Source organism: Methylobacterium sp. EM32 (assembly GCF_040593685.1).
In the GTDB taxonomy this organism is placed as follows: domain Bacteria; phylum Pseudomonadota; class Alphaproteobacteria; order Rhizobiales; family Beijerinckiaceae; genus Methylobacterium.
This window is the reverse complement of sequence record NZ_JBEXZS010000178.1, coordinates 1-55,071: the sequence shown is the minus strand read 5'-3', so window position 1 is coordinate 55,071 and position 55,071 is coordinate 1. Positions and strand designations below refer to the sequence as shown.

The window sequence follows — 55,071 nt, the reverse complement described above, 5'->3', positions numbered from 1 at the left end:
CGCTTCTCCTACACGCCGATCCTGCCGGCGATGGCCGCCGACCTCGCGCTGACCAAGGCGCAAGGGGGCCTCCTGGCCTCGGCGAACCTGCTCGGCTACCTCGTCGGCGCGCTCGGGGCGGCGCTGCCGGCCTTGCGCGGCTCGCCGCGGCGCTGGTTCGTCGCATCGCTCGCCGCGAGCGCCGTGAGCACGATCCTGATGGCGGCCGCGGGCGACGTTCCGACCTTCCTGGCGCTCCGGTTCGTCGGTGGGGTGGCGAGCGCCTTCGTGCTCGTCTTCGCCTCGACGGTGATCCTCGACCGGCTCGCCACGATGGGGCGGTCCGGGCTGTCCTCGCTGCATTTTTCCGGAATCGGGGCCGGCATCGTCCTCTCGGCGCTCCTGGTAAACGCGGCCGGGGCGCTCGGCGCCGACTGGCGCGGCGCCTGGCTGGCGGTCGGGCTGACCGCCCTCCTCGCCACGCCGGTGGTCGGCGCGCTCGTGCCGCCGGATGCCCACGCCGTCGCCCCGGTCGCGGAGCGGGGCGGGCTCGCCCTCGACCGGCCGCTCGCCGCCCTCCTCGCCTCCTACTTCCTCTTCGGCCTCGGCTACGTCACCACCGCGACCTTCCTGGTGACGATCGTCCGGGCCATGCCCGACCTGCGGCCCTTCGAATCGGTGATCTGGCTCGTCGTCGGCGTCTCGGCGGTTCCCTCGGTGGCGTCGTGGACCTGGCTGAGCCGCCGGATCGGCGTCGTGCCGACGCTGGGCCTGGCGCTCGCCGCCGAGGCCGTCGGCGTCGTCGGCAGCGTCGTGGCGACCGGCGTCGGCGGCGCGGTCGTGGCGGCGGCGCTCCTCGGGGGGACCTTCGTGCCGATCACGGCCCTCGGGATCATGGCCGCCCGGTCCCTGGCCGGGGCCCGCCGGCGCCAGGTCGTCGCGGTGATGACCGCCTCGTTCGGCCTCGGCTCGATCATCGCGCCAACGATCGCCGGGGCGCTGGCCGACCTCACGGGCAGCTTCGCGCTGCCGAGCTTCCTCGCCGCCGGTGCGCTCGCCCTCGCGGGCCTCCTCGCCCTCGCGGCCGAGCCGCGCCGGGCCGCCGGACCGCACGCCCTGCCCCAGGCGAGCGGTGCGTGAGAGACTGTTTGACCAACCGGCGACATCTATCCCACCCACACCCTCATCCTGAGGTGTCGGTCGATTGGAAATCGACTGGCCTCGAAGGAGGCCTCCAGAAATCTCTGCGGCCCCTGGAGGCCTCCTTCGAGGCTCACTTCGTTCGCACCTCAGGATGAGGTCATGGGTGGGATCAAAAAATTCTTGCGGAGCTGTTCTCGGAAGTTGATCAAGCTTCCGAGACAGCGGGTTTTCAGCCCGCAGCCCGGACACCTGCCGGGCCGCGGACCGCGCCTGCGGCCTTGTCGGACGCCGCCGCCACCGCCTCCAGCACGCGCAGGATCGGCTGGGGCCGCCCGAGCAGATAGCCCTGGACCTGGGTGCAGCCGGCCTCGCGCACCAGGGCGAGCTGGCGGGCGGTCTCGACGCCCTCCGCCGTGGTGCACATGCCGAGCTCGGTCGCGAGGCCGGCCAGCGCCTTGACGATCGCCGCGCTGTCGGCCCGCTCGGGCATGTCCTGCACGAAGGAGCGGTCGATCTTGATCTTGTCGAGCGGGAAATGGTGCAGGTGGCTCAGCGACGAGTAGCCGGTGCCGAAATCGTCGAGCACGATCCGCACCCCCAGCGCGCGCAGGCCCTCGAGCGATTTCCTGTTCTCGTACCCCTTGGTGAACAGGGCCGTCTCGGTGATCTCCAGCTCCAGGCGCTGCGGGTCGAGGCCGGTCTCGGCGAGGATGCCGGTGACGTCGGCGACGATGGTGGCGCTGGCGAGCTGCAGCGGCGAGAGGTTGACGGCGATCCTCAGACCCCGGGGCAGCGCGGCGAAATCGGTGCAGGCCCGGCGCAGGACCCAGGCGCCGATCTCGACGATCAGCCCGGTCTCCTCGGCGATCGGCACGAACACGGCCGGGCTCACCGCCCCGCGCTCCGGATGGTGCCAGCGCAGCAGCGCCTCGTAGCCGCACAGGGCATCCGCCGCCATGTCGTAGATCGGCTGGTAGGCCAGTTCGAGCTGGTGGTTCGCGAGGGCGACGCGCAGATCGGCCTCGATCTCGAGCCGCTCGCGCAGCCGCGCGCCCATGTCCTCCGCGAAGAGGCAGGCGGTGCCGCGGCCGGCGGCCTTCGCCTGGTAGAGCGCGAGATCGGCGTGCTTGAGCAGCGTGTCACCGTCGAGGTCGCCCGCCGCCGCGACCGCGATGCCGATGCTCGCGCCGGTGACGACCGCGTGGCCGAACACGTCGAAGGGCCGGCGCATCTCGGCGATGAGGTGCCGGCTCAGCGCCTCCGCCTCGGCCGGCAGGTCGGGCGAGGCGCAGATCAGCGCGAACTCGTCGCCGCCGAGCCGGGCCACGATCCGGCTGTGATCGGTGCAGGCCCGCAGGCGCTCCGCCACCAGGCGCAAGAGCTCGTCGCCGGCCGGGTGCCCCAGCGTGTCGTTGACGTCCTTGAAGCGGTCGAGGTCGAGATACAGGACCGCGACGCCGTCCTGCCCTGGGGCCGGCCGCAGGGCCGCCTCGAGCTCGCTGCGGAACAGCACGCGGTTGGGCAGCCGTGTCAGGGGATCGTGGTGGGCCAGGAAGCGGATCCGGCTCTCGCGCTCGCTCAGGATCGCGTTCTGCCGCATCGCCTCCTCGGCGGCCTCGTTGGCGCGCTGATTGGCGGCGGCGAGGTCGGCGAGGGTCTCGCGCATCGCCGTGATGTCGGTGCGGATGCCGACGGTGCAGCCGTCGGCCGTGCGGCGCTCGGTGATCAGCAGCCACTGCCCGCCGGGCAGCTGGCGCTCGACCGTGCCGCTGCAGGCGCGGTGCCAGGCGACCGTCTCGCGCACGAACTCGTCGATGCGCCCCTCCGCCTGCGGGTACTGCCCGACCTCGGCGCCCTGACGGATGACGTCCTCGAAGCGCGCCCCCTTGACGATGAAGGGCGCGCTCGCGGCGTAGAGATCGCAGTAGCGCTGGTTCCAGGTCACGAGGCGGTCGTTCTCGTCCCACATGACGAAGCCGTCCGACATCGCCTCGATCGCGTTCGTCAGAACCATGTTGGCGCGGGTGCGCTCGGCGTCGAGCCGCTCGCGCCCGCGCAGGGCGACGAGGAGCGCCGCCGCGAAGGCGGTGATCAGGACCGCGCCGGCGCCCGTCGTCGCGAGCAGCCGCACGCGGTCGCGGCGCCCGTCCGCCAGGGCGACGTCCTGCGGGACGGTGAGCCCGACGAAGATGGTGCCGTACAGGGTCGGCCGGACGACCGCGAAAGACGGGCCGGATTCGCCCGTCCCGGGTAGGTCGAAGGTGCGCCCGTCGGCCCGCAGGCCGTCGAGGCTGAGGGCCTGCACCCGGCCCATATTCACCTCGTCGTGCGGCAGGCTGGCGATGAGCTGGCCGCCCCGGCGCTGCAGCGCGACGCGGACCCCCGGCTGGAGTCCGGTCTCGGCGAGCCCCCGTGTGAGGACCGGCAGCGGCACCTCCGCGACGGCGAGGATCTCCCCGGCCTGCGGCAGCTGGGTGAGGCGCCCGACATAGAGCGACCAGTCGCCCGTGACCGGGTTGCGCACCGGGCCGAAGATCTCGCTCGAGCCGGTCGTCCGGGTCTGGTTGAACTCCGCCATGCCGAACGGGAGCGGCCGGCCGGCCCCCCGCTGCCGGGTCGCCGCCCAGACCGTCCCGTCGGCCCGGACGAGGTAGAGGTCGCGGAACGCCAGGGTCTGGAAGTTCAGGCCGCGCAGCAGCTGGGTCGCGGCGGCCGGCGTGATCGCGGCGCCGGCCGCCGAGCCGGCGAAGAGGGCGGGCAGGCTGGCGAGCGCCCCGTCGACCTGCAGCACCTGACGGTTGAACGCCGCCTCGACCGCCTGGGCCGAACGCTCGAGGCCGGCCCGCGCCGCCTGCCGGGCGGTGCGGTCGGCATTGTGCAGCAGCAGCGCCGTGCCGGCCGCCAGCAGCAGCAGGATGAGGGTCGTTCCGGCGGCGATCGCCAGCTTGATTCTGCGCCACATCATCAGTCGCCAACCGCCGTCCCGACCACAGCCCTACTCCGCCTTCGCCGTGACCCCGAGCGCGGGCTTCAGCGTCTCGTTCCAGATGCCAACGCAGGCCTCGCCGCAGCGCTCGATCCATCGCGGCAGCACCGTCTCGGTGAGGAGGCGCTGGCGGCGCTCGGCGTCGCGCGGGGAGAGCGGCACGAGCGTCATCGCCTTGCGCGGCGCCCCCGGGCAGGCCGTCTGCGTGGCGCAGGCCAGCCCGCGGGCGGTGTCGTCCTCCGCCTGCTTCCAGATGCGCTGCTCCAGGTCGGCCACGCCCCGGCGCACCTCGTCGCGCAGGTCCGCCGGGAGGGCCCGCCACGCCGCGATGTTGGCGCCGAAGAACGACATGCCCCAGCTGATCGCCATGGCGTGGACGTGGGTCGCGACCCCCGACAGGCCGATCTCGTAGCCGCTCAGCGTCCCGGTGATCGCGCAATCGGCGACGCCGTCGCGGAGCGCCGCCACCGTCTCGGCGAACGGGATGATGACCGGCATCGCGCCGAGGGCGGCCATCAGCTCGGACTGGCCCACCGACGAGGTCCGGATGCGCCGGCCCGCCAGGTCGGCGAGGCCCTCGAACTTGCGGGTGCAAAACAGGACCTGCGCCGGATAGGCGTAGACGCCGAGGAGCTCGATGCCGTAGCGCTCACGCAGCACCTCGCGCAGGTGCTCGCGGTAATGCCCGACATTCTGCCGCAGGGCCGCCATGTCGGGATTGAGCGCCGGCAGGTCGACGGCGTTGAGCTCGGGCTCGTCGCCGGCCGCCACGGCAAGGAGCGCCGTGCCGAACGGCACGACGCCGAGCCGCATCAGCTGGAGCATGTCCTCGCCGCGCAGGCCGCTCTCGTTGAACGGGCGGATGCTCACCGTGAGGCGGCCGCCAGTGCGCTCGCCGATCTCGGTCTGCCAGAACGGCTGCTCGAGCTGCCGGTACTGGCTGACGCCGGCGAGGCCCCCGACCACCGTCAGGCGCACCGGCTCGCCGGCCCGGGACCCGGAGGCCGGCAGGCCCAGGACCAGCACCGCGGCGAGGGCCGTCAGGTACGCCGCCACCCGTCCCCGCCGCCGGGGCCGGAGGCCGGTCGGGCGCAGATATCCCGCGCGCCTCGTGATGGGTGGCTCGGCCATGAACTGGGCTCCTGCCCTGCGGCATCGCTCATTGTCCCAGTATCGCGGCGACACGTTATGATTTTGCTAACCGATCGTCATCACCTGAACTTTCATCGGCGGTTGGTGTACGTGCAGTCGCGACACGGTGTGAGTATCATCGTTATGGCTTGCAGGCTGCGCCAGCCCCGATTCCTGGAGCGCCGCGCCAGATCGCCGATAGTCGGCGCGCGATCATTTTGTTTCATCGCGAATGATGTTCTGGTGATGCCGCAGCCTTGATCTTCGCTGCCGTGCGGCGGCCGCCCCACCCCTGTCGCCCCTCGTCTCGGGCTCGACGACCACGGAGCCGCTTTGTCCTGGCGAGGCAGGCGGCGCGGGACCGATCGGGTCTGCCCGGCGAGGCGGTGTCCGCCTGGATCTGGAGGCAGGGCCTGGCGATCCCGAGGCCCCGCCGCGTTCTCACGGATAGCGCACCGGCGGCGGGCCCTCGGGCAGGGGGATGAACTCGGCGTCGTTCGGCACCGTGTCGAACCGGCCCTGGCGCCAATCCTCCTTGGCCTGGGCGATCCGCTCGGGCCGCGAGGAGACGAAGTTCCACCACAGGTGCCGCGGCCCGTCCATCGGCTCGCCGCCCAGCACCATGAAGCGGGCCTCCTCCGTCGCCCGCACGCTGATCCGGTCGCCGGGGCGGAAGACCAGGAGCTGGCCGGGGCCAAAACCGTCGCCGGCGATCTCGATCGCCCCCGACACCGTGTAGATCGCGCGCTCGTCGTAATCGGGATCGAGGGGCAGGACGGCGCCGGCCTGGAGCGTCACGTCGGCATAGACCATCGGGGTCGAGGTCCGCACGGCCGAGCGCGCGCCGTAAGCCTCGCCGGCGATCAGCCGGACGGTCTTGCCCTCGGCCGAGACGATCGGCAGCGCGGCGGCGTCGTAATGCTCGAAGGCCGGGGCGGTCTCCTCGTCCTGCGCCGACAGGGCAACCCAGCTCTGGAGGCCGAACAGCCGCGAGCCGGTCTGCCGCAGGGCGCTGCCGGTGCGCTCCGAATGGGTGATGCCACGCCCCGCCGTCATCCAGTTCAGCTCGCCCGGGCGGATCGGCAATTCGGTGCCGAGGCTGTCGCGGTGCATGATCTCGCCGTCGAACAGGTAGGTGACGGTGGACAGCCCGATATGCGGATGAGGCCGCACGTCCATGCCCTGGCCGAGCAGGAATTCCGACGGGCCCATCTGGTCGAAGAAGATGAAGGGCCCGACCATCCGGCACTGGGTCGAGGGCAGCGCGCGGCGTACCGCGAACGAGCCGAGGTCGCGCGAGCGCGGCACGATCAGGGTCTGGATCGCATCACAGCTGAAGCGGTCGCCCGGGACCGGATCGTCGGCACTGTGCCAGCTCATCGTCATCCTCCTCGAACCGGGGCGCCGTATCGATGCGGGCGCGTCCGAACGGCTGCATCTTGCGGTCCGGCCGGCCGCTTGAAAACGGAAACGATCGAAACACATCGTTTCACTCTGTGCGATGGCGGGGCGCGGCCGTCCTGACGCTGCGGCATGCAAGCCCCGCGCAACCTCTCGGATACACCCTCCGGCATTCCCGACAGGAGGTACCCGAGCCATGGGCGGAAACGCGCCGACCGAGGAGCAGGCGGCCGAGCGCCTGACCCATCATCTCCTCCGGGAAGCCTATCGCGACCTCGCCGCGGTGCTCCTGAGCGCCGACGCCAAGGCGGCCGGGAGCCTGTTCTACGCCATCGAGAAGCGCACCGCCGACGCGCTCCGGACGATCGTCGCGGACAAGAGCGAGGGGGCCGCCTCGACCCGCATCGCCCGCGCCGCCGGCGGCGAGCTCAACGCGCTGTTCGAGGCCGCGCATGGCCGCACCGGCATCCCGGCCTCGCGGCGGGTGGCCTGAGCGGCACCGAGAGACGCGGCGCGGCCCCTCGCGCCGGACCGGTCCTCCTGCCCCGGTGCCTGCGACGGGCGAGCCTCACGACGAATCTCCGCTCCCTGCCCGTGATCGCGCAGTGCTCCCGACATGGTCCGAAGACGCAGAGGCCGGCGCCGAAAGTCTCAAGCGGATGAAGCTTGGGAGCGTTTGCGCTCGGGTGGGAAGTTTGGCACGACTGGGGGTGCGGATCCGCGCCGGTGCGCGGGCCCGCTCAACAGGGAGGGAGGCCCGCTTCGCGCGGACACGGCCGCTCGCCATCTCGGCCGTCCGACGTCGCGGGAATGCCCGACAATCAAGGACGGTAGAATGACCGCACTCCTGCTCATCATCGTGGGCGGCCTCTGCGCCATTGCCTACGGCATCGTCACCATCAACGACGTCATGCGGCGCGATGCCGGCACGCAGCGCATGCAGGAGATCGCCGGCGCGATCGCCGAGGGCGCCCAGGCCTACCTGCGCCGCCAATACGCGACGATCGGGGTCGTCGGCGTGGTGCTGTTCGGGCTCCTCGCCTGGCTCCTCGGCCTCAAGGTCGCGATCGGCTTCCTGATCGGGGCGGTCCTGTCGGGCGTCGCCGGCTTCATCGGCATGAACGTCTCGGTCCGGGCCAACGTGCGCACCGCCCAGGCCGCGGCGCAGTCGCTCGGCGCCGGCCTCTCGGTGGCGTTCAAGTCGGGCGCCGTCACCGGCATGCTGGTGGCCGGCCTCGCGCTCCTCGGCGTGGCGCTCTACTACACCTACCTCACCCGCTTCGCCGGCCTGAACCCGTCGAGCCGCGAGGTGATCGACGCCCTCGTGGCGCTCGGCTTCGGCGCCTCCCTGATCTCGATCTTCGCCCGCCTCGGCGGCGGCATCTTCACCAAGGGCGCCGATGTCGGCGGCGACCTCGTCGGCAAGGTTGAGGCCGGCATTCCCGAGGACGATCCGCGCAACCCCGCCACCATCGCGGACAATGTCGGCGACAATGTCGGCGACTGCGCCGGCATGGCGGCCGACCTGTTCGAGACCTACGCGGTCACCCTCGTCGCCACGATGGTGCTGGCGGCGATCTTCTTTGCGGGCCAGGTCGATGTCGGCGGGCGCAACGTGCTCGAGACGATGCTGCTCTACCCGATGGCGATCGGGGCGGCCTGCATCGTCACCTCGATCATCGGCACGTTCTTCGTGCGGCTCGGCTCGAACCAGTCGATCATGGGGGCGCTCTACAAGGGGCTGATCGGCGCCGGCGCGCTCTCGATCGTGGCGATCGCGGGCCTCAACCTCGTCATGTTCGGCGGCTTCTCGACCCGCTTCACCACCACCGGCGGCGACAGCTTCACCTCGCTCAGTCTGTTCCTGTGCGCGGTGGCCGGCCTCGTCATCACGGCGCTGATCGTCGTCATCACCGAGTACTACACCGGCACCTCCTACCGGCCGGTCAAGTCGATCGCCCATTCCTCGGTCACCGGCCACGGCACCAACGTGATCCAGGGCCTGGCGATCTCCCTCGAATCGACCGCGCTCCCGGCGATCGTCATCGTCGCCGGCATCATCGTCACCTACTCCCTCGCCGGCCTGTTCGGCATCGCCATCGCGGTCACCGCCATGCTGGCGCTCGCCGGGGTCGTCGTCGCCCTCGACGCCTTCGGGCCGGTCACCGACAATGCCGGCGGCATCGCCGAGATGGCGGGGCTGCCCAAGGAAGTGCGCAAGTCCACCGACGCGCTCGACGCCGTCGGCAACACCACCAAGGCGGTGACGAAGGGCTACGCCATCGGCTCGGCGGGTCTCGGCGCCCTGGTGCTCTTCGCCGCCTACACCTCGGACCTGAACTACTTCATCAAGAACGCCTCGGCGACGCAGTACCGGTTCTTCCAGGGGGTCACGGTCGATTTCTCGCTGCAGAACCCCTACGTGGTCGTCGGCCTCCTGCTCGGCGGCCTGATCCCGTACCTGTTCGGCGGCATCGCCATGACGGCGGTGGGCCGCGCCGCCGGCGCGGTGGTCGAGGAGGTCCGGCGCCAGTTCCGCGAGAAGCCCGGCATCATGCAGGGGACCGAGCGGCCCGATTACGGCCGCGCCGTCGACATGCTGACCCGGGCGGCGATCAAGGAGATGGTGGTGCCCTCGCTCTTGCCGGTGCTGTCGCCGGTGGTGCTGTTCTTCGTGATCCAGGCCATCGCCGGCAAGGGCCAGGCCTTCGCGGCGGTGGGCGCGATGCTCCTCGGCGTGATCCTCACCGGCCTCTACGTCGCGGTCTCGATGACGTCGGGCGGCGGCGCCTGGGACAACGCCAAGAAATACATCGAAGACGGCCACCACGGCGGCAAGGGCTCCGACGCCCACAAGGCCGCGGTGACCGGCGACACCGTCGGCGATCCCTACAAGGACACCGCCGGCCCGGCGGTGAACCCGGCGATCAAGATCACCAACATCATCGCGCTGCTGCTGCTGGCGATCCTGGCGCATAGCTGAACTGGGGGCGGCCGGGGGGATCGCCTCCCGGTCGCATCGTCTTCGTTGGACGATAGGCCGCCCAGTACGATATGGCGCTCGCAAGCCGCCTTCGCCGATCCAATCCGTGCCAACATCGTATGGCAGGATATCGGGGCAATCATCCTCCCCTGCGGAAGTGAAGTACAGGAAGGGCGGGACTCGAGAGTTCGGGCTACATTGTCGGGCGTCCGCGCCGTGTTTCATCGGCCCCATCCGCAGAAGGAAACGGATCGCGGTGCCGTGAAATCGGTTCGGCGCGTCCTGCTCGAAGCGGGTATCGAACCATGACCATCATGCATTATGGCCCCTATCAAACGATCGTCGAGTACGACGACGGGGCTGGGCTCTTTCATGGCGAAGTCGTCAATCTACGCGACGTGATCACCTTTCAGGGAAGATCCGTCGACGAGCTGAAACAAGCGCTCGCTGAGAGCGTCGACGACTACATCGAATTCTGCCGCGCCCGGGGAGAAGAACCGGAAGAGCCGTTCTCTGGGCATCTCGTGGTGCGCGTCGATCCCAAAACTCACAAGGCGGCGGCCCGCGCGGCGCAGCGTGCCGGGATCAGCTTGGAGACCTGGGTGGCACGCACCCTCGATGCGGCGACGGCGTAAGTGACGTCTCAAGGCCGCCCGGCGAACCGGACGGTCTCACCCATGTCGGCGCTGAGTGATCACACCTGCGCCTGCCCGCCATCCACGAACAGCTCGATCCCGTTGACGAAGCTCGCATCGTCCGAGGCCAGGAACAGGGCCGCCCGGGCGATCTCGTCCGGCTCGCCGACCCGGCCCATGGGGATCTGCGCGGCGAGGTGATCCAGCAGGCCCTGCTGCTGGGCCGCGTCCGGGCCGGCGAGGTCGACGAGGCCGGGCGTGCGGGTCGCGCCGGGGCTGAGCGTGTTCACCCGAATGCCGCGGCCCTTGAGGTCGAGGATCCAGTTGCGGGCGAGCGCCCGCACCGCCGCCTTCGAGGCGGCGTAGACGCTGAAGGCCGGCGTGCCTTCCGTCCCCGCCGTCGAGCCAGTGAGGATCACCGAGGCGCCGGGCGCGAGCAGCGGCAGCGCCGTCTGCACCGTGAACAGCACGCCCTTCACGTTACGGCCGAATGTGTCGTCGAACTGCGCCTCCGTGATCTCGCCGAGCGGCAGCATCGAGCCGCCGCCGGCATTGGCGAACAGCACGTCGATGCGGCCGGCCTCCGCCCGCACCTGCGCAACGAGCCGGTCGAGGTCGGCGAGCTTCGAGGTGTCGGCCTGCACGCCGGTCGCCGCGGGTCCGATCGCCGCCACGGCCGCGTCGAGCTCCGCCCGGCGCCGGCCGGCGACGAAGACCCGGGCGCCCTCTTGCGCGAAGAGCCGGGCGGTCGCCAGACCGATGCCGCTGGTGCCGCCGGTCACCACGGCGACCTTGTCGGTGAGCTTGCCTGTCATGGTCTGTGTCTCTCGTTCGGGTGCGTGGGCGGGACCATGGACCGACGTTAGTTCTTGCGATACGGCAACAACCGCAAACCATCGTTGCAGATCTGTCGATGTCGAAGTTGCCGGATTTCGAGGGGCTCGCCCTCTTCGCCAAGGTCGCGGAGGAGCGCTCCTTCGCGGGCGCCGCGCGGGAAGCGGGCGTATCGGTCGCCACCGTGTCCCGGGCGGTGGGCCGGCTGGAGGCGCGCCTGGGCGGGCGGCTCGTCAACCGCAGCTCGCGTCGGCTGGCGCTGACCGCTTTGGGCGAACAGGTGGTCGCGGGCGCGGCCCGGGCCTTCCGCGAGGCGCAAGAGGCGGAGGATGCGGCGCGCGACCTGTCGCGCCGGCCGCGCGGCACGGTGCGGCTCGCGGTGCCGATGTCGTTCGGCCTGCGCTGGGTCGCGCCGCTGCTGCCGGAGGTGCTGCGCCTCTACCCGGAGCTCGTCGTCGACCTGCACCTCTCGGACGCGACGGTCGACCTCGTCGGCGAGGGGTTCGATGCGGGCTTGCGGATCGCGGCCCTGCCGGATTCGAGCCTCGTGGCGCGGCGGATCCGGCCCGTCTCGGCCCTCGTCGTGGCAGCACCCGCCTATCTGGCGCGCCACGGCCGGCCGGAGCATCCGAAGAGCGTGAGGCCGGATCACTGCCTCGGCTACGCCTACCGCGCCCGGCGCGGCATCTGGCACTTCACCGGGCCGGAGGGCGCGCAGGCGAGCGTCGTTCCTGCCGGTCCCCTGCGGGTGATGAATGCCGATGCCCTGCTGCCGGTTTTGCTCGACGGGCTCGGCGTGGCCGAGTTGCCTGACTTCATCGCCGCCGAGTATCTCGCCGACGGACGCCTGGAGGCGTTGCTGCCGGGCTGGCACCTGCCGGGCGGCGCGCGCTCCTTCGTCACGCCGAGTGCAGAGGCGCGGCCGGCGAAGGTCGAGGCCTTGGCCGAGTTCTTCGCCGCGCGACTCTCGCGCGCGTGAGGCACGCAGCGATGGTCAGCCCACCTCGACCGCCGCCCGCGCCTCCGTCAGCCGGGCCGCGTAGCGGGCGATCAGGTCGACTTCGAGGTTGAGCCGGTCCCCGACCCGGCGCTCGCCCCAGGTGGTGACGGCGAGGGTGTGGGGGATCAGCAGCACCGTGAAGGTGTCGCCCTCGACGCCATTGACGGTGAGCGAGGTGCCGTCGAGGCAGACCGAGCCCTTCTCGGCGATGAACCGCGACAGGGCGGGCGGCGCCCGCAGCACGAAGCGCTCGCTCGGCGCCCACACGTCGCCGGCCTGGCCGGTGACCGGCTCGCGGGCGACGATCTCGGCCAGTCCGTCGACGTGGCCGGTGACGAGGTGGCCGCCGAGTTCGTCTCCGATCTTCAGCGAGCGCTCCAGGTTGACCCGGGTGCCGGGAGTCCAGGCCCCGACGGTGGTGCGGGCCAGGGTCTCGGCGGCGGCATCGACCTCGAAGGTGCAGCCGCCCGCGCGCGGCGTCACCGTCACGGCGGTGAGGCAGGGGCCCGCGCAGGCGATCGAGGCGCCGATCAGGATGCCGGCGGGATCGTAGGCGCAGTCGATGGCGATGCGCTTAAGCTTGGAATCGCCGGAGATTGCGGCGACGCGGCCGACATCCGAGACGAGGCCAGTAAACATCTACGGACTCCGTACGTGGCAGGTGAAGCGATCGGTGCCGATCCGGATGTCTTCCGCGACCCGGAACTCCGGGGAGGCGAGGCGCGCGGCGAGGTGCGGGCCGACCGCCGGCAGGCCGGGCTGGCCGAGGACGCAGTCGCCGGTGACGAGCAGGCACTCGTCGACGAGGTCCTCGCGGGCGAGCGCGTCGGCGAGCGTCGGTCCGCCCTCCGAGCAGACCCGGGTCAGGCCGCGGGCGCCGAGGAAGCGCAGGGCGGCGGCCAAGTCGATGCGCCCGTCCGGCGTGACCGGCACTCTCTGCACCTCGGCGCCGGCGGCGCTCAAGGCCTCCGCCGCCGCCTCGGAGCCGTGCGGACCGGCGAGGATCAGCGTCGGGACGGTCGTGCTGGTGCGCACCAGGCCGGCGGTGGGCGGCGTGCGCAGGCAGGGATCGAGGACGATCCGCAGCGGCGAGCGCGCCGCCATTCCGGGCAGCCGCACGGTGAGCTGGGGATCGTCCGCCAGCACCGTGCCGACGCCGACCATGATCGCGTCGCAATGCGCCCGCTGCAGGTGAATCTCGGCATTGGCCCGGGGCCCGCTGATCATCAGCCGCCCCTCCCCGCCCGCCGCGAAGCCGTCGGCGGTGCGGGCGAGCTTGAGGAAGACGGCGGGCCGCCCGCGGGTGATCCGGCTCACATGCCCACGCTGGTCGCGCGCGGCCTCCGCGCCCATGAGCCCGACCGAGACGGCGATGCCGGCCTCCGCCAGCCGCGCATGGCCGCGCCCGGCGACCCGCGGATCGGGATCGTCCATCGCGCTCACCACCCGGGCGACGCCCGCCGCGATGGTGGCGTCGGCGCAAGGCGAGGTGCGACCGTGATGCGAGCAGGGTTCGAGGGTCACGTAGAGGGTCGCGCCGCGGGCGGCCTCGCCGGCCGCCGCCAGGGCCACCCGCTCGGCATGCGGCCGGCCGCCGGGTTGCGTCACGCCCTGGGCCAGGATGCGCTCGGCACCCGGCGGACCGCCGACCAGCACCGCGCCGACGGAGGGGTTGGGCCAGGCCTGGCCGAGATGGCGCCGGCCGAGCGCCAGGGCGAGGCGCATGTAGCGCCGGTCGATGGCGTCCTGGGTGACGTCCCGGGCGCTCACGACGCGCGGCTCCGCGGCCGTCGGGCCGGCGGCGCCTCCTCCGGCGGGGCGGCCTCGTCGGCCGTCGCCTGGGCCGCCCCGGCGGCGAGGTGGCCGAGCAACTCCTCGAAGTCGCGGGCCTCGCGGAAATTCTTGTAGACCGAGGCGAAGCGCACGTAGGCGACGTCGTCGAGACCTTTCAGCCCCTCCATCACCGCCTCGCCGATCGCCTCGCTGGTCACCTCGGCCTCGCCGGTGCTCTCGAGCCGGCGGGTGATGCCGTTGACGAGCCGCTCGATCCGCTCCGCCTCGACCGGGCGCTTGCGCAACGCGGTCTCGACCGAGCGCTGGAGCTTGTCGCGGTCGAACGGCACCTTGCGGCCCGAGCGCTTGACGACGACGAGCTCACGCAGCTGCACCCGCTCGAAGGTGGTGAAGCGGCCGCCGCAATCCGAGCACGTGCGCCGGCGGCGGATCGCCGAGCTGTCGTCGCTCGGCCGCGAATCCTTCACCTGCGTATCGAGGCCGCCGCAATAGGGGCACCGCATCGGCCGCCCGTTCCTCTGCCAGACGAAAAAGGGCCGGTCCCGCGCGGCGGGACCGGCCCCGGAAGGGGCGTGTTCTAGATTGCTCCCGGCAGATAGGAAAGCCGGGAGAGCGCCGGATCAGCCGTAGATCGGGAACCGGTCGGTGAGGGCATGCACCTCGCGCTTGGCCGCCTCTTCGGCGCCCGCATCCCCCGCCTCGCCGGCGCGGTGCAGGCCGTCGAGCACCTGAACGATCAGCTCGCCGACTTTCTTGAACTCGGCGACGCCGAAGCCGCGGGAGGTCGCGGCCGGGGTGCCGAGCCGGATGCCCGACGTGATGGTCGGCTTCTGGGGGTCGAACGGCACGCCGTTCTTGTTGCAGGTGATGCCGGCGCGGGAGAGCGCGGCCTCGGCCGCCTTGCCGGTCAGTTCCTTGGCGCGCAGGTCCACCAGCATCAGGTGGTTGTCGGTGCCGCCGGACGTGATGTCGTAGCCGCCCGAGATGATGGTGTCGGCGAGCGCGCGGGCGTTCTCGACCACCTGGCGGGCATACACCTTGAACTCCGGCCGCAGGGCCTCGCCGAAGGCCACCGCCTTGCCGGCGATGACGTGCATCAAGGGACCGCCCTGGAGGCCGGGGAAGATCGCCGAGTTGAGCTTCTTCGCCAGCACCTCGTCGTTGGTCAGGATCATGCCGCCGCGCGGGCCGCGCAGGGTCTTGTGGGTCGTGGTGGTCACGACGTGGGCGTGCGGGAACGGTGAGGGATGCGCGCCGCCCGCCACCAGGCCGGCGAAGTGCGCCATGTCGACGAAGAACACCGCGCCGACGCTGTCGGCGATCTCGCGGAACTTGGCGAAGTCCCAGTGGCGCGGATAGCCGGAGCCGCCCGCGATGATGACCTTCGGCTTGTGCTCCTGGGCCAGGCGCTCGACCTGCTCCATGTCGATGCGCTGGTCCTCGCGGCGCACGGTGTAGGAGACCGGCTTGAACCACTTGCCCGAGACGTTCGGCGGCGCGCCGTGGGTGAGGTGGCCGCCCGCCGCGAGGTCGAGGCCGAGGAAGGTGTCGCCCGGCTGCATGGTGGCCATGAACACGGCCTGGTTCGCCTGCGAGCCGGAATTCGGCTGCACGTTGGCGAAGTCGCAGCCGAACAGGCGCTTGGCGCGCTCGATGGCGAGGTTCTCGGCGATGTCGACGAACTCGCAGCCGCCGTAATAGCGCCGGCCCGGATAGCCCTCGGCGTACTTGTTGGTCAGCACCGAGCCTTGCGCCTCGAGCACGGCGCGCGAGACGATATTCTCCGAGGCGATCAGCTCGATCTCGTGCTGCTGGCGACCGAGTTCCTTGGCGACGGCGCCGGCGAGTTCCGGATCGGCATCTTCCAGCGACGCGGAGAAGAACGAGTTGGACCGGGAAGTGGCGGCGGTGCCCACGCTCATGATGGCCTCGGGGTTCGTCGGGAGCCGCCCGGCCGGAGCGCCGGTGCGGAAGTCAAGGATCGGGATCGGCCGGCTTCTACACGCGGGCGGCGCGAGAGTCCAAGCAGGAGTCCCGGGCCGGGACCCGGACCTTCCGTCGCGTCCGCGCATCCCCGTACCGGGGCACCGAGGCCGGATGCCGGACCGGCAGGCCCGACCCGTGATCAGATTGGATTTGAAAACGCGGAAAGAAAACTCAAAAAAATTGAAGGAGGCATTGGGGAAAAGTCGTGGTGCGGCCGATCCAGGCCTGATTCCGCGACGGCGTTCACACCCTCGACGTGATCCCCGGGGGCGCGAAGCGGAACCCGGGATTCATAACAGCTGATGGTGCTGGACGAAGCGATGCGCGTTCCGGCTTCTTGTGAAGCGTCGGCGGTTATGGATCCCAGGTTCTCGCCTTTCGGCGAGCCCCGGGATGACGTCGAGGGATGCTGGTTCGACGGCGGCGGTACGCCGGACGTCTCCTCTCAATAATGCGGCGGCGGTGGCTCCTCACCGGCCTCCGTCGGCCGCTCGGCCATCTCGCGCACCCGCTCGCGCAGGGCCGCGACGTGCCGGGTCAGGGCGTCGATGGCGCTCCACTGCTCGGTGACGATGCGGTTGAGGTCCTCGATCGTCGCGTCTTGGTGGGCGATACGAGCCTCCAGCGCGTCGAGGCGGGTGTCGGGATCGGGGGTCATGGCGGAGTCCACTCACGCGAAAACGGCCCGGGCGCGAGCCCGGGCCGTCGTCAGGTCAGGTCAGGTCGCGACGATCAGTTGGTCTGGTCTTCGTCGACGTCGGGGTTGAAGTTGCGCGGGCCGGCCGCGGCGGCGGCCATCGAGGCGGTGGGCGCGCCGGCGCCGTCGCGCTTGTAGATGTCGTCGCGGAACTGCACGAGGCCGTCCGGGGTCGACCAGGCGGTGATGTAGGTCCAGTAGACCGGGATCGGCGCCAGCGGCCGGGCATCGACCCGCTGGCCGCCCTGGATGATCGCCTCGATCGTGTCCGGGTTGGCGTTCGGGGTGCCCTGGAGGATCCAGGACACGTAGTCGCGCACGTTCTGCACGCGCACGCAGCCCGACGAAACGAAGCGGAAATCGTCGCCGAAGATGCCCTTGGCCGGCGTGTCGTGCATGTACACGCCGTGCGGGTTCGGGATGTTGATCCGCACGAAGCCCATCGAGTTCAGGTCGACGCCCGGATCCTGGCGGAAGCGGTAGCGGGTCGCCTCGTCGGAATTCCAGTTGACCTGCGACGGCGGGATCTCGCGGTCGCCGTTGAAGATGCGGATCTTGTTGTCCGTCAGGTAGGACGGATCCTTCTGCATCTTCGGGATCAGGTCCTTCTTGATGATCGAGGCCGGCACCGTCCAGTAGGGGTTGAAGTTCACCTCCTGGATCTTGGCGTTCATGATCGGCGACTGACGGTCGATCTTGCCGACGCCGGCGGCGTGGCGGGTCGCGACGTGATCGCCCTCGACCGTCTCGACGAGCGCCGCCGGGATGTTGACGATGACGTAGCGCTCGCCGAGATTGCCCGAATAGGAGCGCAGGCGCACCGCGTTCAGCTCGAGCTGGCGCAGCCGCACGTCGGCCGGGACGTTCATCGCCTGCACGGTGGTGACGTTCATCGAGCCGGTCTGGTTCAGGCCATGGCGGGCCTGGAACCGGCGCACGCCGGCCTCGACGTAGGAATCATAGACCGGCGAGGAGCCGGCGGCCGGGTCGAGGTCGCCCGACGCGATCAGGCGCTGGCGCAGGGCGGTCACCGCCGGGCTCTTCGAGCCGACGCGCAGGCGCTCGGCGCCCGACACCGACTGCCAGCCGCCGCGGTTCACGATGTCGCGGTAGCGCTCGACCATCTGCTCGGTCGCCGCCAGGGTCTGGGGCGAGAGGATCGGCGTGTTGGAGCGCTGCACCCGCATCGTCGCGGCGGAATCGTAGTTCTGCGCCCACTCGGCCTGGGCCAGCGACCCGCCCCGGTCCTGCGCCAGGGCCGGGAATGCGGCCGCGGCCAGGAGAGCCAGGCCGAGCGAACCGGTGAGGGAAACGCGTGTCAGCATGGGAAATCTGCTCTCGAACCTGTGACGCGGGACGCTTGACGGCGGCAGACCTCATGGCTGCCGGGTTGCGCCCCATTCTATGGCCCGTGACGGTGCCGGGATGCGGTTAAGACACTATGAGGAGCGGGCCAGATTGTGGCACCGGGCGGGCGCTGCTGTGGAGCCGCGAGCTGGGCTGTGGACTGCGGTAATTGTGCAACGCGCCGCGCGGGCCGCCATCGGGGCGTCGCGGGCGTGGCGAAGCCGGGCCGCCTCGGCTATGTCTGGCGGATGAGCGGAACCAGGCAGGCACCGGGCGGGACGAGGGCGCGCTGGCGCAGGGTCGTCGCCGTACTGTCGCTCTACGGGCTGGTGCTGCAGGCCTTCCTCGCCGGCCTCGCCCCGGCCCCGGTCGCGGCGGGCGCCGGCCTCCTCTGCCTGTCCCACCAGGCCCCGGCGGACCAGGCCCCATCGGGCAAGGCGCCGCCCGTCCACGCCCATGCCTGCTGCACGGTCGCCGGTCAGGCCTACCCGATCCCGCCGGCCCCGCCGATTGCGGCGGCCTGGCCGCCCCGGGCTTTCCTCGTCCTGTCCTGGTCGCTCGCGGCGGCGGAGCCGGGCCGCACTGCGCCGGCCCGTCCGGCCTCGGCCCGCGGTCCGCCCGCGGCGTGACGACCCGGCATTCGCGCCGATCTTCCCCACCGTCGCGCTTCTCCCGTACCCTTCACCCGGACCCGACCTCATGACTTTTTCGCTCCGCGCCGGCCTCGCCGCCGCGCTCTCCCTGGCGGCCGCCCCCGCCCTCGCCCACGCGGTCCTCGCCGTGACGCAGGCGAGCCCGAACCAGACCTATCGCGGCGTGGTCCAGATCGGCCACGGCTGCGACGGCAAGGCGACCACCGGCCTCACCGTCACGATCCCCGACGGGGTGATCGCGGCGAAGCCCATGCCGAAGGCCGGCTGGGAGCTCAGCACCGAGAAGGGGCCGTATGCCCGCGCCTATCCGTCCACTCACGGCACCGTCTCGGAGGGCGTGAAGACGATCACCTGGAAGGGCGGCTCCCTGCCCGACGACTTCTACGACGAGTTCGTGTTCCAGGCCCGCCTCACCGACGCGGTCGCGCCCGGCGGCACGGTCTACTTCCCGGTGCGCCAGGATTGCGACGGCGCGACCGTCGACTGGCGCGAGGTGCCGGCCGCCGGCCAGTCGGCCCGCGACCTGAAGAATCCGGCCCCGGGCGTGCGCATCGTGGCGGCGGCCGCGGCGTCTCCGGCCGCCGCGGCCGGGCCGGCCTCCGTCAAGGCCGGCGACCTCACCATCGAGGCGCCGTGGATCCGCGCCACGCCCGGCGGCGCCAAGGTGGCGGGCGGCTACCTGCAGGTCACCAATACCGGCAAGGAGCCCGACCGGCTGGTCGCGGCCTCGATCCCCCTCGCAGGCCGGGGCGAGGTGCACCAGATGGCGATGGACAAGGGCGTGGCGAAGATGGCCCCGGTGGAGGCCGGCCTCGTCATCAAGCCCGGCGAGACCGTGGTGCTCAAGCCCGGCGGCTACCACCTGATGTTCATGGACCTGACCGGCCCGGTGAAGGCGGGCGAGCCCATCGAGGGCACCCTCACCTTCGCCCGCGCCGGCACCGTGGCGGTGCGCTTCGCGGTCGGTGCCATCGGCGCGTCGGCGCCGGAGGCCGGGGGCGGGCATCAGCATCATTGATGGGTCGAGGCGGCGACCGTTCGCGGCTGCCGCCTGTTTTCGAAACCTATGTGATTGGGCTCTGTAACTTTCACACCCTCCGGGTCATTCCGGGGCCGCGCAGCGGGGCCCGGGATCCAGAAACGCAGGAGCGTCAGGAGAAGGCGGACAGCTTTTCGCTTTACTCTGCACGATCTGAGTGTCTGGATTCCGGGCTCCGCTACGCGGCCCCGGAATGACCCGGAGGGTGGCAGTACTGTCGGGCGAGCCACGTTCGCTCTGGCGTGAAGTTCGGAACCAATCTTCCGAACCCCGCACCACCGCTCACCCCCGGTCCCGATCCAGCCCCGCAGCCGCGAGTAGCACCTGGTCGAGATCGTCGCTGCCGGCCGACAGCGCCTCGCGCAGGTCGGCCTCGTCGGCGTAGATCATCACGTCGCAGACGTCGTGCGCCGGATCGTCCCCGAGATGCAGGCAGGTGCGGATCACGTAACGGTCGTCCGGGGTGCGGTAGAGCGTCTGGGTGACCGGAACCGGATCGCCGGGCCGGCTCGCCGCCCGGGCGATCGGGACGGCGAACAGGCTCACCGGATCCGGTCCGCCCTCCGGCCTTCCGACGAGCGGATGCGGCTCAGGGTCGTGTCGATCCGGCATGGTCATCCTGCGGCCTCCGTCATCCTGCCGTCGTGCGCCTCCGGCAATGGAGTGGAATAATATCGGCAGCAATACACCTTAGAGTCACCGATCCGGCGACAGGACATCAACTTAAAGTTTCAGTTGCGGATTGATGCGCGCCCGATGAACTCTCGTCGACCGCGCGACGATAGCGGAGGAGCCCGTTCGCCGCCCGTCATTTTTGGGCTAAGCCGGCGCGAGACACAGACCTTTACAGTGAAGTCCCGCCGGCCCGGTCGCCCGACGGGCGCCGCGGTCACGCCTCGGCCGCATTCCCGTCGAGGGGGGCGATCGGCTCGTCCTTGATCTGGTCGAGGGCGAGCGCGGTGCGCACCGTGCGCACGTTGGGCAGGCCGGTGAGGTGGCCGACGAGCTGCTGGAAGGCACCGAGATTCGGCGCGACGCATTTGAGCAGGAAGTCGGTCTCGCCCGAGAGCGTCCAGCATTCCCGCACCATCGGCCAGTCGCGCATCTCGGCCGCGAAGGCGGCGAGCTCCGCCTGACCTTGCGCGGCGAGCTGCACCATGGCGAAGCACACCACCTCGTAGCCCAGCGCCTTCGGCTCCAGCAGGGCGCGGTAGCCGCGGATGATGCCGGCCTCCTCCAGGGCACGCACCCGGCGCAGGCAGGGCGGCGCCGACAGGCCGACGCGCCGCGCCAGCTCCACGTTGGTGATGGAGCCGTCGGCCTGCAGCTCCCGGAGGATCGCCCAGTCGATGGCGTCGAGGCGGGCGGGCAAGGCGGCGGGCGATCCTGGCGGGCGAGGGGTCGGTCCCGGTGAGTAGCCGCCCGCCGGGGCCGGCACAAGGTGACGCGGCGGCGGTTGCCCGCCGCCGGCCCGTCTCTTATGGGGGGCTGTCCCGCGTGACTGGCGAGGTTCAAGGTGGTCCAACCACCGGGGAGCGCGGGACGATTGCCGCCGCTCGCCTGGGCACCCTCCCCGCACCGACCGACGGGTGACCCATGACGCCGATGCCCACCGACGCTCCCCTGCCAGCCGTCCTGCCCCTGCCCGCGATCCTCGACCGCCTCGACCGCCTGACCGACTGGGAGAAGCGGCCCCGGGGCGGGATGCGGGTCGGGCTCGACCCGATGCGCGACCTGCTCGCCCGCCTCGGCGCGCCGCATGCGCGCCTGCGGGTGGTCCATGTCGGCGGCACCAAGGGCAAGGGCTCGGTCTCAGCGCTGATCGAGGCCGGGCTGATGCGGGCGGGCCTGCGGGTCGGGCGCTACGCCTCGCCTCACGTCGAGTCGGTCACCGAGCGGGTCAGCCTCCAGGGCCGGCCGGTGGAGGAGGCACGCCTCGCCCGCGCGCTCGCCCGCGCCCTCGACGCCCACGAGGCGGCGCGCCGTGACGACACGGCGGGCCGGGACGCGACCTGGTTCGACGTGCTCACCGCCGCGGCGCTGTCGATCTTCGGCGAGGCCGGGCTCGACTGGGCGGTGATCGAGGTCGGGCTCGGCGGGCGCCTCGACTCGACCAACGCCGTGGCGAGCGAGGTCGCGGTCGTCACCAACGTGGCGCTGGAGCATACCGAGATCCTGGGCAAAACCCGCGCGGCCATCGCCGCCGAGAAGGTCGGCATCCTCAAGCCCGGCGCGGTCCTCGTCACCACGCTGCCCGCCGACGACGAGGCCGGGGCGGTCGCCGCCGCCCGCGCCGCCGCCCTTGGCTGCCCGGTGCTGCGTTCGGCGATCCCCGCCGGCGCGTCGATCGAGGAGGAGAACGCCGCGCTCGCCGGCCTCGTCCTCGACCATCTCGGCGGAACCGGGTCGCGCGGCCGCGACGATACCCCCTTGCGGGCGGGCCTCCTCGACGCCGAGGCCCGCGCGGGCGCCCGCCTGCCGGGGCGGCTCGAGCGCCGGCGCATCTCGACCGCGGCCGGCGCGGTGCCGGTGGTGCTCGACGGGGCGCACGTGCCGTTCAACCTCGCGGCGGTGCTGCGCGACCTCGCCCGCGCCCCCGATCTCGCCGGTCCCTGCATCGCCCTGGTGGCTCTCGCCGGCGACAAGGACGCGGCCGGCTTCCTCGCGGTGCTGGCCCGGCACGGGGCGAGCGTGGTCGCGACCGAGATGCCGGAGCGGCGCGGCCACCCGGCCGCAACCCTCCGCGGGCTCGCCGCGGCGGAAGGGATGGAGGCCGAGGCGGTGGCCGAACCGGGCGCGGCGCTCACCCGGGCCGCGGATCTCACCGCGCGGCGCGGCGGCTGGCTGCTAGTGACCGGCTCGCTCCATCTCGTCGGGGCCTTGCGGGCGGCGACGGGGGTGGTTTCACGAGACTGAGGCAATCCCAACTGCCAATTCACGCGACGATTCCGCCTCACCGGGTCATCCCGGGGCCGCGACAGCGGAACCCGGGATCCATAACCGCCGTCAGTGCAGGCTCAATTGGGACGCGCACCGCCTCATCCTGGACGGTTGGCGGTTATGGATCCCGGGTTCTCGCTTGCAGCGAGCCCCGGGATGACCCGGAGAGTGTCATCCAAGTAAGTCCCAAGTCTGCCCGATCATGAGGGGCAGAACCTCGCGCCGCCGTCGGAATCGCGCATGCGACGCCGCTCAGCGCAGCACCGCCAGCGCCAGCGGCACCAGCACTGCCGTCAGGAAGGCGTTGAGCCCCATGGCGATGCCCGCGAAGGTGCCGGCGACCTCGCTGACCTGGAAGGCGCGGGCGGTGCCGATGCCGTGGGCGGCCAGCCCCGCCGCGAAGCCGCGGGCGCGGTAATCCTTCATGCCGAGGCGGTCGAGGAGCGGCGTCACCACGATGGCGCCGAGGATGCCGGTGAGGATCACCAGCACGGCGGTCAGCGTCGGATCGCCGCCGAGCGCCGAGGTGATGCCCATGGCGACGCTGGCGGTGACGGATTTCGGCGCCAGCGCGATCAGGATCGCATCCGGCACGCCGAGGAGCTTCGCCGTGCCGATGCCGGTGACGAGGGCGACCGTGGAGCCGACCACGAGGGCGGCCAGCATCGGCACCAGCACCCGGGTCACGGTCTTGCGGTGCTCGTAGAGCGGGATCGCCAGCGCCACCGTGGCGGGGCCGAGCAGGAAGTGCACGAATTGCGCGCCCTCGAAATACACCGCGTAGGGCGTGCGGGTGACGATCAGCACCAGGCCGACCATCCAGATCGCGTGAAGCACGGGGTTCGCCAGCGGGTGGCGGCCGGTGGCGGCGGAGACCCGGTCGGCGACGACGTAGGCGGTGAGCGTCACGGTGAGCCACAGGAGCGGCGTGCGCGACAGGAACACCCAGAGGGCGAAGTCCCCCGTCATCGCCCGGTCCGCCGGGCGACATAGGCGAAGGTGTAGACCGTGGCGATCAGCGCCAGCACCGTCGAGACCACCAGGGCCGCTGCGAGCGCCAGGCCGTGGGCGGCCAGCACGTCGAGCCGGCCGATCACCCCGGCACCCGCCGGCACGAAGAGCAGCGAGAGATGGGCGAGCAGCCCCTTGCCGGTGCGCTCCAGCGTACCGTCGGTGAGCGGCGCCGGCAGCCCGCCGGGGCGCCTGTCACGCAAGGCGAGCACCCCGAGGAGCAGCGCCATGCCGACGACCGGGCCCGGGACTGGCAGCGCGAGGGCGCGGGCCAGAATCTCGCCGGCGAGCTGGCAGAGCAGCAGCAGGGTCAGGCTGAGGATCATGAGGCGGCGGTCATGACGCGATCTGCACGCCCGCCCCGGCGAGCCAGTGGTCGAGGAAGGCGTCGAGCCAGGCCACCACGCGGCCGTCATGCATCAGCCGGCCCTCGATCTGCCGCGCCCGGTCCTGCGCGCCGGGCAGGCACAGGCGCTCGGCGGCCCGCACGGTCCAGCGGCAGATCATCGCGTGAGTGACCTCGGGGTGGAACTGGAGGCCGAAGGCCGCCGGCCCGACCCGGATCGCCTGGGTCGGGAAATCGTCGCCGGTGGCGAGCGTGTCGGCGCCCGCCGGGCAGGTGAAGCCCTCCCGGTGCCAGTGATAGACGTGCGACGGCCAGGACTGGCCGATTTCGCCTTCGAAGTCGCGCCCGGCCGCGGTCGGCAGCAGCGGGTAGTAGCCGATCTCGGCCTTGCCGTCGGGATGGGCGCAGACCGTGGCGCCGAGGCACTTCGCCAGCATCTGCGCGCCGAGGCACAGGCCGAGGAAGGGGCGCTCCTCGCGCAAAGGCACCTGGATCCAGTCGATCTCCTGCCGCACGAAGTCGTCGCCGTCATTGGCGCTCATCGGCCCGCCGAAGATCACCGCGCCGGCATGGTCCCGCATCGTCTCCGGCAGGGGATCGCCGAAGCGGGGACGGCGGGTGTCGAGGGGGTGGCCGCGCTCCTGGAGCAGCCGGCCGAGGCGGCCGGGGGTGGATTGCTCCTGGTGCAGGACCAGCAGCACGGGCTTGTGCCCGGATCGCGGCATCACGAAGGGGCTGACCATCGCCGGCTACCGGACCGGGACCTGCGGCAGCGGCAGCCCCGCCAGGGCGACCGCCCGGGTGGCGGTGATCGCGGCGTCGTCGAAGCCGAGGAGCTGGCCGACGCGCCAGACGAGGTCGTCCTCGAATTCGTGCACCTGCCCGTCGGCGGCGGCGACCGCCCAGGCGAGGCCGAGGAGCCCGCGCCGCTCCTCCTCCGGCACGTCGCGGCCGATCATCTCGACGAGTTCGGCCACGTCGCGGGTCTCGTTATCGAAGCCGATGGCCCGCTCGATCAGCGCCCGCGCCCGCGCCTCGTCGGGGGCGAAACGGTGGGTGAGGAGGCGCGCGAGCCGGTCGCGCTCCACCGCGGCCAGCGTGCCGTCGACCCGGGCGACGTGGACGAGCAGGGCCACGGCGGCGAGGTGCTGCTCCGCCTCCGGGTCGGGCGGGGTGGCGGGCGCGCCGAACATCTCGGCGGCGTAGGCGCGAAGGCGGGCAATCAGGGGCATCGGGGAGATGTGGCAGGGATTTTCGGTGAGGATTTTCGATCGTGCAACGCCATGGTCCGGAATCGCCGGCCCAGCGTCAAGCGCTCCGCGCGCCGGGGCGCCGCCCCGAGCCCTGCATCCGCTTTCTGCACAGGCCCTCGCCCGGCAATCTCGCCGATGCCGTAGGGTCAGGCGGTCGCCCGCACGGTGCGGCCGAACATGCGGGACCACAGGCCGCTGGCGATCGCCGACTTGTCGAGCTCGTGGATGTCCTGCGAGTACTGCCCGGTATAGAGCGTCACGATCATCCGGTCGCGGCACTCGCCCTCCAGGGTGTAGCGGACCTTCATCGCGAAGCCGCCCCGCGCCAGGCGGGACACCGCTTCGACCGTGCCCCGCAGGTGCGGGAACCGCTCCATCTCGACGGTCACCGGATCGCCCGCCCGCGCCGTCGGCGCGGCGTCGAGCTCGACGATGCCGCCCTCAAGCGAGAGGCTGGTGATCCGGCCGGCGAGCACCGCCTCGCCGTGCGCGATCCGGGCCGCCTCGTTCGTGGCGAAGCTGTCGAGGAGCGGCCTCGGCTTCTCGAAGCAGATCAGGGACGCCACCATCAGCACCGCGATGTTGACGACCGCCCACCAGGCCGAGACGACCGAGAACTCCCCCTCCCCGATCCGCGACCATTCGGGCACGACGTTGACCACGAGGCCGAGCGCCGTGACGGCGATCCAGAACGCGATCGAGAAGAAGGTGTAGGCGTCGAACGCCGAGTCCTCGTTGCACGAGCCCTTGGGCGTCACCCGGAACGGCACGCCGAAGGGCTTGACCAGGCTGGAGATCACCACCGGCAGCATGCGGAAGGTCGCGAAGGCGCCGACCGCCGAGGAGACCAGCGGCAGGTAGCGCGTCGGCGTCAGCCAGCCCATCAGCAGGAAATAGGCCGCCAGCACCGGCAGCTGGTACCAGACGATGTCCTGCGTGCCGGTGAAGTAGAGCGGCGCGGCGCCGGTCCAGAGATAGACCGCCGGCACCACCAGGATCACGAAGCGGACGGTGTACTGGACGAGCCAGGACAGCGGCAGGAACATGAAGCGCTGGAACAGGGTGAGGCCGGGGCCGCGCAGCGGGCCAGCGCCTGCTCGACGGAGCTGCCGGCCACCACACCGGTGGCGCCGAGCGTGGTCTTGCGCACCAGATCGGCCTGGGCGGAGACCTGCTGCGCCTGCGCCGACGTGATCCGCTGCTGGCGGATGACGATCTCCTGCTGCACGCTGGTGATGCTGGCCTGCTGATATTCCTTCAATCGGGCGGCGAGGTCGCTCTTGATGGCGGAGAGCGAGCCGATTTGCCCTTCGAGGGCGCGCAGGCGCTCGCGCGTCGCCCCGAGATCGGCCTCCAGCTGCGCTTGCGCCGTGCGGGCGATGCGCTCGTTACGGATCCGGAACAGCTGCGTGCTCTCGGGGACGGCGGTCCCGACCTTCGGCGGCGTGTCGGACACCACGCCCTCGATCGGCGCGGCGATCACGGTGAAACGGGCATTCACCGTCCCGTCGAGACTGGTATAGCCGGTCAGCGCCGGCAGCACCGCGAGCAACGCCGCTCCAAGCAGAAGCGCACCGATCAGGATGCGCATCGCCCGGCTATTCCACAGCATTCCTGACGTCCCGTTCTGTTTTGTATCGCCGCTACCAACGATCGAACGGGAATTCGGTTCATTTATTGGAGATTAAAACCTTCAAATAATTATAATATACATTGTGATTGGCATTGGTTCAGGCAACACAATCAGACGTCGTTGCTCCCCAAAGGTTTATCAAGCCTTTCGCCTTAGTCGTTCCGTGACGAAAAGATGACGAGAAGAACGATCACCAGAAGCGACGTCCGGTCCATCTTCTCAACCAAGGATTGTAAAATCTGAGCCACGAGGGTGCGGTGCCGGCGTCTCGCGCGGCACTATCACGCTCTGACGAACAGGCTTCCACCCGGACCTGTCATGCGCGGATGACCAGTGTGTACAGGCGGGATGGAGCAGACATTCTTGCCGGCAGCGGTACGAGGATAAGCCGAATTCTCGACCGTTCTCCGGCCCGTGTCCGGTTCGATCGATGATCTTCGTCCCACCCGCAACCTCATCCTGAGGTGCCGGCCGATCGAAGATCGCTCCACACCTCAGGATGAGGTCGCCGGTAGGGTCGATGCCGTCCGCCGGGACGAACGCGATCCCTTACGGGAACATCGCGTCGACGGCGTCCTGCGAGACGGCGGCGTCTCCGGGAAGGGCGGGACCGTTGAGGAGGGAATCCTCGCCCTGGCGCCGCTCCGCGGCCGATTTCGACGGCGAGGTGGAGTTGGACCAGAGGCGCATCATCTCGGCGACCCGCTCCTCGACGAGGACGATGGTCCGCACGACCTTCGCGATCCGCTGGCCGGTCAGGTCCTGGAAGTTGCAAGCCTCGAAGATCGTCTGCATCTGGGCCTGGATCGCCAGCGCGTCGTCCCGGGTCGCGTCGTCTCCGGCGCGCCGGGCGATCCCGCCGGCCAGCGCATCGACCGCCTCCGAGGCCGTCAGGATCGTGTCGGTGGCCTGCTCGGTGCCGCGCACGACGGCGTTCAGCTCGTCGCGGGTGCGCCCGGCATCCTGCTCCTCCCGGATCTCGGCGATCTCCTGCCGCGTCCGGGCGATCGCCTCGGAGATCGCCAATACGTGACTCTGCAGGAGGGCGGTGCTGTCTTCGAGCGATCCGAATTTCGCCGTGCCGCTGTTCATGATTCCGGGACGCTATACGCTATGATGACGCCGTCCACGGTAGCCGGCCCGGATTAAACCTTTACGAATATCGGGAGATCGGCACGGTGCATCGACCGGACGACGACGCCCGCTAACGGTGATCTGGCCGGGTCGCGCAAGAGCGGACGGGGCGTCGCCCGCAGACGCGCCCGGCCAGTGCGGCGGCGGTCAGATCAGGTACACGGTGCCGTGCAGCCCGAACACCTTCGGGCAATTGGTAGCGTCGACCAGGGCCTGAGCGGTCGCAAGGTCGATGTTTCGCTCGGCCGCCAGTTCGGCCACGGTCTTCCACGTCGGCATCGTGCTCTCCATCGGGGGGTTCATCGGGGTCAATCACGGAGTCCCGCCGTTGGTTGCACGCGACGCGAATGCCGGGCGCCGCGCCTCACGGCGGGACCGGCTGCCCGTCCCAGGCGAAGACCCCGCCGGAATCACCGATCCGCAGCCCGTCCAAGACCCGGACGAGATGGGCGGCGCTCTCCTCCGGCGCGAACAGGCCGGGCCCCGGATCCGGGCGGAACGGCCGCGACAGCGCCGTCTGCACCGTCCCGGGATGGAGGCCCGCCACGATCAGCTCGGGATGGGTGCGCGCCGTCTCGACGGCGAGGGTGCGCAGGACCTGGTTCAGCGCCGCCTTCGAGGCGCGGTAGGCGTACCATCCCCCCAAGCGGTTGTCGCCGATCGAGCCGACCCGCGCCGAGAGGGCGGAAAAGACGCTGCGCCCCTTGCGCGGCATCAGCGGCAGGAGGTGCTTGGCGACGAGCGCCGGCCCGATCGCGTTGACGGCCATCACGGCGGCCATCGCGGCCGGATCAATCGCCCGGATCGCCTTCTCGGGGGAGACGCCCTGCCCGTGCAAGATGCCGCTCGCGACGATGACGAGACCGACCGGTCCGGCCTCGCCGATTGTCCGCGCCGCCGCCGCGATCGTGTCCTCGTCGGTGACGTCGACGGGCACGGACCGCACGGGATCCGGCTGCGGCGCAGGCCTGCGCGACAGGGCGAACACCGTCCCGTGCGCCCCGCCTGCGGCGAGCGCCGCGACGAGGGCGCCCCCGATCCCGCCCGAGGCGCCGACGACGACCGCGCTGCTCATGCGACACCGTCCTGCGAGGGGACGAGGCACCCGCGCGGCACCCGGCCGGCTCCGGGGCTCACGCCGATGTCCGGAGAACGCCGCTGCGGCTCAGCACTTTCGCGAGGCGCGGCCGCAGCGGGAGGAAGAGGCGGTAGGCCGCTTCAGCAAGGAGCAGCACGGGACGAAAGCCAAGGATCCGGACCTCGACGAGCCGGCCGAGCCGGCGCCAGGCCGGCAGACGGCGCCACAGACGGGCAAATGCCGCCGCGCCGGACACCAGGCGCCCATCCGCCTCACGCACATGGAACCGCGCCTGCGCGGCGGCCCGGTCGAGTTCTGGCCCTAAGGATGCGTCGTCCCGAACCGTCGCGAGATCGACGAAGCGCACCCGCTCGGCCCCGGCACAGCCCTGGTAATGCCCGATCTCGGTCCGGCAGAGTGGGCAGGCCCCATCGTAATAGACGGTCAGATCGTCCGGCACGCTCACCCTCTCGCCGCTGCCGCAAGGTTCACCCTGGTCCAGATGGGCGCACGGGGACGTTCGTCAGGGTGGGCCGGACGCGCGATAAGGTCGCGCCGCGGGATTCTTCGGCCGGACGCCGCCGGCCCGCCGCGAGGCGAGCGCCCGAAGGCGCCCGCCCCCGATGCTCACGCCCCCCCGGGCAGCCGGTAGTCGCGGAACTGGTCCCGGAGCGCCGTCTTCTGGATCTTGCCGGTGGCGGTATGGGGGATCGCCTCCACCACCACCACGTCGTCGGGCATCCACCACTTGGCGATGCGCGGCGCCATGAAGGCTAGGATGTCGGCCTTGTCGGGGGTGCGGCCCTCCTTGGGCACCACGATCAGCAGCGGGCGCTCGTCCCATTTCGGGTGCTGCACGCCGATCACCGCCGCCTCCGCCACGTCCGGATGGCCGACCGCCAGGTTCTCGAGGTCGATCGAGGAGATCCACTCGCCGCCGGACTTGATCACGTCCTTCGAGCGATCGGTGATCGCCATGTAGCCGTTCGGATCGATGGTGGCGACGTCGCCGGTATCGAAGAAGCCGCGATCGTCGAGGATCAGCTCGTCCGAGCGGAAATAGGCCTTCGCCACCGCGAAGCCTGCGACCTTGAGCCGCCCGAAGGTGGTGCCGTCCCAGGGCAGGTCGCGGCCGTCGTCGTCGGTGAGCCGGAAGTCGACGCCGAACGGGGCGTAGCCCTGCTTCATCTTGAGGTCGAGGCGCTCCTCGCCCTCAAGGTGGGACACCTCCGGCTTGAGCGAGCAGTAGGAGCCGATCGGGCTCATCTCGGTCATGCCCCAGGCATGGTCGACGGTGACGCCGTAATCGCGCTCGAAGCGCTCGGTCATCGCCCGCGGGCAGGCCGAGCCGCCGATCACCACGCGCTTGAGATGGGTCAGGCGCTGGCCCGTGGCATCGAGGTGCTGCAAGAGGCCGAGCCAGACGGTGGGCACCGCCGCCGTCACGGTGACGCCGGTGGTCTCGAGGATGTCGAGCACCGAGGCGCCGTCGAGCTTCGCCCCCGGCATGACGAGCCCGGCGCCGGACATCGGCGCCGCGAAGGCGAAGCCCCAGGCATTGGCGTGGAACATCGGCACCACCGGCATCGCCATGTCGGTGGGCTTCAGCGCGATGAAGGCGGGGTTGTTGACCATCAGCCCGAGCAGCACGTTCGAGCGGTGCGAGTAGAGCACGCCCTTCGGCAGGCCGGTGGTGCCCGAGGTGTAGCACAGGCCGGCGGCCGTGTTCTCCTCGAAGGTGGCCCAGGCGAAGTCGTCGTCGGCCTCTGCCAGCCAGTCCTCGTAGGCGACGGCGTTGCGCAAGCTCGTCTGCGGCATGTGGGCGCCGTCGGTGAGGATCACGAAGCGCTCGACCGTCGGCAGCTTGTCCGCCAGCCGCTCGACCAGCGGCAGGAAGGTCAGGTCGAGGAGGAGGATCCGGTCCTCGGCGTGGTTGATGATGTAGGCGATCTGGTCCTCGAACAGCCGCGGGTTGACCGTGTGGTAGATCGCCCCGATGCCGGTGATGCCGTACCAGGCCTCCAGGTGGCGCCAGGTGTTCCAGGCGAGCGTCGCGATCCGGTCGCCGAGGCGGATGCCGTCGGCGGCGAGCCGCTTCGACAGGCGCAGGGAGCGCTGGCGGATTTCGGCATAGGTGGTCGTGTGCATCGGTCCCTCGACCGAGCGCGTGATCACCGGGCGGGCGCCGTGCTGGATCGCGGCGTAATCGATGATGCGGTGGATCAGCAGGGGCCAGTCCTGCATCAGGCCGAGCATGGCGTGTCGTCCTTCCCGTGGGCTTCCTCAGGGGAGCCGCGCTCGTCGTCGCGGCCCTCGTCGCCGGGGCTTGTCCGCCCGCGGTCTTGCGGCCGTTAGCTTATGGCAGCGGTGCGGGGGCGGCTAGAGCGGGCCGGAGAGCGGCGGCTCCGGGGCAGGATACGACCTTGGACTGAAACCGTGGCTCGGGGAGCATCCGGGCGGGGATCGGCCGGCCTGAAGGACGGGAGGGTTCTGGCGCCGGGATGGTTCTGATGTAAACTATCTCGATGACCGCATCCTCGCGCCCCCACCGAGCGGCTGGGGCAGACGCCCCGGCCGAGGCCGACCCGCTGCGGGTCTGGTTCCGCTTCATCCGCCTGCACCGGCGCGTCTCGGCCGCGGTGGCGGCCGAGCTCAAGGCCGTCGGGCTGTCGATCCCGCAATTCGACGTGCTCTCGACCCTGTCCGAGCGCGAAGGCCTGACGCAGCAGGACCTGGCCGAGCGGCTCTACGTGACGAAGGGCAACGTCTCGGGGCTGATCGACCGGCTGGTCGAGGCCGGCTTGGTCGAGCGCCGCCCGATCCCCGGCGACCGGCGCTCTCACGCCCTGCACCTGACCGAGGCCGGGCTGGCGCTCGCCCGCACCGGCATCGCGGCCCAGCAAGCCTACGTCGCCCGCACGCTGGGCCGCCTGCCCCCCGGCGACGTCGCCGAACTGGAGCGGGTGGTGCTGGCCTGGCGCGACACCGCCCGGGCCGACGGGGGCTGACCCTGCGTCCGGGGCGCCTCACACCACCGTCCGCTTCTCCACCTCGATGACGACGCCGTTCGGCGTCATCCGCTCGCGGGAAAACAGCCGGTCGCCGGGCAGGAAGACGCCGAGCGGCTCGTCCCGGTCCGGCAGCACCACGGTGGCGCTGTAATTGACGAAGACCAGCACGTGCCGGCCCTGCGCCAGGGAGGCGGCCGCCCAGCGCTTGAGCTGGCCGTAATAGGGCTCCCTCCGCCAGACAGTCGGCTGGTTCGGATCGACCTGGACGTGCAGGAAGCGCGTCGTCGGATCGACGCTCAGCACCATCTTGGCCTTGTCGGGCTTCCATTCCGGGCCGAGCCAGCCCTCGGTCATCCAGAGGCAGAAGAAGGCGCGGCAATGGCCGGGCCGGGTCTCGTGGATGCCGCAGCCGCGGCCGGGCTTGGCGTGGCGGCACCATTCCCCGGCCACGCTCTCCACCGCCGGCACGTCGTAGACCTTGCAGCACAGGGTACAGGCGCCGCAGGCCCGGCCGGGCGCGGGCGTCGAGACGATTTGGGCGGGGTCGAGCATGCGCGTCGGTCTGACCAGGATTGTGCGGGCGGCCCGCGAGAGCGGCCCGGGTTGTGCGTCGGCATCGCGCCGCTAGTGTGACGGCGCAAGCGAATTCTGCTCCGCCGCGACAGGGCTCGGTCCGAGCCCGGATCTGAGGCGGCGCCGGGACAGTCCGGCGCTTCCTCGCGACAAGGAAAGTGACAGAGACGATGCTCTCGAACCTCGCCACCCGCGACGTCGAAACCCTGATTCACCCCTACACCAACCTCGCGGCCTTCCGGCAGACCGGGCCGCTGGTGCTGGAGCGCGGCCACGGCGTCTGGGTCTACGACACCGACGGGCGGCCCTATCTCGAGGGCATGGCGGGCCTGTGGTGCACCGCGCTCGGCTATTCCAACGAGGAGCTGGTTGAGGCCGCCCGCGAGCAGATGTCGCGCCTGCCCTTCACCCATCTCTTCTCCGGCCGCAGCCACGACCCCGCGATCGAGCTCGCCGAGACCCTGAAGGAACTGGCGCCGATCCCGGTCTCGAAGGTGTTCTTCACCTCCTCGGGCTCGGAGGCCAACGACACCCAGGTCAAGCTGACCTGGTACCTCAACAACGCGCTCGGCCGGCCGCAGAAGAAGAAGATCATCGGCCGGCACAAGGGCTATCACGGCGTCACGGTGGCGTCGGCCTCGCTCACCGGGCTGACCGCCAACCACGCCGACTGGGACCTGCCGCTGCCGGGCTTCCTGCACGCCGCCTGCCCGCACCACTACCGTGGGGCCGAAGCCGGCGAGAGCGAGGAGGCCTATTCGGCGCGCTTGGCGAGCGAACTCGAGGAGATGATCCTGCGCGAGGGGCCGGAGACCGTGGCGGCCTTCATCGCCGAGCCGGTGATGGGCGCCGGCGGCGCCATCGTGCCGCCGAAGGGCTATTTCGCCGCCATCGAGCCGGTGCTCGCCCGCTACGACGTGCGCCTGATCGCCGACGAGGTGATCTGTGGCTTCGGCCGGCTCGGCACCTGGTTTGGCTCCGAGGCCATGGGCATGAAGCCCCACAGCCTGTCCTTCGCCAAGGCGCTCACCTCGGCCTACATGCCGCTCGGCGGCGTCACCGTCGACGAGACGCTGTACCAGGCGATGCAGGACCAGAGCCGCAAGATCGGCACCTTCGGCCACGGCACCACCTATTCGGGTCATCCGGTGGCGAGCGCGGTGGCGTTGAAGACCATCGAGATCTACCGGCGCGACAAGATCATCGAGGGCGCGGCCGAGAAGGCGCCGCACTTCCAGCGCCGCCTGTCGGCCCTGGAGGAGCACCCGCTCGTCGGCGAGGCCAAGGGCCTCGGCCTGATCGGCGGCCTCGAGATCGTCGCCGACAAGGCGACGAAGCGCCAGTACGATCCGAAGGCCGGCGTCGCCGCCCGCTGCGTCGCCTTCGCGCAGGAGGAAGGCCTGATCGTCCGCTTCCTCACCGGCGACCGCGTCGCGGTCTGCCCACCCCTGGTGATCCGCCCGGACGAGATCGACACGCTGTTCGACCGGCTCGGCACCGCCCTCGACCGCACTCAGGCCTGGATTCGTGAGCAGGGCCTGACGGCGGTCTGAGCCGCCCGGCGAACCGGACGAGCCGCGGGAGACGATCCTTAGGCCCGTCCGGCCTCCCCTTCCCGGCGAGGTCGGTCTTTGCCGGCGGCCCGCAGGCCTTTCGGCCCGGACGGGCTTCGTTCGCGGCGGGTGCGGACGCCGCCACGCTGCCCGCGGCCGCGCGACGTTACGGTTAACCGCGGCCGGCGGATCGCCGCGCCACCGCCCCTGCCGCAGTACCGCTGCAATGCGAAATCGGAACTTTTTCCTGGAACATCCGGGTGTTGCGCTCGCCGCCCGACATCCGCGCCATCGTCGTACACGCCACTAGGAATATATCCAAAATTGTCCTTTTAAGGCTAATTTAAGCCTTCCGGTCCAGGTTTTGGATGATTTTTGATCCCAGGTAAGAGTGCGGTATGTTCCGGAAGCAACGTGAGACGGTGTCCGACGCGACGTTGGCCGCATTCGACAAGTCTCTGGCCATCATCGAGTTCGATCTCGACGGCACGGTCATCAAGGCCAACGCCAATTTCCTCAACCTGCTCGACTATCGGCTCGACGAGATCGTCGGCCAGCATCACCGGATGTTCGTCGATCCGCAGGAGGCTGCCGCGCCGGACTACGCCGAATTCTGGGCGAAGCTGCGCGGGGGTCAGTTCTTCGCCGACGAGTTCCTGCGCTTCGGCAAGAACCGCAAGCGCATCTGGCTCGAGGCGACCTACAACCCGATCCTCGACGCCTCCGGCAAGCCGATCAAAGTGGTCAAGCTCGCCGCCGACATCACCAGGAAGAAGAACGAGATCAGCCGTCTCCTGACGATGATCGAGGGCATGCCGGTCGCGGTGATGACCGCCGACCCGCACAACGAGTTCCGCATCGACTACATGAACGACGCCTCGCGCCGGACGCTCGGCCCGCTGGGGCAGTACCTGCCGGTCTCGACCGACCTGATGGTCGGCACCTCGATAGACGTGTTCCACAAGGACCCCTCGCACCAGCGCCGGATGCTGAAGGATGCGAGCCGGCTGCCGCACCGGACCAAGATCAAGCTCGGGCCGGAGACGCTCGACCTCCAGGTCTCGGCGATCATGGGGCCGGACGGCACCTATCTCGGGCCGATGCTGACCTGGGCGGTGGTCACCGCGCAGGTGAACATGGCCTCCGACGTGTCGCAGGTGGTGAACGCCATGGGCGCGGCGGTCGAGGAGATGCAGCGCTCCGCCGCCGGCCTCGGCCACTCGGCCGATGAGGCCCGCGAGCGCGCCGCCACGGTGGCGGCCGGCTCTGAGGAGATGACCGCCTCGATCCAGGAGATCTCGAACCAGGTCGGACGCGTCTCCGAGCGCGCCCAGCAGATCGCCGCCCAGGCCGAGGCGACCGACGCCACGGTGCGCACCCTCTCGAACAAGGCGCGCGAGGTCGATTCGGTGGTCGGCATGATCTCGACCATCGCCGACCAGACCAACCTGCTGGCGCTCAACGCCACGATCGAGGCGGCCCGCGCCGGCGCGGCGGGGCGGGGCTTCGCGGTCGTTGCGGCGGAGGTCAAGGAACTCGCCGGCCAGACTGCCAAGGCGACCGGCGAGATCACCCAGCGAATCGGTGACATCCAAGGGGCGACGAGCGAGGCGGTGGCGGCGATCGCCACCATCACCAACGCGGTGGCGGAGCTGTCGCGGCTGACGCTCGCCATCGCCAGCGCCGTCGAGCAGCAGGCGGCCACGACGCAGGAGGTCTCGACCAACATCGTGGCGGTCTCGAACGCCGCGAGTGCCACCGGGCGGATCGCCGAGAGCGTCCGGACGGTGTCGGAGACCCTCGCCGGTCATTCCGGCGGCCTCACGGGCAGTGTCGAGAAGTTCCTGAAGGCCGGCTGACGCAAGGCCGGAAACCGCGGACGGGACGAGGGCGGCGGAGCCGGGCTCCGCCGCCCTTCTTTTTGCTACAACGGGATGTTGTCGTGCTTCTTCCAGGGCTGCTCGCTCTCCTTGGTGCGGAGCATGGCGAGCGCCCGGGCGACGCGCCGCCGGGTCGAATGCGGCATGATCACCTCGTCGATATAGCCGCGCTCGGCGGCCACGAAGGGCGACATGAAGCGCTCCTCGTACTCGGCGGTACGCGCCGCGATCTTGTCCGGGTCGCCGAGGTCCTGGCGGAAGATGATCTCGACCGCGCCCTTGGCGCCCATCACGGCGATCTGCGCCGTCGGCCAGGCGTAGTTCACGTCGCCGCCGACATGCTTCGACGCCATCACGTCGTAGGCGCCGCCGAAGGCCTTGCGGGTGATGACGGTGACGAGCGGCACCGTCGCCTGGCTGTAGGCGAAGAGGAGCTTCGCGCCGTGCTTGATCAGGCCGCCGTATTCCTGCGCGGTGCCCGGCAGGAAGCCCGGCACGTCGACGAAGGTGACGATCGGGATCGAGAACGCGTCGCAGAAGCGCACGAAGCGGGCGGCCTTGCGCGAGGCGTCCGAGTCGAGCACGCCCGCCAGCACCATCGGCTGGTTGGCGACGAAGCCGACGGTGCGCCCCTCGATGCGGCCGAAGCCCGTGATGATGTTGCGGGCGTAGGCCGACTGGATCTCGAAGAAGTCGCCCTCGTCGACCACCCGCCGAATCAGCTCGCCCATGTCGTAGGGCTTGTTCGGGTTGTCGGGGATCAGGGTGTCGAGGCTGCGGTCGAGGCGGGACGGGTCGTCGAAGCTCTCGAGCTCCGGCACGCCGGCCTGGTTGTTCGCCGGCAGGAAGTCCATCAGGCGCCGGATCTGCAGCAGCGCCTCGACGTCGTTCTCGTAGGAGCCGTCGGCGATCGACGACTTCGAGGTGTGGACCTTGGCGCCGCCGAGCTCTTCCGCCGTCACCACCTCGTTGGTCACGGTCTTGACCACGTCCGGGCCGGTCACGAACATGTAGCTCGTGTCGCGCACCATGAAGATGAAGTCGGTCATCGCCGGCGAGTAGACGTCGCCGCCGGCGCACGGCCCCATGATCACCGAGATCTGCGGGATCACGCCCGACGCCGTGACGTTGCGCTTGAACACCTCGCCGTAGCCGCCGAGCGCCGCGACGCCCTCCTGGATGCGGGCGCCGCCGGCATCGAACAGGCCGATGATCGGGGCGCGCATCTTGAGCGCCATGTCTTGGACCTTGATGATCTTCTGGGCGTGCGCCTCGGAGAGCGAGCCGCCGAAGACCGTGAAGTCCTTGGAGAAGACGAAGACGGCGCGGCCGTTGATGGTGCCCCAGCCGGTGATGACGCCGTCGCCCGGGATCTTCTGCTTCTCCATCCCGAAATCGATCGAGCGGTGCTGGACGAACATGTCGAATTCCTCGAACGACCCGGAGTCGAGGAGGAGCTCGATGCGCTCGCGCGCGGTGAGCTTGCCGCGCTTGTGCTGCGCCGCGACCCGGCTCTCGCCGCCGCCGACCCGCGCCTGCGCGCGCCGCTGGTCGAGCCGATCGAGGATGTCCTTCATGCTGTCGCCCATTCCTGAAGAAGAGTCGCGCGCCCGCCGGAGAGGCTGCCGACTTGGGGACCTGCCCCGCATCGGACCCTGCCCTGTCAGACTTGGCCGTGGCAGACTTGGCCGTGAAGCGGCCTTAGCACGCGCCGGGGCGCCGCGAAAACACGGTCTTTTCGGGCGAGGCACAGGTCTCGCGCAGGTCTTGGCCGAACGGGCGCCGGCCGGAACGGACAAGGCCGCGCCCTCCCCTCACGGGGGTGGCGCGGCCCTCGATCCGGCGATCGCCGTTCCGGATCAGGAGAGCCCCTGGCCCGGCTCCTCCTCGCGGGCGAGGCGCAGCAGGCTCTGGCCGTAATTGGTCTTGGCGAAGAGCTGGCCGCGAGCCACCACCTGCTCGCGGGTGATGAAGCCCTGGAGGTAGGCGATCTCCTCCAGGCAGGCGACCTGCATGCCCTGGCGGTGCTGGATGACGCGGACGAACTCGCCCGCTTCGAGCAGGTTGTCGTGGGTCCCGGTGTCGAGCCAGGCATAGCCGCGGGACATGCACTCGACGTGGAGCTGGCCGCGGTCGAGATAGGCCTGGTTGACGTCGGTGATCTCGAGTTCGCCGCGGGGCGACGGCTTCACCGCTGCCGCGATGTCGAGCACCTGATTGTCGTAGAAGTAGAGGCCGGTCACCGCCCAGGGCGATTCCGGGTTCTTCGGCTTCTCGACGAGCTTGGTAGCCCGGCCCTGCTTGTCGAGGGTGACGACGCCGTAGGCCTCCGGCTGGTCGACGTGGTAGGCGAACACCGTCGCGCCGGTCTCGCGCGCCTTGGCCTTGGCCAGGAGCTGGCGCATGCCGGCGCCGAAGAACAGGTTGTCGCCGAGCACCAGCGCGACCGAATCGTCGCCGACGAATTCGCGGCCGATGATGAAGGCCTGGGCCAGGCCCTCGGGCTTCGGCTGCAGCGCGTAGGAGATGCTGATCCCGAACTGTTCGCCGGTGCCGAACAGGCGCTTGTAGTTGTCGATATGCTCCGGCGACGAGATCAGCAGGATGTCGCGGATCCCAGCGAGCATCAGCACCGAGACCGGATAGTAGATCATCGGCTTGTCGTAGACCGGCAGCAGCTGCTTGTTGATCGCCAGCGTCGCCGGGTGCAGCCGCGTGCCGGATCCGCCGGCGAGCACGATGCCCTTCATGGTGAAATACTCCTCTAGAGCATTTTCCGACGAAATGAACACCGGTTCGTCATAGAAAATGCGTCAAAGTTGAAGACTTTGAGAATTATCCGATCGCGACGCGATCGGATAATGCTTTAGGCTTGTTTCGTAGCAGGACCGATCAGCTGGTCCAGGATGTCGTCGAGGGCCGCCTGCCACGGGCGGGGCGTGAGGCCGAAGGCGGCGGTCAGCGTCTCCGTCGAGAGCTCGGAATTGGCCGGCCGGGTAACCGGGGTCTTGAACGCCGTGCTGGGGATCGGCTCGACCGGCACCGCGCGGGCGCCGCGCGAGCCTGCGCCCGCCATGATGGCGCGGGCGAAGTCGTACCAGGTCGTCGCCCCGGCATTGACGCAGTGATAGGTGCCGGCGGGGGCATCCCCATCCGCGGCGAAGCGCAGCGCGATGGCCGCGAGCGCGGCCGCGAGGTCGCCGGCCGAGGTCGGGCAGCCGCGCTGGTCGTCGACCACCGTCAGCTTGTCGCGCTCGGCCGAAAGCCGCAGCATCGTCTTGACGAAGTTCGCCCGGTGCGGGCTCACCACCCAGGCCGTGCGCACCACCGCGTGGCGCGGGTTGCCGGTGCGCACCGCCATCTCGCCGGCGGCCTTGCTGGCGCCGTAGACGCTCACCGGGTTCACGGGGGCGTCCGCGGCATAGGCGCCGGTGCCTGATCCGTCGAACACGTAATCGGTCGAGACGTGGACGAGGGAGATGCCGGCCTTCGCCGTCTCCGCCGCCAGATAGGCGGGGGCGAGCGCGTTGAGCCGCCAGGCCGCCGCGACGTCGCTCTCAGCCTTGTCGACCGCCGTGTAGGCGGCGGTGTTGATCACCGCGGCCCATGGCCGCTCGGCGACGGCGCGGGCGACCGCGGCCTCGTCGGTGATGTCGAGGGCGTCCCGGGTCGGGGCGTGGATCGCCACGTCCGCCCCGAAGGATTGCCGCTGCAATTCGGTGCCGACCTGGCCGCCGCCGCCGAGGACGAGAATCTCCCGCGTCATCTCTCGCGTCATGGCTTCACTCCGCCGAGAGGCCGAGGCGCTCGCCGGAATAGCGGCCCTCGCGGATCGGGCGCCACCAGGACTCGTTGTCGAGGTACCAGCGCACGGTGTCCTCGAGCGCCTGCTCGAAGGTGCGGGAGGGCTTGTAGCCGACCTCGGCCTCCGCCTTGCTCGGGTCGATGGCGTAGCGCCGGTCGTGGCCGGGACGGTCGGTGACGAACTGGATCAGGCGCTCGTGCGGGCCGGCCTCGGGACGGAGGCGATCGAAGATCGCGCACAGCGTCTTGACCACATCGAGGTTGTTGCGCACCGAGCGGCCGCCGAGCAGGTAGGTCTCGCCGATCCGCCCCTTCCCCAGCACCGCGACGAGGCCGCGGGCGTGGTCCTCGACGTGGATCCAGTCGCGCTCGTTCTGGCCGTCGCCGTAGACCGGAAGGTTCTTGCCCTCCAGCGCGTTGAGGATCATCAGCGGAATCAGCTTCTCGGGGAAGTGCCGCGGTCCGTAATTGTTCGAGCAGTTGGTCACCAGCACTGGCAGGCCGTAGGTCTCGTGCCAGGCCCGTGCCAGATGGTCGGAGGCCGCCTTCGAGGCCGAGTAGGGCGAGCGCGGGTCGTAGCGGCTGTCCTCGGTGAAGAAGCCGCCCGGGGGCAGCGAGCCGTAGACCTCGTCGGTCGAGACGTGGAGGAAGCGGAAGGCGTCGCGCTCCGCGCCGGACAGCCCGTTGTAGTAGGCGCGGGCCGCCTCCAGCATCACCTGGGTGCCGACCACGTTGGTGCGGATGAAGGCGCCCGGCCCGGTGATCGAGCGGTCGACGTGGCTCTCGGCGGCGAGATGCATCACCGCCTGCGGGCGGAACTCCTCGAAGAGGCTCGAGACCCTCTCGTGGTCGCAGATATCGGCTTCGGCGAAGCGGTGCCGGTTGTCGCCCTTGAGCGGCATCAGCGAGATCGGGTTCGCCGCGTAGGTCAGCGCGTCGAGGGTAAGGACCTCGTGGCCGAGGTCTTGGACGAGGTGCAGGACCAGGGCCGAGCCGATGAAGCCGCAGCCGCCCGTGACGAGGATGCGCATGGGGTGGGTGATCTCCTGGAAAGCCGCGTCGCGTGAGCCGGGCGCGGGGAAACGAGGCGGGCCGGCTCGCCTTCTGATTGTAACCGATCGCCGCCGGAACGGCAGGGCCTCAGAACAGCGGCGGCAGCTCGGCGAAGCGGGGCGCGGCCTTGTCCTTGGCCGAGAGCTGGGCCTCGGCCTCGCTCACCGGCCAGTCGATGCCGAGATCGGGGTCGTTCCAGAGCAGGCAGCCGTCATGCTCCGGGCTGTAGACGCCGCCGGCGACCTTGTAGGCCACCATCGTGTCCGGCTCGAGGGTGCAGAAGCCGTGGCCGAAGCCGATCGGCACGTAGAGCTGGTGGCCGTTCTCGGCGTCGAGGCGGGCGGCGACGTGCTGGCCGTAGGTCGGCTGGTCCCTGCGCAGGTCGACCACGACGTCGAGGATCGCGCCCGAGAGCGCCCGGATCAGCTTGGCCTGGGCGAAGGGGTGGCGCTGGAAATGCAGGCCGCGGACGGTGCCCTGTTGCGCCGAGAAGGACTGGTTGTCCTGGATGAAGTGGTCCTCGACGCCGTGCGCGGCCAGGATGTCGGCGCGGTAGGTCTCCGAGAACCAGCCGCGCGCATCGCCGTGCCGCTTCGGGATCACGAGCTTCACCGCCGGGATCGCCTGATCGATGACCTGCATTCCTGCCCACCTTCCGAAATCGCGCGGCCTGACGAGTGCCGGGGCTCATGCCCCGCAATGATGGCACAACCGCGTCGGCCGGCCCTGCCAGGAGCGTAGTTCCGCAGCCTCTACTTCGCCGGTGCGAGATGAGCAAGGTCGGTGGGCCCTCGGCTACCGCCGGGCGAGACCATCCCCAAGAGCCGGCATTGCACCCCGGCCGGCGCGTCGCGCGCAGGGACGGCTCTCGGTGGAGCGTCATTGCGGGATCATCGCGGCAATATTTGCGATGGCGAGGGCAAGCCGCTCGTTCAACGGTAGAATATGGCCGCGGCCGGGCGATACCACCGGGCCGCGCCTGCGTCATCCGTGCCGCGCAGGTCCCGCCTGTAGCATTAAAGCATCATGCGTGACGCTTCAATGTCAGCCACCGACCACCCGCGCGGCGTCTATTCACCTCAGGCGGCCGCGAGGGCCGCCGTGATCGCCTCCAGGGCGGCCTCGGCCGCCGCACCGTCGGGGCCGCCGGCCTGGGCCATGTCGCGGCGCCCGCCGCCGCCCTTGCCGCCGAGCCGCTCCGATCCCGCCCGCACCAGGGCGACGGCGTCGAACCGGCCGGTCAGGTCTTCGGTCACGCCGACCACGAGGCCGGCCTTGCCGTCCGGCGCCACGCCGACGATCGCCACGATTCCGGAGCCGAGCCGCTTCTTGCCCTCGTCGGCCAGGCTCTTGAGGTCGCGCATCTCGACCCCCTGCACGACGCGTGCCATCAGCTTGGTGCCGGCGACGTCCTGCACGGCGTCCTCGCCCCCGCTGCCGCCCCCGCCCATGGCGAGCTTGCGGCGCGCGTCGGAGAGTTCGCGCTCCATCCGGCGGCGCTCGTCGAGGAGGGCCGCCAGGCGCTCGGGCGCCTCGGCGACCGACACCTTGAGCAGGCCCGCCAGCGCCGCGAGCTGGCGGCTCTCGCCGGCGAGGTGGCGGCGGGCGGCATCTCCGGTCATCGCCTCGATCCGGCGCACCCCGGCGCCGACGGCGCTCTCGGCGAGGATCGTCACGACACCGATATCGCCGGTGCGCCCGACATGGGTGCCACCGCACAATTCGATCGAGAAGGTCTTGGCCCGGCCGTCGGGGGCATGATCGCGCCCCATCGAGACGACGCGCACCTCCTCGCCGTACTTCTCGCCGAACAGCGCGCGGGCGCCCGACGCGATGGCGTCGTCGACCGCCATCAGCTTCGTCACTACCGGCTCGTTTTGGAGCAGCACGCGGTTGGCGATCTCCTCGACCTTCGTCAGTTCGTCGGCCTCGATCGGCTTCGGATGGCTGATGTCGAAGCGCAGGCGCTCGGGGGCGACGAGCGAGCCCTTCTGGGCGACGTGGTCGCCGAGCACCTGGCGCAGGGCCTCGTGCAGGAGGTGCGTGGCGGAGTGGTTGGCGCGGATCGCCGAGCGGCGGGCGTGATCCACCTTCAGCTCGACCGCCTGGCCGAGGCTCAGGGAGCCTTCCTCGACCGCGACGTGGTGGACGAACAGGTCGCCGAGCTTCCTCTCGGTCGCGGTGACGCGGGCCTTGAGACCAGAACCATTGGAGGATTGGCCGGTGATCGTGCCGGTATCGCCGACCTGACCGCCGGACTCGCCGTAGAACGGCGTCTGGGTGACGACGAGGAGACCCTCCTCACCGGCCGCGATCCCCTCGACCTCGGCGCCGCCGCGCACCAGCGCGGTGACGACGGCCTCGGCTTCCTCCGTGTCGTAGCCGAGGAACTCGGTGGCGCCGGTGCGCTCGCGCAACGCGTACCACAGGGTCTCGGTGGCGGCCTCGCCCGAACCCGACCAGGCCGCGCGGGCGGCGGCCCGCTGGCGCCCCATCGCGGCCGAGAAGCCGTCGGTGTCGACCGTGATGCCGCGGGACTTCAGCGCGTCCTGGGTCAGGTCGAGGGGGAAGCCGTAGGTGTCGTAGAGGGTGAAGGCGGTCTCGCCCGACAGGCTCTGCCCCTCCGAGAGGTCGCGGGTCTCGGCGTCGAGGATCGACAGGCCGCGCTCCAGCGTGCGGCGGAACCGCGTCTCCTCCAGGCGCAGGGTCTCGGCGATCAGGCTCTCGGCCCGCGCGAGCTCCGGGTAGGCCTGGCCCATCTCGCGCACCAGCGTCGGCACCAGACGGTACATCATCGGGTCGCGGGAGCCGAGGAGCTGGGCGTGGCGCATGGCGCGGCGCATGATCCGGCGCAGCACGTAGCCGCGCCCCTCGTTGCTCGGCAGCACCCCGTCGGCGACGAGGAAGGACGAGGCGCGCAGGTGGTCGGCGATGACCCGGTAGGAGGCAGTCGCCTTGCCCTCGGGCGCCCGCCCGACCTGATGGGCCACGGCGTCGATCAGGCTGCGGAACAGGTCGGTGTCGTAGTTGCTCTTCACGCCCTGGAGGATCGCCGCCATGCGCTCGAGGCCCATGCCGGTATCGATCGAGGGCCGCGGCAGGTCGACCCGGTTGCCCGGCTCGATCTGCTCGTACTGCATGAACACGAGGTTCCAGAATTCGAGGAAGCGGTCGCCGTCCTCCTCCGGGCTGCCGGGCGGGCCGCCCCACAGCTCCGGGCCCTGGTCGATGAAGATCTCCGAGCACGGCCCGCAGGGGCCGGTATCGCCCATCTGCCAGAAATTGTCGGAGGTGCCGATGCGGATGATGCGATCGTCGGAGAAGCCGGCGATCTTGCGCCACAGGGTGGCGGCGTCCTCGTCGTCGGCATAGACCGTGACCAGGAGCTTCTCGGGCGAGAGCCCGAATTCCTTGGTGACAAGATTCCAGGCGAGCTCGATCGCCAGCGGCTTGAAATAGTCGCCGAACGAGAAATTGCCCAGCATCTCGAAGAAGGTATGGTGGCGCGCGGTGTACCCGACATTGTCGAGGTCGTTGTGCTTGCCGCCGGCGCGCACGCATTTCTGGGCCGTGACGGCGCGCTGGTAGGGCCGCTTCTCGACGCCGGTGAAGACGTTCTTGAACTGCACCATGCCGGCGTTGGTGAACATCAACGTCGGATCGTTGCGCGGCACCAGCGGCGAGGACGGCACCGCTTCGTGGCCGTGCTTGGCGAAGTAGTCCAGGAAGGTGGACCGGATCTCGTTGACGCCACTCATGGGAAGAATCGTCTCTGCGGAAGGCGGGCCGGGCGGGCTCAGGACATCGGCGCATCGCGGGCGGCCCGCGGATGCATCCGCGTGTCTTTAGTCACGCGCTCCCCCCGTGTCGAGGCGGGCTCGGGCCGCTATCTGAGCCTGACGCAAGCGCGGCCGCCGGCCCGCCCGGCAGGACCCGTACCTCATGACCGATGAAATCCGCCTCCTCGCCTTCTCGGCCGCCCTCGGCTTCGTCCACATCGTGGCGGCCTCCGCCGCCGGCCTCGGCCAGCGCGGCGGGCTGACCTGGGCGGCGGGCAACCGCGAGAGCGAGGGCGAGGTCACCGGGGCCGCGGCGCGGCTCCAGCGCGCGTCGAAGAACTTCTTCGAGACCTTCCCGCTCTTCGCCGCCCTGGTGCTGGCCGCGTCGGTCTCAGGGAGGCAGGGCGGCGCGGTGGCCTGGGGCGCCGAGCTCTACTTCTGGGCACGGCTCCTCTACCTGCCGATCTACGGCTTCGGCATTCCGTGGATCCGCACGCCGGTCTGGGGCGTCGCGATCGTCGGCATCGGCTTCGTGTTCGCCGGGCTGTTCGGCTGGGCCGGGCCGGGCGCCCTGTAACGAAGAAGGACCGCCGCGCTCGACGCGCGGCGGTCCCGGATCTCGTCAGACCGGACCCGCAGGGATCAGGCCGAACCCTCGTCGAGGTCGTCGGCCGTGGGCGTCGCGTTCTCGAGGATCTTGTCGGCGACGAGGCCCGAATTCTGCCGGATCGAGGCCTCGATCTTGTTGGCGATGTCGGGGTTGTCGCGCAGGAAGCCCTTCGAGTTCTCGCGGCCCTGGCCGAGGCGCTGGCTGTCATAGGAGAACCAGGCGCCCGACTTCTCGACGATGCCGGCCTTGACGCCGAGGTCGATCAGCTCGCCGACCTTCGACACGCCCTCGCCGAACATGATGTCGAACTCGACCTGCTTGAACGGCGGCGCCACCTTGTTCTTGACCACCTTGACCCGGACGCTGTTGCCGATCGGCTGATCACGGTCCTTGAGGGTCGAGATGCGGCGGATGTCGAGGCGCACCGAGGCGTAGAACTTCAGGGCGTTGCCGCCCGTGGTGGTCTCGGGGCTGCCGTACATCACGCCGATCTTCATCCGGATCTGGTTGATGAAGATGACCATGCAGTTCGAGCGCGAGATCGAGCCGGTGAGCTTGCGCAGGGCTTGGCTCATCAGGCGGGCCTGGAGGCCCGGCTGCTGGTCGCCCATCTCGCCCTCGATCTCGGCCCGCGGTGTAAGCGCGGCCACCGAATCGACCACCAGCACGTCGATGGCGCCGGAGCGCACCAGGGTGTCGGTGATCTCGAGGGCCTGCTCGCCGGTATCGGGCTGCGAGATCAGGAGGTCGTCGAGGTTGACGCCGAGCTTGCGGGCATAGACCGGATCGAGGGCGTGCTCGGCATCCACGAAGGCGCAGACGCCGCCCTTCTTCTGGGCCTCGGCGATGGTGTGGAGGGCGAGCGTGGTCTTGCCGGAGGATTCCGGGCCGTAGATCTCGATCACGCGCCCGCGCGGCAGGCCGCCGACGCCGAGCGCGATGTCGAGGCCGAGGGAGCCGGTCGAGACGACCTCGACCTCCTGCACCTTGTCGCCCTTGCCGAGCCGCATGATCGAGCCCTTGCCGAAGGCGCGCTCGATCTGGGCGAGGGCGGCATCGATCGCCTTCGACTTGTCTTTGTCCATGGTCGGGTTTTCCACCAGTCGCATCTGGGGCTGAGCCATCTCGGCGGGTCCTTATGGCAGGAGGGGCGGCAAGTCTCAATCGCGCGGCTGGGTTTTATGTACTCGTTTTGTTCTCAGTCGGCAAGGGCGGATGGGGACATCGCTGGGGGATTCGTCAGGGAATCAGGTGCTCTCGAGGGCCGCAGCAGGTTGGCGTTCGACCAGGAGGGCCAGCCGGTCCCGGCGAAGTCGCGGTCGTGGCTCCAGATGTCGGCGTCGAGGAGCCAGGCGCAGCCGAGGACGTGGGCGTCGCTGGCCGAGCCGTTGCGGGAGGCGACGGCGTCCGAGAGCACGCGGGCAGCACGATCGAGAAAGACAGCATAAGCATGGGCTGCGATCACATTGATGCCTCCCAGAATCGCCTCTTCGCGCGCCAGCGCGTCAGATGGAAGATCCGATAGGCCTCCTCTCAACACGCGCCGTGCTTCTTCGGCGACGCGTGCCGAGGTCGCGATAGAGCGCTTGCGCGAGATCGCCTCGAAAGCTGGCAGGGAGCGGCGCCCCAGGACGGCGCTCAGGATAATATTCGTATCGATAACCAGAACGTCGGAGGGACGCCATCGCGGGGCGATCTCCACATCCGACTTCTCGGTCACTCTGCGCCACGCTCGGACAGCAGCCGATCGATGGCAGCCTCTTCCTCAGGCGAGTGCTTGGCCGCAGCTGCCCTGATGTCTGCCAACACCTGTTGCATGTACTCCTGCGGCACGCTGTGGATCGGCAGCAGGACGCCGACCGTCGCGGTGCCGTTCTTGATCGGAACCGGATGCGGCAGCGCCTGGATGGCGCCGGCCGACATCTCCTAGAGTTCGCGCATGCTGATCGCGCTCTTCATGGCAGCCTCCTCGTTACAGACATGAATGTGAGCCCGGTGGGCGGCGGCCACAAGGATGCGATCCGCGTGCCCTCACCCCGCCATCGTGGTCTTCACCGTCTCGACGAGCTGCTTGAGGCTGAAGGGCTTGGGCAGGAAGTTGAACTCCTCGCCGTCGGGCAGGTTCTTGCGGAAGGCGTCCTCGGCGTAGCCGGAGACGAAGATCACCTTCAGGGCCGGGTGGGCCTTGCGCAATTCGCGCAGCAGGGTCGGGCCGTCCATCTCCGGCATCACCACGTCGGAGACGACGAGGTCGACCGGCACGTCGCGCTCCTGCATGATCTGCAGGGCCTCGAGGCCGGAGGCCGCCTCGAGCACGGTGTAGCCCCGCGCGGTGAGCGCCCGGCCGTTGACGGCGCGGACCGGGTCCTCGTCCTCGACGAGCAGGATCGTGCCGACGCCGGTGAGGTCGCGGGCGGGCGCCTTGGGAGCTTCCGCCGCGGCCGCGGCGGCCGCCGGGGCAGCGCCGGGCGCGGGCGGGGCGGTCTCGGGCAACGCCTCGGGCGCTTCCGCCTCCGGCACCGGCACGTGCCGCGGCAGGTAGATGGCGAAGACCGTGCCCTGGCCGACGGTCGAGCGCACGTCGATGTAGCCGCCGGACTGCTTGACGATGCCGAACACCGTCGAGAGGCCGAGACCCGTGCCCTTGTTGACCTCCTTCGTGGTGAAGAACGGCTCGAAGATCTTCTCCATCACCTCTGGGGTCATGCCGGTGCCGGTGTCGCTGACCTCGATCAGCACGTGGTCGGCGCCCGGCAGGCCGTTGAGGCGCAAGGACCCCACGGCTTCTGCGGCCATGTTGGCGGTACGGATCAGCAGGCGCCCGCCGTCGGGCATCGCGTCGCGGGCATTGACCGCGAGGTTCACGATCACCTGCTCGAATTGGTTGACGTCGGCCTTGACCGGCCAGAGGTCGCGGCCGTGCTTCAGGTCGAGTTCGACCCGCTCGCCGAGCAGGCGCTTCAGAAGCAGGGTGAGGTCGGAGAGCGCTTCGCCGAGATGGATCACCTCCGGCCGCAGGGTCTGGCGGCGCGAGAAGGCCAGCAGCTGCCGCACCAGGCTCGCGGCCCGGTTGGCGTTCTGCTTGATCTGCATGATGTCCTGGAAGGCCGGATCGGCCGGCCGGTGGCTCGCCAGCAAGAGGTCGGAATAGCCGATGATCGCCTGCAGCACGTTGTTGAAGTCGTGCGCGATGCCGCCGGCGAGCTGGCCGACCATCTCCATCTTCTGGGCCTGGTTGACCTGCTGCTGGAGCTGGTGCTGGGCCGTGGTGTCGAGGGCGTAGAGGATCACCGCGCCCTCCGCGCCGCCGGCGGTGCCGGCGGGGCTGAGCCAGATCCGGGCCGAGCGGTTGACCGGCGCCGAGACCCCGACCTCGACCGGCGGCACGTCGCCCCGCCCCTCCGCCGCGGCCAAAGCCGCGGCCTCGATCACGTGGCGGTCGCGCTCGACCACGAAGTCGCGCACCGGCGGACCCAGCTCGCTGCCGTCGCCGGTGCGCGGCAAGGTGCCGAACAGGCGGGCGAAGGAGGCGTTGGCGCGGACCAGCCGTCCGTCGGCGGCGAGCGTCGCCACCGCAACCGGACTGGTGTTGAAGAAGCGGTCGAAGCGCAGCTCCGCCGCCTGTTGGGGATCGTCGGTCTCCCCGCCGGCGGAGCGGTTGAGCACGAGGGTGCGCGAATCGCCCGGCCGGCCGTCCTGGCCGTAGGCGACGCGATGGTAGAGCCGGGCCGAGAGCGGGTGGCCGTTGCGCCGGCGCAGATCCAGGTCGAAGCGGTCGGTGCGGACCTCGCCGGGCTGGCCGTTGCCGCCGATCAGCACCGGCCCGAGATCGTCGGGCAGGATCTCGGACAGGCGCAATCCGCCCGAGCCGACCTGCGCCAGGTCGTGGCCGAGCCAGGCGGCGAGCGTCGCGTTCATGTAGACGACCGACCCCTTGGGATCGACCGCCATGAAGCCCGCCGGCGCATGGTCGAGGTAGTCGATCGCGTGCTGGAGCTCCTGGAAGACGTTCTCCTGGCGCTCGCGCTCGTGGGTGATGTCGGCGACGCTCCACAGGGAGACCGGCCGGCGCGGCAGCGGCAGCGGCCGCACGCCGATGCGGAACCACGCGAAGTCGCGCTCCGCCGCCCCGCCCGGCGGGGGCGCCATGCGGATCTCCTCCGACAGGGAGCGGCCCTCGCGCGCGGCCTGCGCCAGGCGGTAGACCGCCTCGGACACTTCCGGCGAGCCGACGAAGACCCGCTCGACGGGGCGCAGGTTGGTGAAAGTGTCGCTGCCGGCGAGCTTCAGATAGGCGGCATTGGCGTAGATCGGCCGGCCGCCTTCCTCCATGGCGATCATGCCGTCGGGGGCGGCGTCGACCACCGCCTTGGTGACGTCGTTGCGGGTACCCTGGCCGGTGAGCTGGATCGCCCCGATGGCGAAGGCGAACAGGCAGAACACGCCCGCCATGGCGAGCAGCGCGAGCAGGCCGAGGATGATCGGCTGCGCCTGCTCGTTGGCGACGAAGCTCAGGCCTACCGCCGCGCCGACCAGCAGGCCGGCGAGCAGCAGGAGCAGGCTGACCCGGCCGGGCCGCTCGGAGCGGTCGAGGGCGGCCTCCGCCGCGGATGAGCTCAACTCCGGCATGTCGCCTCGACACTCCCCAGGGGCCGGACTCGAAGCCGGACCCAAATCCTTCGGCCCGTAGAGGCCGGTCTCGTCCGATCCCTAGCAGGCGCGGCGTTTCCGTGGAATGAACCCGGTTCGTTCCGGGGCCGGATCGGCCGCGTCAGTGCTCCGCACGACACTCCCGCCCCAGAGCATTCTCCGACGAAGCGGACACCGGTTCGTCGCAGAAAATGCGGCAAAATCAGAGACTGGAGAAGCTTCGCGATGGCAACGCGATCGTGAAGCGCTCTAGACCCAAGCGCAACGCTCAGTGCCGCCGGCGCAGGCGCAGCACGTAGCCGATCACCTCGGCCACGGCGCGGTAATGCTCGGGCGGCACCGCGGCGTCGATCTCGACGGTGGCGTGGAGCGCGCGCGCCAGCGGCGGGTTCTCGACCACCGGCACGCCGTGCTCGCGCGCCACCTCGCGGATGCGCAGGGCCAGCGCGTCGACGCCCTTGGCGACGCAGACCGGCGCGGCCATCCCGGCCTCGTAGCGCAGCGCCACCGCGTAGTGGGTCGGGTTCGTGACGATCACGCTCGCGCTCGGCACCGCCGCCATCATGCGCTTCTTGACCCGCTGCATGCGGATCTGGCGCAGGCGCCCCTTCACCTCCGGGTTACCGTCCTGCTCCTTCATCTCCTCCTTGAGTTCCTGCTTCGACATCCGCAGGCGCGCCCGCCAGCGGTAGCGCTGGTAGAGCGCGTCGCCGAGGGTGACGACGACGTAGGCAGCCAGCACCGCGCCCATCAGCCGCAGGCAGAGCGCCAGGGTGGCGCGGAGCAGCGCGGGCGGTTCGAGCTGCGCCAGGGCTTCGAGCCGGTCGCGGTCCCCCCACAGGACGAGGCCGGCGGCGACGCCGACGAGCAGGATCTTGACGACGCCCTTGCCGAACTGGAACCACGCCTCCGGGCCGAACAGCCGCTTGGCGCCGGCCATCGGCGAGACGCGGGACCATTTCGGCGCAAGCGTCTCGGTGGTCCAGACCAGGGGATGCTGGAACAGGCCGCCGACGAGGCCCGCCGCCGCCACGGCCCCCATCGGCACCGCGAGGGCGAGGAGCCCGGCGACGAGGGCCCGGCGGCCGAAGGCGAGGTAGCCGGCGGGATCGGACGGCACCTCGTGCAGGTGGGCGAGGAGGCCGCGCAGGTCGGCGAAGAGGCCGCGGGCGAGGGGCGCGGCGGCGATCATCAGCACCAGCGTGAAGGCGCCGAACATCAGGAAGGTGTTGACCTCCTGGCTGGTGGCGACGTCGCCGCGCTTGATCGCGTCGTCGAGGCGTCGCTGGGTCGGGTCTTCGGTGCGGTCTTCCTGGTCGGCCTGCTCCGACATCCCTTCACGCCCTCCCGAGATCGGCCAGGAAGCGGCCGAGATCGTCGACGAACACCCCCATGATCACCCCGACCGTGGCGAGGAAGACCAGCATGCCGATCAGGATCGAGGCCGGGGTGGCGACGAAGAACACCTGCATCTGCGGCATCAGGCGCGAGAGCACGCCGAGGCCGAGGTTGAACAGGATGCCGAAGGCGATGAACGGCGCCGAGATCTGCACCGCCAGGGTGAAGCCGCGGGTCACCGCCTGCACCGCGAAGGCGGCGGCGTCGCCGGTCGACGGCATGCCGACCGGCGGCATCAGGGCGTAGGAATCGCGGATGCCGGCGAGCGCCAGGTGGTGCAGGTCGGCGGCGAGCACCAGGGTGAGGCCGAGCAGGCTTAAAAAACTGCCGAGCGTCGCCTGCTGGTTGCCGAGCGCGGGATCGACCGTCATGGCGTAGGCGAGGCCGAGCTGCTGGGCGATGATGGTGCCGGCGGTCTGGAGCGCGGCGATCACCGCCCGCACGCTCAGGCCCAGCACCAGCCCGACCGCGATCTCACCGATCAGCACGCCGATCAGCACCGTACCGGCGCCGCCGGGCTCAGGGCCCGCCCCCCCCGGCAGCAGCGGACGGGCGACCGGAAACAGCACGAGCGAGAGCAGCACCGCGAAGGCGAGGCGCAGGCGCGGGCTGACCATCGCCTCGCCGATGCCCGGCATCAGCATCACCAGCGTGCCGACCCGCGCGAAGGTGAGGAGGTAGGCTGAGGCGAGGCCGGGCAGGAGGAGGTTCACGTCCGGGGAGATCCGGGGAGCGGGTGATCCGGGGCTTATTCAGCGTGCTCGACGGAATTGCTAGCCACTGCGTCATTCCGGGGCCGCGCGAGCGGAGCCCGGAAGCCAGAACCGCCGGTGGTTCCGGAAAAAGCTGGCTGCGCTCCGCATCATCCTGAACCTTCAGCGGTTCTGGATCCCGGGCTCCGCTCGCGCGGCCCCGGGATGACGCGGAGGGTGTCAGTTCCGTCGCGAGACAACGACGCGCGACAATCCTCTCCCGCTCAACCCCCCGTGGCGATCCGTGCCGCGATCCGGGTCATGTAGCCGGCGAGGGCATCGCCCATGAAGGGCAGCATCAGCATCATCGCGGCGAGCACCGCGACGATCTTGGGCACGTAGATCAGGGTCTGCTCCTGGATCTGGGTCAGGGCCTGGAACAGCGACACCGCCAGGCCGACGACCAGGGCGACGACCATCGGGGGGCCGGCGACCTTCAGGAAGGTGACGATGCCGTCGCGCGCGACGTCGAGAATGGCGAGGCCGGTCATCGGCGGAGACGATTCCTTAAATCTGCATCCGCATGATGTCCTCGTAGGCCGAGATCACCCGGTCGCGCACCGCCACCAGGGTCTGGAGTGCGGTCTCGCTCTCGGCCACCGCGGTCACCACGTCGACGACGTTGGCCTTGCCGCCGGCGACCGCAAGGGCCTGCTCGTCGGCGCGCTTGCCGGCCTCCGCCACCCCGTCGAAGGCGGAGGACAGGAGCTGGGTGAAGCCGCCCTCCCCCGCGCCGGCGACGCCGGAGGCGGGCGTGCGGGCCATGTTCTGGATTGCCGCGTAGGCGCCGGCGGCGAAAGCGTTGCTGGTCATGGTCAGGCCTTCAGGATGTCGATGGTGCGCGACACCATCCGGTTGGTGAGCGTGACCATGTTGAGGTTCGCCTCGTAGGAGCGCTGGGCCTCGCGCATGTCGACGGTCTCGACGAGGACGTTGACGTTGGGCATCCGCACCGTGCCGTTGGCGTCGGCGGCGGGGTTGCCCGGGTCCTGCTTGGAGCGAAACGGGCCCTGGTCGCGACGCACGCGCCCGAGATCCACCACCGAAGCGTCGAGCTCGCGGTCGACGTGGTTGGTGAAGGTCGGGATCTTGCGCCGGTAGGGCTCGGCGGCGGCGCTGGTCGGCGCCGAATCCGCATTGGCGATGTTCTCGGAGATCACCCGCATCCGGCCCGACTGGACCTTGAGCCCGGAGGCCGCGATGCCGATCGCCTTGTTGAAATCCATGGAACCCACCTCGGCTCGGGCTGACGACGGAAACGGGAGACGGCCGGTCGTGACAGACCGGCGATGGTATCGTGAACGCAGGAGGACTGAGTGTCTCTCACACAACTCCCGATCACCGTCGTCGCTCGCTGCGGAAGCGTCAGCACGGCGGGAGCTGGATGAGGTGCACTTACTTGCCGACCGCGGTGCGCAGGGTCTGAAGGCTCTTGCGGTAGAGCAGGCTGGCGAGCTGGTAGTCGCCCTGGTTGTCGGCGGCCTTCAGCATCTCGTCCTCGAGGCTCACCGCGTTGCCGCTCGGCATCATCTCGAAGCGCGTGCCGGTCCGCTCCTCGGCCGGGGCGGCCTGGCCGGTGCCGGCGAGGTGCACGAGGCTCGTGCGCTCCATGCCGACGCCCGGCAGGCCGGCGGCCGCGAGGCTGCCGTCGGGACGGAAGCGCGGCGCCTTGAGCTCGCGCGCCCGGAAGCCGGGCGTATCGGCATTGGCGACGTTCTCCGCCAGGACCTTCTGGCGCGTCTGCTGCCACTGCATCCGATTGCGCAACATCGCGACGAGGGGGAGATCGGTGACCGACACGGGCGGGCCTTCCGGGTTTCGACCGGCACAATCTGCCTAGCGCATGGTTAAAACCTGGTTAAGACGAACCCTGTCCGCCGGTCCCACGCGGCTGATCCGCAACGCCTCTCAAAGCTGTTAACGATATGTAAACGTCCCCTGCGCAGGCCGGCCACAGCCGTGCTAGAAGGCTCCCCATCGTCGGCGTACCCCGCGTGCGCCTCATCTGAGAGACCGCGCTTTGCTCTCCTCGATCCTCGGGACGGACGGTTCGCCCTTGCTCTCCTACCTGATCGTCTTCCTGATCATGGTCGTGCTCCTCAGCCTGTTCGCTTTCGGGGCGAAACGGTTTGCCCGGGGGCGCCTCACCCTGGGAGGCAATGGCGGGACCAGCCGCAGCCGGCAGCCACGGCTCGGCATCGTCGACATCTACGAATTGGATCGGCAGCGTCAGCTGATCCTGTTGCGGCGCGACAACACCGAGCACCTTCTGCTCGTCGGCGGTCCCAACGACGTGGTGGTCGAGCGCAACATCGTGCGCGCCGGCGCCGCCCGGGTCTCGGCGGAGCTGGCCGACCGCCAGGAGCCCGAGGCCGAGGCCCCGCTCCCCCTGCCGGCCGGCACCGAGCCGGCGCCGCTGCCCCCGCCCTTCCCCGAGCCGGAACTGCCGCGGCCGCCCGCGCCGGAGCCCGAGCGGGTCGCCGCCGCCTTCGCGCCGGGCCCGCGGCCGGACGCCCCGATGCCGGATCTCGGGCCCGAGCCGTCGCGGTCGGCATCGCGCTTCAACGCCTCGCGCCGGGTCGAGCCGCCGAGCCTGCGTGCCGCCCGCCAGGCGCCGCCGCCCCTCGAAGTCCCGCTCGCCGAGCCGCCGCCCTTCACGGCGCCCGTGCCGCCGGTGGTCCCCGTTCCCCCGCCGATGCCGGAACCGGTCCTGCCGCCCGAGCCGGTACCCGCACCGGCCGGCACCCGCGGGGCCGAGCCGCGCAACGTCGACGCGGCGATCCTCAACGACATGGCCCGCCAACTGGAAGAGGCCCTGCGCCGTCCCTCCTCGGCGGTGGCGCCGGCCCGCCCGACCGCCCCGGTCGCGAGCCCGCCGCCCGAGCCGGTCGCCGTGCCGCCGCTGCCCGAGCCGGCTCCGCCGCCCCCGCCGGAACCGGAGCCCGAACCGGAGCCCGCGCTGCCAGAGCCGCCTCCTCCGCTGCCAGAGCCGCCGCCCTTCACGG

54 protein-coding genes and 1 riboswitch (1 of these 55 only partly in view) are annotated in these 55,071 nt (G+C 70.6%); of the genes, 14 read left to right on the top strand and 40 right to left on the bottom strand.

Annotation, left to right across the window (positions count from 1 at the left end; genetic code table 11):
- A protein-coding gene (locus ABZT49_RS23825) for a YbfB/YjiJ family MFS transporter (protein ID WP_355289591.1) crosses the window boundary here: on the top strand, positions 1–1,119 show its 3' portion. Its footprint begins 78 nt before the window's first position; only the last 1,119 of its 1,197 coding nucleotides appear in the window; the start codon falls outside the window, past its left edge; its stop codon occupies positions 1,117–1,119.
- A 232-nt stretch (positions 1,120–1,351) separates the two neighbouring features.
- Here the strand turns inward: ABZT49_RS23825 and ABZT49_RS23820 are convergent, their stop codons facing one another.
- The 3 genes from ABZT49_RS23820 to ABZT49_RS23810 form a co-directional block, all read right to left on the bottom strand.
- On the bottom strand, positions 1,352–4,087 hold the full coding sequence (locus tag ABZT49_RS23820) for an EAL domain-containing protein (protein ID WP_355289589.1): 2,736 nt from the start codon (positions 4,085–4,087) through the stop codon (positions 1,352–1,354).
- Between the two features lie 30 nt (positions 4,088–4,117).
- Positions 4,118–5,164: a TRAP transporter substrate-binding protein gene (locus ABZT49_RS23815; RefSeq protein ID WP_355289588.1), complete on the bottom strand. Its 1,047-nt coding sequence runs from the start codon at positions 5,162–5,164 to the stop codon at positions 4,118–4,120.
- Between the two features lie 516 nt (positions 5,165–5,680).
- Entirely contained in the window at positions 5,681–6,619 is a 939-nt protein-coding gene (locus tag ABZT49_RS23810) for a pirin family protein (RefSeq protein ID WP_355289586.1), read from the bottom strand.
- Positions 6,620–6,836: 217 nt separating this feature from the next.
- Between ABZT49_RS23810 and ABZT49_RS23805 the strand changes: the two genes are divergently transcribed.
- The 4 genes from ABZT49_RS23805 (at position 6,837) to ABZT49_RS23790 (ending at position 10,258) form a co-directional block, all read left to right on the top strand.
- On the top strand, positions 6,837–7,133 hold the full coding sequence (locus ABZT49_RS23805) for a hypothetical protein (RefSeq protein ID WP_355289584.1): 297 nt from the start codon (positions 6,837–6,839) through the stop codon (positions 7,131–7,133).
- A 342-nt stretch (positions 7,134–7,475) separates the two neighbouring features.
- Complete coding sequence (locus ABZT49_RS23800) at positions 7,476–9,623, top strand: sodium-translocating pyrophosphatase (protein ID WP_355289582.1); 2,148 nt, start codon at positions 7,476–7,478, stop codon at positions 9,621–9,623.
- Between the two features lie 45 nt (positions 9,624–9,668).
- The gene (locus tag ABZT49_RS23795) at positions 9,669–9,932 is read left to right on the top strand and encodes a type II toxin-antitoxin system HicA family toxin (protein WP_355289580.1); all 264 of its coding nucleotides are present in this window, start codon (positions 9,669–9,671) and stop codon (positions 9,930–9,932) included.
- Complete coding sequence (locus tag ABZT49_RS23790; RefSeq protein WP_355289578.1) at positions 9,929–10,258, top strand: type II toxin-antitoxin system HicB family antitoxin; 330 nt, start codon at positions 9,929–9,931, stop codon at positions 10,256–10,258. The genes ABZT49_RS23795 and ABZT49_RS23790 overlap by 4 nt, the downstream gene beginning before the upstream one ends.
- Positions 10,259–10,317: 59 nt before the next feature.
- Here ABZT49_RS23790 and ABZT49_RS23785 read toward each other — a convergent pair whose 3' ends face one another.
- Positions 10,318–11,073 carry an SDR family oxidoreductase gene (locus ABZT49_RS23785; protein ID WP_355289576.1) on the bottom strand — a complete coding sequence of 252 codons (756 nt, stop codon included), beginning with the start codon at positions 11,071–11,073 and terminating at the stop codon, positions 10,318–10,320.
- Positions 11,074–11,171: 98 nt separating this feature from the next.
- On the opposite strand from ABZT49_RS23785, the gene ABZT49_RS23780 reads away from it, so the two are divergent.
- Entirely contained in the window at positions 11,172–12,071 is a 900-nt protein-coding gene (locus tag ABZT49_RS23780) for a LysR family transcriptional regulator (protein ID WP_355289574.1), read from the top strand.
- Positions 12,072–12,086: 15 nt separating this feature from the next.
- On the opposite strand, the gene ABZT49_RS23775 is transcribed toward ABZT49_RS23780, so the two are convergent.
- The 6 genes from ABZT49_RS23775 to ABZT49_RS23750 form a co-directional block, all read right to left on the bottom strand.
- Positions 12,087–12,731 (bottom strand): riboflavin synthase, encoded by a 645-nt coding sequence (locus tag ABZT49_RS23775; protein WP_355289572.1) that lies wholly within the window; start codon positions 12,729–12,731, stop codon positions 12,087–12,089.
- Positions 12,732–13,817, bottom strand: coding sequence for a bifunctional diaminohydroxyphosphoribosylaminopyrimidine deaminase/5-amino-6-(5-phosphoribosylamino)uracil reductase RibD (ribD, locus tag ABZT49_RS23770; protein ID WP_355289618.1), 1,086 nt, complete (start codon positions 13,815–13,817; stop codon positions 12,732–12,734).
- Positions 13,818–13,858: 41 nt separating this feature from the next.
- Entirely contained in the window at positions 13,859–14,389 is a 531-nt protein-coding gene (nrdR, locus tag ABZT49_RS23765; protein ID WP_355289570.1) for a transcriptional regulator NrdR, read from the bottom strand.
- Between the two features lie 117 nt (positions 14,390–14,506).
- Positions 14,507–15,808: a serine hydroxymethyltransferase gene (glyA, locus tag ABZT49_RS23760; protein ID WP_355289568.1), complete on the bottom strand. Its 1,302-nt coding sequence runs from the start codon at positions 15,806–15,808 to the stop codon at positions 14,507–14,509.
- Between the two features lie 509 nt (positions 15,809–16,317).
- A complete protein-coding gene (locus ABZT49_RS23755) occupies positions 16,318–16,530 on the bottom strand; it encodes a SlyX family protein (protein ID WP_355289566.1) in 213 nt (70 codons plus the stop codon).
- 74 nt (positions 16,531–16,604) lie between these two features.
- Positions 16,605–17,894, bottom strand: a complete 1,290-nt coding sequence (locus tag ABZT49_RS23750) for a L,D-transpeptidase family protein (protein ID WP_355289564.1) — start codon at positions 17,892–17,894, stop codon at positions 16,605–16,607.
- Positions 17,895–18,128: 234 nt separating this feature from the next.
- On the opposite strand from ABZT49_RS23750, the gene ABZT49_RS23745 reads away from it, so the two are divergent.
- The gene (locus ABZT49_RS23745) at positions 18,129–18,545 is read left to right on the top strand and encodes a hypothetical protein (protein WP_355289562.1); all 417 of its coding nucleotides are present in this window, start codon (positions 18,129–18,131) and stop codon (positions 18,543–18,545) included.
- A gap of 70 nt (positions 18,546–18,615) precedes the next feature.
- Positions 18,616–19,587 (top strand): DUF1775 domain-containing protein, encoded by a 972-nt coding sequence (locus ABZT49_RS23740; RefSeq protein WP_355289561.1) that lies wholly within the window; start codon positions 18,616–18,618, stop codon positions 19,585–19,587.
- Positions 19,588–19,890: 303 nt separating this feature from the next.
- Here ABZT49_RS23740 and ABZT49_RS23735 read toward each other — a convergent pair whose 3' ends face one another.
- Together ABZT49_RS23735 and ABZT49_RS23730 are read right to left on the bottom strand one after the other, a co-directional pair.
- A complete protein-coding gene (locus tag ABZT49_RS23735) occupies positions 19,891–20,226 on the bottom strand; it encodes a hypothetical protein (protein WP_355289560.1) in 336 nt (111 codons plus the stop codon).
- A 271-nt stretch (positions 20,227–20,497) separates the two neighbouring features.
- Positions 20,498–20,980 (bottom strand): Lrp/AsnC family transcriptional regulator, encoded by a 483-nt coding sequence (locus ABZT49_RS23730; RefSeq protein WP_355289558.1) that lies wholly within the window; start codon positions 20,978–20,980, stop codon positions 20,498–20,500.
- Positions 20,981–21,095: 115 nt separating this feature from the next.
- Positions 21,096–21,181: riboswitch (ZMP/ZTP riboswitch) on the top strand.
- A 23-nt stretch (positions 21,182–21,204) separates the two neighbouring features.
- Between ABZT49_RS23730 and ABZT49_RS23725 the strand changes: the two genes are divergently transcribed.
- Entirely contained in the window at positions 21,205–22,524 is a 1,320-nt protein-coding gene (locus tag ABZT49_RS23725) for a glutamate ligase domain-containing protein (RefSeq protein WP_355289556.1), read from the top strand.
- A 276-nt stretch (positions 22,525–22,800) separates the two neighbouring features.
- Here the strand turns inward: ABZT49_RS23725 and ABZT49_RS23720 are convergent, their stop codons facing one another.
- From ABZT49_RS23720 to ABZT49_RS23670, 11 genes are all read right to left on the bottom strand, one after another.
- Positions 22,801–23,517, bottom strand: a complete 717-nt coding sequence (locus ABZT49_RS23720; protein WP_355289554.1) for an LrgB family protein — start codon at positions 23,515–23,517, stop codon at positions 22,801–22,803.
- Positions 23,514–23,885 (bottom strand): CidA/LrgA family protein, encoded by a 372-nt coding sequence (locus tag ABZT49_RS23715; protein WP_355289552.1) that lies wholly within the window; start codon positions 23,883–23,885, stop codon positions 23,514–23,516. The genes ABZT49_RS23720 and ABZT49_RS23715 overlap by 4 nt, the downstream gene beginning before the upstream one ends.
- A gap of 10 nt (positions 23,886–23,895) precedes the next feature.
- Complete coding sequence (locus tag ABZT49_RS23710; RefSeq protein WP_355289550.1) at positions 23,896–24,648, bottom strand: glutamine amidotransferase; 753 nt, start codon at positions 24,646–24,648, stop codon at positions 23,896–23,898.
- Between the two features lie 6 nt (positions 24,649–24,654).
- Positions 24,655–25,137: a TerB family tellurite resistance protein gene (locus tag ABZT49_RS23705; protein WP_355289549.1), complete on the bottom strand. Its 483-nt coding sequence runs from the start codon at positions 25,135–25,137 to the stop codon at positions 24,655–24,657.
- 167 nt (positions 25,138–25,304) lie between these two features.
- Complete coding sequence (locus ABZT49_RS23700) at positions 25,305–26,204, bottom strand: hypothetical protein (protein ID WP_355289547.1); 900 nt, start codon at positions 26,202–26,204, stop codon at positions 25,305–25,307.
- A complete protein-coding gene (locus tag ABZT49_RS23695) occupies positions 26,156–26,749 on the bottom strand; it encodes a hypothetical protein (RefSeq protein ID WP_355289546.1) in 594 nt (197 codons plus the stop codon). The genes ABZT49_RS23700 and ABZT49_RS23695 overlap by 49 nt, the downstream gene beginning before the upstream one ends.
- Positions 26,750–27,340: 591 nt before the next feature.
- Entirely contained in the window at positions 27,341–27,817 is a 477-nt protein-coding gene (locus ABZT49_RS23690; protein WP_355289544.1) for a protein phosphatase CheZ, read from the bottom strand.
- A 255-nt stretch (positions 27,818–28,072) separates the two neighbouring features.
- Complete coding sequence (locus tag ABZT49_RS23685) at positions 28,073–28,204, bottom strand: hypothetical protein (RefSeq protein ID WP_355289542.1); 132 nt, start codon at positions 28,202–28,204, stop codon at positions 28,073–28,075.
- Between the two features lie 85 nt (positions 28,205–28,289).
- Entirely contained in the window at positions 28,290–29,000 is a 711-nt protein-coding gene (locus ABZT49_RS23680) for an SDR family NAD(P)-dependent oxidoreductase (RefSeq protein ID WP_355289540.1), read from the bottom strand.
- Between the two features lie 58 nt (positions 29,001–29,058).
- Entirely contained in the window at positions 29,059–29,463 is a 405-nt protein-coding gene (locus tag ABZT49_RS23675; RefSeq protein ID WP_355289538.1) for a DUF393 domain-containing protein, read from the bottom strand.
- A 167-nt stretch (positions 29,464–29,630) separates the two neighbouring features.
- A complete protein-coding gene (locus tag ABZT49_RS23670; RefSeq protein ID WP_355289536.1) occupies positions 29,631–31,259 on the bottom strand; it encodes a long-chain-fatty-acid--CoA ligase in 1,629 nt (542 codons plus the stop codon).
- A gap of 269 nt (positions 31,260–31,528) precedes the next feature.
- Between ABZT49_RS23670 and ABZT49_RS23665 the strand changes: the two genes are divergently transcribed.
- Positions 31,529–32,011, top strand: a complete 483-nt coding sequence (locus tag ABZT49_RS23665) for a MarR family transcriptional regulator (protein WP_355289534.1) — start codon at positions 31,529–31,531, stop codon at positions 32,009–32,011.
- An 18-nt stretch (positions 32,012–32,029) separates the two neighbouring features.
- Here the strand turns inward: ABZT49_RS23665 and ABZT49_RS23660 are convergent, their stop codons facing one another.
- A complete protein-coding gene (locus ABZT49_RS23660; RefSeq protein ID WP_355289533.1) occupies positions 32,030–32,566 on the bottom strand; it encodes a hypothetical protein in 537 nt (178 codons plus the stop codon).
- Positions 32,567–32,757: 191 nt separating this feature from the next.
- Between ABZT49_RS23660 and ABZT49_RS23655 the strand changes: the two genes are divergently transcribed.
- Both ABZT49_RS23655 and ABZT49_RS23650 read left to right on the top strand, forming a co-directional pair.
- Positions 32,758–34,140 carry an aminotransferase gene (locus ABZT49_RS23655; RefSeq protein WP_355289616.1) on the top strand — a complete coding sequence of 461 codons (1,383 nt, stop codon included), beginning with the start codon at positions 32,758–32,760 and terminating at the stop codon, positions 34,138–34,140.
- A gap of 398 nt (positions 34,141–34,538) precedes the next feature.
- Positions 34,539–35,999, top strand: a complete 1,461-nt coding sequence (locus ABZT49_RS23650) for a methyl-accepting chemotaxis protein (protein WP_355289531.1) — start codon at positions 34,539–34,541, stop codon at positions 35,997–35,999.
- A 65-nt stretch (positions 36,000–36,064) separates the two neighbouring features.
- On the opposite strand, the gene ABZT49_RS23645 is transcribed toward ABZT49_RS23650, so the two are convergent.
- The 6 genes from ABZT49_RS23645 to alaS form a co-directional block, all read right to left on the bottom strand.
- On the bottom strand, positions 36,065–37,597 hold the full coding sequence (locus tag ABZT49_RS23645) for an acyl-CoA carboxylase subunit beta (protein ID WP_355289529.1): 1,533 nt from the start codon (positions 37,595–37,597) through the stop codon (positions 36,065–36,067).
- A gap of 282 nt (positions 37,598–37,879) precedes the next feature.
- A complete protein-coding gene (gene rfbA / locus ABZT49_RS23640) occupies positions 37,880–38,770 on the bottom strand; it encodes a glucose-1-phosphate thymidylyltransferase RfbA (protein WP_355289527.1) in 891 nt (296 codons plus the stop codon).
- A 116-nt stretch (positions 38,771–38,886) separates the two neighbouring features.
- Positions 38,887–39,798, bottom strand: coding sequence for a dTDP-4-dehydrorhamnose reductase (gene rfbD, locus ABZT49_RS23635; protein WP_355289525.1), 912 nt, complete (start codon positions 39,796–39,798; stop codon positions 38,887–38,889).
- Between the two features lie 4 nt (positions 39,799–39,802).
- Positions 39,803–40,855, bottom strand: a complete 1,053-nt coding sequence (rfbB, locus tag ABZT49_RS23630) for a dTDP-glucose 4,6-dehydratase (protein WP_355289523.1) — start codon at positions 40,853–40,855, stop codon at positions 39,803–39,805.
- A 109-nt stretch (positions 40,856–40,964) separates the two neighbouring features.
- Positions 40,965–41,519, bottom strand: coding sequence for a dTDP-4-dehydrorhamnose 3,5-epimerase (gene rfbC, locus ABZT49_RS23625; protein WP_355289521.1), 555 nt, complete (start codon positions 41,517–41,519; stop codon positions 40,965–40,967).
- A 437-nt stretch (positions 41,520–41,956) separates the two neighbouring features.
- On the bottom strand, positions 41,957–44,635 hold the full coding sequence (gene alaS / locus ABZT49_RS23620; RefSeq protein WP_355289519.1) for an alanine--tRNA ligase: 2,679 nt from the start codon (positions 44,633–44,635) through the stop codon (positions 41,957–41,959).
- A gap of 184 nt (positions 44,636–44,819) precedes the next feature.
- On the opposite strand from alaS, the gene ABZT49_RS23615 reads away from it, so the two are divergent.
- Positions 44,820–45,233 carry an MAPEG family protein gene (locus tag ABZT49_RS23615; protein WP_355289517.1) on the top strand — a complete coding sequence of 138 codons (414 nt, stop codon included), beginning with the start codon at positions 44,820–44,822 and terminating at the stop codon, positions 45,231–45,233.
- 65 nt (positions 45,234–45,298) lie between these two features.
- On the opposite strand, the gene recA is transcribed toward ABZT49_RS23615, so the two are convergent.
- The 10 genes from recA to flgB form a co-directional block, all read right to left on the bottom strand.
- Positions 45,299–46,390 carry a recombinase RecA gene (recA, locus tag ABZT49_RS23610; protein ID WP_048449888.1) on the bottom strand — a complete coding sequence of 364 codons (1,092 nt, stop codon included), beginning with the start codon at positions 46,388–46,390 and terminating at the stop codon, positions 45,299–45,301.
- Positions 46,391–46,464: 74 nt separating this feature from the next.
- A complete protein-coding gene (locus ABZT49_RS23605) occupies positions 46,465–46,986 on the bottom strand; it encodes a PIN domain-containing protein (protein WP_355289515.1) in 522 nt (173 codons plus the stop codon).
- A complete protein-coding gene (locus ABZT49_RS23600; protein ID WP_355289513.1) occupies positions 46,983–47,189 on the bottom strand; it encodes a hypothetical protein in 207 nt (68 codons plus the stop codon). Before ABZT49_RS23600 ends, ABZT49_RS23605 begins: the two co-directional genes overlap by 4 nt.
- A 108-nt stretch (positions 47,190–47,297) precedes the next feature.
- Positions 47,298–49,895: a cell cycle histidine kinase CckA gene (gene cckA, locus ABZT49_RS23595; protein ID WP_355289511.1), complete on the bottom strand. Its 2,598-nt coding sequence runs from the start codon at positions 49,893–49,895 to the stop codon at positions 47,298–47,300.
- A 289-nt stretch (positions 49,896–50,184) separates the two neighbouring features.
- Positions 50,185–51,249, bottom strand: a complete 1,065-nt coding sequence (flhB, locus tag ABZT49_RS23590) for a flagellar biosynthesis protein FlhB (RefSeq protein ID WP_355289509.1) — start codon at positions 51,247–51,249, stop codon at positions 50,185–50,187.
- A 4-nt stretch (positions 51,250–51,253) separates the two neighbouring features.
- Positions 51,254–52,027: a flagellar biosynthetic protein FliR gene (gene fliR, locus ABZT49_RS23585; protein WP_355289507.1), complete on the bottom strand. Its 774-nt coding sequence runs from the start codon at positions 52,025–52,027 to the stop codon at positions 51,254–51,256.
- Between the two features lie 263 nt (positions 52,028–52,290).
- The gene (fliQ, locus tag ABZT49_RS23580) at positions 52,291–52,557 is read right to left on the bottom strand and encodes a flagellar biosynthesis protein FliQ (RefSeq protein WP_093566543.1); all 267 of its coding nucleotides are present in this window, start codon (positions 52,555–52,557) and stop codon (positions 52,291–52,293) included.
- A 16-nt stretch (positions 52,558–52,573) separates the two neighbouring features.
- The gene (locus ABZT49_RS23575) at positions 52,574–52,879 is read right to left on the bottom strand and encodes a flagellar hook-basal body complex protein FliE (protein ID WP_109972819.1); all 306 of its coding nucleotides are present in this window, start codon (positions 52,877–52,879) and stop codon (positions 52,574–52,576) included.
- A 2-nt stretch (positions 52,880–52,881) separates the two neighbouring features.
- Complete coding sequence (gene flgC / locus ABZT49_RS23570; RefSeq protein WP_355289505.1) at positions 52,882–53,292, bottom strand: flagellar basal body rod protein FlgC; 411 nt, start codon at positions 53,290–53,292, stop codon at positions 52,882–52,884.
- A gap of 169 nt (positions 53,293–53,461) precedes the next feature.
- The gene (gene flgB, locus ABZT49_RS23565; protein WP_355289503.1) at positions 53,462–53,866 is read right to left on the bottom strand and encodes a flagellar basal body rod protein FlgB; all 405 of its coding nucleotides are present in this window, start codon (positions 53,864–53,866) and stop codon (positions 53,462–53,464) included.
- 256 nt (positions 53,867–54,122) lie between these two features.
- Between flgB and ABZT49_RS23560 the strand changes: the two genes are divergently transcribed.
- Positions 54,123–55,071: hypothetical protein (locus ABZT49_RS23560; RefSeq protein WP_355289502.1), on the top strand; the 949-nt coding region annotated here is incomplete at its 3' end.

What these genes read in the sequence shown, in the direction of transcription:
- ABZT49_RS23820 (WP_355289589.1), bottom strand. Translation starts at nt 4,087, where the DNA reads ATGATGTGGCGCAGAATCAAGCTGGCGATCGCCGCCGGAACGACCCTC.
- ABZT49_RS23810 (WP_355289586.1), bottom strand. Translation starts at nt 6,619, where the DNA reads ATGAGCTGGCACAGTGCCGACGATCCGGTCCCGGGCGACCGCTTCAGC.
- ABZT49_RS23805 (WP_355289584.1), top strand. Translation starts at nt 6,837, where the DNA reads ATGGGCGGAAACGCGCCGACCGAGGAGCAGGCGGCCGAGCGCCTGACC.
- ABZT49_RS23800 (WP_355289582.1), top strand. Translation starts at nt 7,476, where the DNA reads ATGACCGCACTCCTGCTCATCATCGTGGGCGGCCTCTGCGCCATTGCC.
- ABZT49_RS23790 (WP_355289578.1), top strand. Translation starts at nt 9,929, where the DNA reads ATGACCATCATGCATTATGGCCCCTATCAAACGATCGTCGAGTACGAC.
- ABZT49_RS23785 (WP_355289576.1), bottom strand. Translation starts at nt 11,073, where the DNA reads ATGACAGGCAAGCTCACCGACAAGGTCGCCGTGGTGACCGGCGGCACC.
- ABZT49_RS23780 (WP_355289574.1), top strand. Translation starts at nt 11,172, where the DNA reads ATGTCGAAGTTGCCGGATTTCGAGGGGCTCGCCCTCTTCGCCAAGGTC.
- ABZT49_RS23775 (WP_355289572.1), bottom strand. Translation starts at nt 12,731, where the DNA reads ATGTTTACTGGCCTCGTCTCGGATGTCGGCCGCGTCGCCGCAATCTCC.
- ribD (WP_355289618.1), bottom strand. Translation starts at nt 13,817, where the DNA reads ATGCGCCTCGCCCTGGCGCTCGGCCGGCGCCATCTCGGCCAGGCCTGG.
- nrdR (WP_355289570.1), bottom strand. Translation starts at nt 14,389, where the DNA reads ATGCGGTGCCCCTATTGCGGCGGCCTCGATACGCAGGTGAAGGATTCG.
- glyA (WP_355289568.1), bottom strand. Translation starts at nt 15,808, where the DNA reads ATGAGCGTGGGCACCGCCGCCACTTCCCGGTCCAACTCGTTCTTCTCC.
- ABZT49_RS23755 (WP_355289566.1), bottom strand. Translation starts at nt 16,530, where the DNA reads ATGACCCCCGATCCCGACACCCGCCTCGACGCGCTGGAGGCTCGTATC.
- ABZT49_RS23750 (WP_355289564.1), bottom strand. Translation starts at nt 17,894, where the DNA reads ATGCTGACACGCGTTTCCCTCACCGGTTCGCTCGGCCTGGCTCTCCTG.
- ABZT49_RS23740 (WP_355289561.1), top strand. Translation starts at nt 18,616, where the DNA reads ATGACTTTTTCGCTCCGCGCCGGCCTCGCCGCCGCGCTCTCCCTGGCG.
- ABZT49_RS23735 (WP_355289560.1), bottom strand. Translation starts at nt 20,226, where the DNA reads ATGACCATGCCGGATCGACACGACCCTGAGCCGCATCCGCTCGTCGGA.
- ABZT49_RS23725 (WP_355289556.1), top strand. Translation starts at nt 21,205, where the DNA reads ATGACGCCGATGCCCACCGACGCTCCCCTGCCAGCCGTCCTGCCCCTG.
- ABZT49_RS23720 (WP_355289554.1), bottom strand. Translation starts at nt 23,517, where the DNA reads ATGACGGGGGACTTCGCCCTCTGGGTGTTCCTGTCGCGCACGCCGCTC.
- ABZT49_RS23715 (WP_355289552.1), bottom strand. Translation starts at nt 23,885, where the DNA reads ATGATCCTCAGCCTGACCCTGCTGCTGCTCTGCCAGCTCGCCGGCGAG.
- ABZT49_RS23710 (WP_355289550.1), bottom strand. Translation starts at nt 24,648, where the DNA reads ATGGTCAGCCCCTTCGTGATGCCGCGATCCGGGCACAAGCCCGTGCTG.
- ABZT49_RS23705 (WP_355289549.1), bottom strand. Translation starts at nt 25,137, where the DNA reads ATGCCCCTGATTGCCCGCCTTCGCGCCTACGCCGCCGAGATGTTCGGC.
- ABZT49_RS23700 (WP_355289547.1), bottom strand. Translation starts at nt 26,204, where the DNA reads ATGTTCCTGCCGCTGTCCTGGCTCGTCCAGTACACCGTCCGCTTCGTG.
- ABZT49_RS23695 (WP_355289546.1), bottom strand. Translation starts at nt 26,749, where the DNA reads ATGCGCATCCTGATCGGTGCGCTTCTGCTTGGAGCGGCGTTGCTCGCG.
- ABZT49_RS23685 (WP_355289542.1), bottom strand. Translation starts at nt 28,204, where the DNA reads ATGCCGACGTGGAAGACCGTGGCCGAACTGGCGGCCGAGCGAAACATC.
- ABZT49_RS23680 (WP_355289540.1), bottom strand. Translation starts at nt 29,000, where the DNA reads ATGAGCAGCGCGGTCGTCGTCGGCGCCTCGGGCGGGATCGGGGGCGCC.
- ABZT49_RS23670 (WP_355289536.1), bottom strand. Translation starts at nt 31,259, where the DNA reads ATGCTCGGCCTGATGCAGGACTGGCCCCTGCTGATCCACCGCATCATC.
- ABZT49_RS23665 (WP_355289534.1), top strand. Translation starts at nt 31,529, where the DNA reads ATGACCGCATCCTCGCGCCCCCACCGAGCGGCTGGGGCAGACGCCCCG.
- ABZT49_RS23660 (WP_355289533.1), bottom strand. Translation starts at nt 32,566, where the DNA reads ATGCTCGACCCCGCCCAAATCGTCTCGACGCCCGCGCCCGGCCGGGCC.
- ABZT49_RS23655 (WP_355289616.1), top strand. Translation starts at nt 32,758, where the DNA reads ATGCTCTCGAACCTCGCCACCCGCGACGTCGAAACCCTGATTCACCCC.
- ABZT49_RS23650 (WP_355289531.1), top strand. Translation starts at nt 34,539, where the DNA reads ATGTTCCGGAAGCAACGTGAGACGGTGTCCGACGCGACGTTGGCCGCA.
- ABZT49_RS23645 (WP_355289529.1), bottom strand. Translation starts at nt 37,597, where the DNA reads ATGAAGGACATCCTCGATCGGCTCGACCAGCGGCGCGCGCAGGCGCGG.
- rfbA (WP_355289527.1), bottom strand. Translation starts at nt 38,770, where the DNA reads ATGAAGGGCATCGTGCTCGCCGGCGGATCCGGCACGCGGCTGCACCCG.
- rfbD (WP_355289525.1), bottom strand. Translation starts at nt 39,798, where the DNA reads ATGACGCGAGAGATGACGCGGGAGATTCTCGTCCTCGGCGGCGGCGGC.
- rfbB (WP_355289523.1), bottom strand. Translation starts at nt 40,855, where the DNA reads ATGCGCATCCTCGTCACGGGCGGCTGCGGCTTCATCGGCTCGGCCCTG.
- rfbC (WP_355289521.1), bottom strand. Translation starts at nt 41,519, where the DNA reads ATGCAGGTCATCGATCAGGCGATCCCGGCGGTGAAGCTCGTGATCCCG.
- alaS (WP_355289519.1), bottom strand. Translation starts at nt 44,635, where the DNA reads ATGAGTGGCGTCAACGAGATCCGGTCCACCTTCCTGGACTACTTCGCC.
- ABZT49_RS23615 (WP_355289517.1), top strand. Translation starts at nt 44,820, where the DNA reads ATGACCGATGAAATCCGCCTCCTCGCCTTCTCGGCCGCCCTCGGCTTC.
- recA (WP_048449888.1), bottom strand. Translation starts at nt 46,390, where the DNA reads ATGGCTCAGCCCCAGATGCGACTGGTGGAAAACCCGACCATGGACAAA.
- ABZT49_RS23600 (WP_355289513.1), bottom strand. Translation starts at nt 47,189, where the DNA reads ATGTCGGCCGGCGCCATCCAGGCGCTGCCGCATCCGGTTCCGATCAAG.
- cckA (WP_355289511.1), bottom strand. Translation starts at nt 49,895, where the DNA reads ATGCCGGAGTTGAGCTCATCCGCGGCGGAGGCCGCCCTCGACCGCTCC.
- flhB (WP_355289509.1), bottom strand. Translation starts at nt 51,249, where the DNA reads ATGTCGGAGCAGGCCGACCAGGAAGACCGCACCGAAGACCCGACCCAG.
- fliQ (WP_093566543.1), bottom strand. Translation starts at nt 52,557, where the DNA reads ATGACCGGCCTCGCCATTCTCGACGTCGCGCGCGACGGCATCGTCACC.
- ABZT49_RS23575 (WP_109972819.1), bottom strand. Translation starts at nt 52,879, where the DNA reads ATGACCAGCAACGCTTTCGCCGCCGGCGCCTACGCGGCAATCCAGAAC.
- flgC (WP_355289505.1), bottom strand. Translation starts at nt 53,292, where the DNA reads ATGGATTTCAACAAGGCGATCGGCATCGCGGCCTCCGGGCTCAAGGTC.